The 57,192-nt window shown below is 53.5% G+C and carries 55 protein-coding genes and 1 pseudogene (1 of these 56 only partly in view); 34 read left to right on the top strand and 22 right to left on the bottom strand.

The genetic code is table 11. The annotated features are described in order from the left end of the window. The 3 genes from ABRZ28_RS21690 to ABRZ28_RS21680 form a co-directional block, all read right to left on the bottom strand. On the bottom strand, positions 1-16 hold the beginning of the coding sequence (locus ABRZ28_RS21690; protein ID WP_168197563.1) for a hypothetical protein. Its footprint begins 128 nt before the window's first position; the window shows 16 of its 144 coding nt (coding positions 1-16); it begins with the start codon at positions 14-16; its stop codon lies off the left edge, out of view. Positions 17-565: 549 nt separating this feature from the next. Next, a complete protein-coding gene (locus ABRZ28_RS21685; protein ID WP_136165127.1) occupies positions 566-772 on the bottom strand; it encodes a helix-turn-helix transcriptional regulator in 207 nt (68 codons plus the stop codon). A 173-nt stretch (positions 773-945) separates the two neighbouring features. Next, positions 946-1,536, bottom strand: coding sequence for an inovirus Gp2 family protein (locus ABRZ28_RS21680; RefSeq protein ID WP_330521523.1), 591 nt, complete (start codon positions 1,534-1,536; stop codon positions 946-948). Between the two features lie 1,008 nt (positions 1,537-2,544). Between ABRZ28_RS21680 and ABRZ28_RS21675 the strand changes: the two genes are divergently transcribed. The 10 genes from ABRZ28_RS21675 to vapC all read left to right on the top strand — a co-directional run bounded on the left by ABRZ28_RS21675 (position 2,545) and on the right by vapC (position 8,761). Then, complete coding sequence (locus ABRZ28_RS21675; protein ID WP_330521522.1) at positions 2,545-3,228, top strand: hypothetical protein; 684 nt, start codon at positions 2,545-2,547, stop codon at positions 3,226-3,228. Between the two features lie 372 nt (positions 3,229-3,600). Further along, positions 3,601-3,969, top strand: coding sequence for a hypothetical protein (locus tag ABRZ28_RS21670; protein WP_151243101.1), 369 nt, complete (start codon positions 3,601-3,603; stop codon positions 3,967-3,969). 112 nt (positions 3,970-4,081) lie between these two features. After that, entirely contained in the window at positions 4,082-4,294 is a 213-nt protein-coding gene (locus ABRZ28_RS21665; protein ID WP_136165042.1) for a hypothetical protein, read from the top strand. An 84-nt stretch (positions 4,295-4,378) separates the two neighbouring features. Then, positions 4,379-5,200, top strand: coding sequence for a DUF932 domain-containing protein (locus ABRZ28_RS21660; protein ID WP_330521519.1), 822 nt, complete (start codon positions 4,379-4,381; stop codon positions 5,198-5,200). A gap of 58 nt (positions 5,201-5,258) precedes the next feature. After that, on the top strand, positions 5,259-5,732 hold the full coding sequence (radC, locus tag ABRZ28_RS21655; protein ID WP_136165040.1) for a RadC family protein: 474 nt from the start codon (positions 5,259-5,261) through the stop codon (positions 5,730-5,732). Positions 5,733-5,793: 61 nt separating this feature from the next. Beyond that, positions 5,794-6,141, top strand: coding sequence for a TA system toxin CbtA family protein (locus ABRZ28_RS21650; protein WP_330521517.1), 348 nt, complete (start codon positions 5,794-5,796; stop codon positions 6,139-6,141). A gap of 95 nt (positions 6,142-6,236) precedes the next feature. Next, complete coding sequence (locus ABRZ28_RS21645; RefSeq protein ID WP_136165038.1) at positions 6,237-7,070, top strand: DUF4942 domain-containing protein; 834 nt, start codon at positions 6,237-6,239, stop codon at positions 7,068-7,070. A 66-nt stretch (positions 7,071-7,136) separates the two neighbouring features. Beyond that, positions 7,137-7,736, top strand: coding sequence for an AbrB/MazE/SpoVT family DNA-binding domain-containing protein (locus ABRZ28_RS21640; RefSeq protein WP_136165037.1), 600 nt, complete (start codon positions 7,137-7,139; stop codon positions 7,734-7,736). Between the two features lie 390 nt (positions 7,737-8,126). Beyond that, positions 8,127-8,357 carry a type II toxin-antitoxin system VapB family antitoxin gene (gene vapB, locus ABRZ28_RS21635; protein WP_330521516.1) on the top strand — a complete coding sequence of 77 codons (231 nt, stop codon included), beginning with the start codon at positions 8,127-8,129 and terminating at the stop codon, positions 8,355-8,357. After that, complete coding sequence (vapC, locus tag ABRZ28_RS21630) at positions 8,357-8,761, top strand: type II toxin-antitoxin system tRNA(fMet)-specific endonuclease VapC (protein WP_330521515.1); 405 nt, start codon at positions 8,357-8,359, stop codon at positions 8,759-8,761. The genes vapB and vapC overlap by 1 nt, the downstream gene beginning before the upstream one ends. Positions 8,762-8,888: 127 nt before the next feature. Here the strand turns inward: vapC and ABRZ28_RS21625 are convergent, their stop codons facing one another. Further along, positions 8,889-9,728 (bottom strand): MBL fold metallo-hydrolase, encoded by an 840-nt coding sequence (locus tag ABRZ28_RS21625; RefSeq protein ID WP_330521514.1) that lies wholly within the window; start codon positions 9,726-9,728, stop codon positions 8,889-8,891. Between the two features lie 173 nt (positions 9,729-9,901). On the opposite strand from ABRZ28_RS21625, the gene ABRZ28_RS21620 reads away from it, so the two are divergent. Together ABRZ28_RS21620 and ABRZ28_RS21615 are read left to right on the top strand one after the other, a co-directional pair. Then, positions 9,902-10,804, top strand: coding sequence for a LysR substrate-binding domain-containing protein (locus ABRZ28_RS21620; protein WP_330521513.1), 903 nt, complete (start codon positions 9,902-9,904; stop codon positions 10,802-10,804). Between the two features lie 200 nt (positions 10,805-11,004). After that, positions 11,005-11,457, top strand: coding sequence for an NUDIX hydrolase (locus ABRZ28_RS21615; protein WP_330521512.1), 453 nt, complete (start codon positions 11,005-11,007; stop codon positions 11,455-11,457). A 189-nt stretch (positions 11,458-11,646) separates the two neighbouring features. On the opposite strand, the gene ABRZ28_RS21610 is transcribed toward ABRZ28_RS21615, so the two are convergent. Next, positions 11,647-12,309 carry a GntR family transcriptional regulator gene (locus ABRZ28_RS21610; protein ID WP_330521539.1) on the bottom strand — a complete coding sequence of 221 codons (663 nt, stop codon included), beginning with the start codon at positions 12,307-12,309 and terminating at the stop codon, positions 11,647-11,649. A gap of 299 nt (positions 12,310-12,608) precedes the next feature. Between ABRZ28_RS21610 and ABRZ28_RS21605 the strand changes: the two genes are divergently transcribed. The 5 genes from ABRZ28_RS21605 to ABRZ28_RS21585 are packed head-to-tail and all read left to right on the top strand — an operon-like array spanning position 12,609 to position 18,805. Then, on the top strand, positions 12,609-13,835 hold the full coding sequence (locus ABRZ28_RS21605) for an NRAMP family divalent metal transporter (RefSeq protein ID WP_319605867.1): 1,227 nt from the start codon (positions 12,609-12,611) through the stop codon (positions 13,833-13,835). Between the two features lie 37 nt (positions 13,836-13,872). Continuing rightward, a complete protein-coding gene (locus ABRZ28_RS21600; protein ID WP_330521511.1) occupies positions 13,873-14,643 on the top strand; it encodes a LamB/YcsF family protein in 771 nt (256 codons plus the stop codon). Continuing rightward, positions 14,643-15,449, top strand: a complete 807-nt coding sequence (locus ABRZ28_RS21595) for a putative hydro-lyase (protein WP_330521510.1) — start codon at positions 14,643-14,645, stop codon at positions 15,447-15,449. The genes ABRZ28_RS21600 and ABRZ28_RS21595 overlap by 1 nt, the downstream gene beginning before the upstream one ends. A gap of 9 nt (positions 15,450-15,458) precedes the next feature. After that, a complete protein-coding gene (locus ABRZ28_RS21590) occupies positions 15,459-17,072 on the top strand; it encodes a 5-oxoprolinase subunit B/C family protein (protein WP_330521509.1) in 1,614 nt (537 codons plus the stop codon). Continuing rightward, on the top strand, positions 17,069-18,805 hold the full coding sequence (locus ABRZ28_RS21585) for an acetyl/propionyl/methylcrotonyl-CoA carboxylase subunit alpha (RefSeq protein ID WP_330521508.1): 1,737 nt from the start codon (positions 17,069-17,071) through the stop codon (positions 18,803-18,805). Before ABRZ28_RS21590 ends, ABRZ28_RS21585 begins: the two co-directional genes overlap by 4 nt. A gap of 130 nt (positions 18,806-18,935) precedes the next feature. Here ABRZ28_RS21585 and ABRZ28_RS21580 read toward each other — a convergent pair whose 3' ends face one another. After that, positions 18,936-20,372 (bottom strand): EmmdR/YeeO family multidrug/toxin efflux MATE transporter, encoded by a 1,437-nt coding sequence (locus ABRZ28_RS21580; RefSeq protein WP_442878739.1) that lies wholly within the window; start codon positions 20,370-20,372, stop codon positions 18,936-18,938. Between the two features lie 229 nt (positions 20,373-20,601). Continuing rightward, complete coding sequence (locus ABRZ28_RS21575) at positions 20,602-20,937, bottom strand: FlxA-like family protein (protein ID WP_319605861.1); 336 nt, start codon at positions 20,935-20,937, stop codon at positions 20,602-20,604. 381 nt (positions 20,938-21,318) lie between these two features. Here ABRZ28_RS21575 and ABRZ28_RS21570 point away from each other — a divergent pair, with 381 nt between their 5' ends. Next, on the top strand, positions 21,319-22,911 hold the full coding sequence (locus ABRZ28_RS21570) for a methyl-accepting chemotaxis protein (protein WP_330521506.1): 1,593 nt from the start codon (positions 21,319-21,321) through the stop codon (positions 22,909-22,911). Positions 22,912-23,030: 119 nt separating this feature from the next. On the opposite strand, the gene ABRZ28_RS21565 is transcribed toward ABRZ28_RS21570, so the two are convergent. Next, positions 23,031-24,068 carry a CAP-Gly protein gene (locus tag ABRZ28_RS21565; RefSeq protein ID WP_330521505.1) on the bottom strand — a complete coding sequence of 346 codons (1,038 nt, stop codon included), beginning with the start codon at positions 24,066-24,068 and terminating at the stop codon, positions 23,031-23,033. Positions 24,069-24,550: 482 nt separating this feature from the next. On the opposite strand from ABRZ28_RS21565, the gene ABRZ28_RS21560 reads away from it, so the two are divergent. From ABRZ28_RS21560 to ybcJ, 3 genes are all read left to right on the top strand, one after another. Continuing rightward, a complete protein-coding gene (locus ABRZ28_RS21560; RefSeq protein ID WP_330521504.1) occupies positions 24,551-25,828 on the top strand; it encodes a DUF1835 domain-containing protein in 1,278 nt (425 codons plus the stop codon). 180 nt (positions 25,829-26,008) lie between these two features. Further along, on the top strand, positions 26,009-26,875 hold the full coding sequence (folD, locus tag ABRZ28_RS21555) for a bifunctional methylenetetrahydrofolate dehydrogenase/methenyltetrahydrofolate cyclohydrolase FolD (protein ID WP_330521503.1): 867 nt from the start codon (positions 26,009-26,011) through the stop codon (positions 26,873-26,875). Positions 26,876-26,908: 33 nt separating this feature from the next. After that, on the top strand, positions 26,909-27,121 hold the full coding sequence (gene ybcJ / locus ABRZ28_RS21550) for a ribosome-associated protein YbcJ (protein ID WP_330521502.1): 213 nt from the start codon (positions 26,909-26,911) through the stop codon (positions 27,119-27,121). A 137-nt stretch (positions 27,122-27,258) separates the two neighbouring features. Here the strand turns inward: ybcJ and cysS are convergent, their stop codons facing one another. Further along, complete coding sequence (gene cysS, locus ABRZ28_RS21545; RefSeq protein WP_330521501.1) at positions 27,259-28,644, bottom strand: cysteine--tRNA ligase; 1,386 nt, start codon at positions 28,642-28,644, stop codon at positions 27,259-27,261. Between the two features lie 231 nt (positions 28,645-28,875). Continuing rightward, positions 28,876-29,298 (bottom strand): DoxX family protein, encoded by a 423-nt coding sequence (locus ABRZ28_RS21540; protein WP_319605854.1) that lies wholly within the window; start codon positions 29,296-29,298, stop codon positions 28,876-28,878. 337 nt (positions 29,299-29,635) lie between these two features. Here ABRZ28_RS21540 and ppiB point away from each other — a divergent pair, with 337 nt between their 5' ends. From ppiB to ABRZ28_RS21510, 6 genes are all read left to right on the top strand, one after another. Then, a complete protein-coding gene (gene ppiB / locus ABRZ28_RS21535) occupies positions 29,636-30,130 on the top strand; it encodes a peptidylprolyl isomerase B (protein ID WP_319605853.1) in 495 nt (164 codons plus the stop codon). 10 nt (positions 30,131-30,140) lie between these two features. Beyond that, positions 30,141-30,863 carry a UDP-2,3-diacylglucosamine diphosphatase gene (gene lpxH / locus ABRZ28_RS21530; RefSeq protein WP_319605852.1) on the top strand — a complete coding sequence of 241 codons (723 nt, stop codon included), beginning with the start codon at positions 30,141-30,143 and terminating at the stop codon, positions 30,861-30,863. A 224-nt stretch (positions 30,864-31,087) separates the two neighbouring features. Next, positions 31,088-31,597 (top strand): 5-(carboxyamino)imidazole ribonucleotide mutase, encoded by a 510-nt coding sequence (gene purE, locus ABRZ28_RS21525; RefSeq protein WP_319605851.1) that lies wholly within the window; start codon positions 31,088-31,090, stop codon positions 31,595-31,597. Next, on the top strand, positions 31,594-32,664 hold the full coding sequence (gene purK / locus ABRZ28_RS21520) for a 5-(carboxyamino)imidazole ribonucleotide synthase (protein WP_330521500.1): 1,071 nt from the start codon (positions 31,594-31,596) through the stop codon (positions 32,662-32,664). The genes purE and purK overlap by 4 nt, the downstream gene beginning before the upstream one ends. Before the next feature lie 444 nt (positions 32,665-33,108). Beyond that, positions 33,109-34,392, top strand: coding sequence for an HAAAP family serine/threonine permease (locus ABRZ28_RS21515; protein ID WP_319605849.1), 1,284 nt, complete (start codon positions 33,109-33,111; stop codon positions 34,390-34,392). Between the two features lie 125 nt (positions 34,393-34,517). Further along, on the top strand, positions 34,518-35,885 hold the full coding sequence (locus ABRZ28_RS21510; RefSeq protein WP_330521538.1) for an L-serine ammonia-lyase: 1,368 nt from the start codon (positions 34,518-34,520) through the stop codon (positions 35,883-35,885). Positions 35,886-36,073: 188 nt separating this feature from the next. Here the strand turns inward: ABRZ28_RS21510 and ABRZ28_RS21505 are convergent, their stop codons facing one another. Then, entirely contained in the window at positions 36,074-36,508 is a 435-nt protein-coding gene (locus ABRZ28_RS21505) for a helix-turn-helix domain-containing protein (RefSeq protein ID WP_319605847.1), read from the bottom strand. Between the two features lie 124 nt (positions 36,509-36,632). Next, positions 36,633-36,960 (bottom strand): annotated as a pseudogene (locus tag ABRZ28_RS21500) (ATP-binding cassette domain-containing protein); the annotation flags it as partial. 394 nt (positions 36,961-37,354) lie between these two features. Between ABRZ28_RS21500 and ppk1 the strand changes: the two are divergent. Together ppk1 and ppx are read left to right on the top strand one after the other, a co-directional pair. Further along, positions 37,355-39,427, top strand: a complete 2,073-nt coding sequence (ppk1, locus tag ABRZ28_RS21495; RefSeq protein WP_319605846.1) for a polyphosphate kinase 1 — start codon at positions 37,355-37,357, stop codon at positions 39,425-39,427. Next, positions 39,427-40,962 carry an exopolyphosphatase gene (gene ppx / locus ABRZ28_RS21490; RefSeq protein ID WP_319605845.1) on the top strand — a complete coding sequence of 512 codons (1,536 nt, stop codon included), beginning with the start codon at positions 39,427-39,429 and terminating at the stop codon, positions 40,960-40,962. The genes ppk1 and ppx overlap by 1 nt, the downstream gene beginning before the upstream one ends. A gap of 49 nt (positions 40,963-41,011) precedes the next feature. Here the strand turns inward: ppx and ABRZ28_RS21485 are convergent, their stop codons facing one another. Further along, positions 41,012-41,947 (bottom strand): dihydroorotate dehydrogenase, encoded by a 936-nt coding sequence (locus ABRZ28_RS21485; protein ID WP_330521499.1) that lies wholly within the window; start codon positions 41,945-41,947, stop codon positions 41,012-41,014. Further along, positions 41,944-42,744 carry a dihydroorotate dehydrogenase electron transfer subunit gene (locus ABRZ28_RS21480; protein ID WP_319605843.1) on the bottom strand — a complete coding sequence of 267 codons (801 nt, stop codon included), beginning with the start codon at positions 42,742-42,744 and terminating at the stop codon, positions 41,944-41,946. The genes ABRZ28_RS21485 and ABRZ28_RS21480 overlap by 4 nt, the downstream gene beginning before the upstream one ends. Before the next feature lie 405 nt (positions 42,745-43,149). Between ABRZ28_RS21480 and ABRZ28_RS21475 the strand changes: the two genes are divergently transcribed. After that, positions 43,150-44,037, top strand: coding sequence for a helix-turn-helix domain-containing protein (locus ABRZ28_RS21475; protein ID WP_319605842.1), 888 nt, complete (start codon positions 43,150-43,152; stop codon positions 44,035-44,037). Here the strand turns inward: ABRZ28_RS21475 and ABRZ28_RS21470 are convergent, their stop codons facing one another. Beyond that, positions 44,038-45,285, bottom strand: coding sequence for a M20 family metallo-hydrolase (locus ABRZ28_RS21470; protein ID WP_330521497.1), 1,248 nt, complete (start codon positions 45,283-45,285; stop codon positions 44,038-44,040). It lies immediately after the preceding gene. A gap of 527 nt (positions 45,286-45,812) precedes the next feature. On the opposite strand from ABRZ28_RS21470, the gene ABRZ28_RS21465 reads away from it, so the two are divergent. The 4 genes from ABRZ28_RS21465 (at position 45,813) to mgtE (ending at position 50,125) form a co-directional block, all read left to right on the top strand. Continuing rightward, a complete protein-coding gene (locus ABRZ28_RS21465) occupies positions 45,813-46,148 on the top strand; it encodes a hypothetical protein (RefSeq protein ID WP_319605840.1) in 336 nt (111 codons plus the stop codon). A 628-nt stretch (positions 46,149-46,776) separates the two neighbouring features. Further along, positions 46,777-47,919: an MFS transporter gene (locus ABRZ28_RS21460; protein WP_413556351.1), complete on the top strand. Its 1,143-nt coding sequence runs from the start codon at positions 46,777-46,779 to the stop codon at positions 47,917-47,919. Positions 47,920-48,135: 216 nt separating this feature from the next. After that, positions 48,136-48,351, top strand: coding sequence for a YfgG family protein (locus tag ABRZ28_RS21455; RefSeq protein WP_319605838.1), 216 nt, complete (start codon positions 48,136-48,138; stop codon positions 48,349-48,351). Between the two features lie 349 nt (positions 48,352-48,700). Beyond that, positions 48,701-50,125, top strand: a complete 1,425-nt coding sequence (mgtE, locus tag ABRZ28_RS21450) for a magnesium transporter (RefSeq protein ID WP_319605837.1) — start codon at positions 48,701-48,703, stop codon at positions 50,123-50,125. A 68-nt stretch (positions 50,126-50,193) separates the two neighbouring features. On the opposite strand, the gene ABRZ28_RS21445 is transcribed toward mgtE, so the two are convergent. The 7 genes from ABRZ28_RS21445 to ABRZ28_RS21415 all read right to left on the bottom strand — a co-directional run. Beyond that, positions 50,194-50,358 (bottom strand): hypothetical protein, encoded by a 165-nt coding sequence (locus tag ABRZ28_RS21445; RefSeq protein ID WP_319605836.1) that lies wholly within the window; start codon positions 50,356-50,358, stop codon positions 50,194-50,196. An 8-nt stretch (positions 50,359-50,366) separates the two neighbouring features. After that, positions 50,367-51,596, bottom strand: a complete 1,230-nt coding sequence (locus ABRZ28_RS21440) for a type VI immunity family protein (protein WP_330521496.1) — start codon at positions 51,594-51,596, stop codon at positions 50,367-50,369. An 8-nt stretch (positions 51,597-51,604) separates the two neighbouring features. Beyond that, positions 51,605-52,834, bottom strand: coding sequence for a type VI immunity family protein (locus ABRZ28_RS21435; RefSeq protein WP_330521495.1), 1,230 nt, complete (start codon positions 52,832-52,834; stop codon positions 51,605-51,607). 8 nt (positions 52,835-52,842) lie between these two features. Continuing rightward, complete coding sequence (locus tag ABRZ28_RS21430) at positions 52,843-54,072, bottom strand: type VI immunity family protein (RefSeq protein WP_330521494.1); 1,230 nt, start codon at positions 54,070-54,072, stop codon at positions 52,843-52,845. 8 nt (positions 54,073-54,080) lie between these two features. Beyond that, positions 54,081-55,310: a type VI immunity family protein gene (locus tag ABRZ28_RS21425; protein ID WP_330521493.1), complete on the bottom strand. Its 1,230-nt coding sequence runs from the start codon at positions 55,308-55,310 to the stop codon at positions 54,081-54,083. A gap of 16 nt (positions 55,311-55,326) precedes the next feature. After that, positions 55,327-56,640 (bottom strand): VRR-NUC domain-containing protein, encoded by a 1,314-nt coding sequence (locus ABRZ28_RS21420; RefSeq protein WP_330521492.1) that lies wholly within the window; start codon positions 56,638-56,640, stop codon positions 55,327-55,329. Beyond that, positions 56,637-57,192, bottom strand: a 556-nt coding sequence (locus ABRZ28_RS21415; RefSeq protein WP_330521491.1) for a DUF2345 domain-containing protein, incomplete at its 5' end; no start/stop codon positions are given. The genes ABRZ28_RS21415 and ABRZ28_RS21420, both read right to left, overlap by 4 nt.

Raw genomic sequence — 57,192 nt, 5'->3', positions numbered from 1 at the left:
AGATAAGCTCTTTCATATAGAACTCCTTAATGTCAGCAGGGAAACGTCTTGAGCAGCATTCTCCAGCCATCACGCGACATTCTGTGTCGCTTTTTGGGATTTTTTATGCTTTACCGGCAATCATCGCTACGGACGACATAAGCTTGTTTATCCAGAAGTGCAGATGATGTTTTAGCTTTGAGGTAGACCATCCTTATATATCGGCGAATTGACGAGAAAACTATGATCGCTTTTACAAATCAATTATTTGTTATTAATCGTTAATTCCGATCGAATATGCATTGTTAGTTGTTCTGGTAAGGCGTTGAAAGGCAATGCCATGATAGATGAGGCAGTAACTAAAATAGATAAAAGGAACAACGGTCTGCTTGTGGAAACAGGCGGGACTGTATATGTATGTTCAGCATTGCTGATTCCAGGCGCGTAAAGATGATTCGTAGCCGGGAATAATTTAGCGCAATCGCTGTGCCTGGCTGTATTCGGATAGCCGGACAATTGACTGATGGCTATCAGTACCGCGTAACGTGGTGAGGAAAAATAAAGATGGTGATGAATATTGAAGTCATTATTTTCGGGATTCAGAAATACGAAAAAGTACCCAGTTCTCTACTTCGCTTTTTAGCCAGCGCGAGCTTCTGCCCATTTTTATTGGTTTAGGAAATGCACCGTCCTGAATTAACTTGTAGAACCATTTATCCGTCAGGCCTGTGAACTGGGTAATAAAGGCCATATCAACCATTCGGTCATCAAGTACATTCATTGATGTGTTCATCATGACAATCTCCTGTATTTCAATTGGAATAAGGAGTCGGTCACCATGGGCTAAACGCGCAGGTGACATACTCCGTCAGGAGATAAAAAAAGATTGTAAAATTTAATTGGCCGATAATACGAATGGCAGGGAGTAGTGGTCTCCTCCACACCATCCATATATCGGTCAATCTGTTAATATTGGCTACAGCCAAATGAACGTTCGCCATCACCGTATTGTTTCGTGCGCTCTTTGGCTAAATAGTTGGTTCGTGATTTTAGCCGCATGGACTGCTGGAAAAAATGGGGGCTGTTTCTTTCCAGCCAATAGCAGGGATTCTCGGGGAAATGTGCCAGCGTGGCATATTGTGGATGATCTAAATGCAGAGCGCTACACCATGCCTGTTTTATTAAGGCAGCCAGAGAACCTTTCGTAACCTGATAATCACCTAAAGAGCACCAAGTATCTTTATTGAACAGTAATATGGCGTGGTAATGCTTTTTGGTTTCTTCCCGGTTAAATTCTCTGACCCAGACATAACGTAGCGTACAAGGATGCGCTCGTTTTCCTAATCGTCGTTGGTTATTGATATATGATTCAATCCTGGTTTTTAGTGAATCTGTAAATCGGGATATTACCGCCGAATCAGTAGCAGCAGGGTTATCCGATAAACGTAAATCCACACGTACCGCTAATGTTCTGGGATGTTCATGTAGTGCTTTTCCAAGAGTTTCTTCAATGCGTTTTAAATAGGTTGCATTATAACCTTGACTTGAGTTTCTCATTGATAATTTCCTCTGGGGTGTTATGCATATCCAGAGGAAAAGAGGTAAAAAATAATGAGGAAGGATAAGTTTTACTGGTTATGGCCTTCGCTAAACATTTTTAATGATATTGTCCTCTTGAAACACTTCATATATCTAAGCCACAAATTCATCTATTGAATGGCCTTTTCTTACTTATATATATTAACCAATCCGACATGAAATGTTGAATAAATAGCATGATTATATTGTGTCTGTACTGTTTGTTATATTAATGATTCTGAGCTTCTTACTCCGGAGTTAATGTTTTAACGTGATACATATGTTTATAGTTACAAGGCGATGATATGCGATAAGTATAATCAGATATGATGTATATCATAAATGCCTGGTTTCCATGTGAGGTTACATACAAAAAAATACATGTCTAATGCCTTTGTTAGTTAATAAAAATAAATGAAAATTCACTAAAGAATAATTCATTCATTAGGATGGTTTTGCTTACTGTTCTACTTATGCACCGTTCTCCAAATGCTCACTACTGCGTGTATGCTATACCTTCTACCCTATGTTAGACCAAAGTCAAGGTCATTGATTGCCATTTTTAGATGCCAAATGGTTAATAGAAATGACAATAATAGCAATATAGCCATTGAAATTAAATTTAACATATTGATTTAATTGTTATTTTTTGCTAGCTTTATCTATGTTTTATCCTTAAAAAATCTTACTTTTTTATCAAAAAAAACAGTATTTTTTCTATGAAAAAACATATTTTTTATGTAAAGTGTATTTTTATTTAAAAGTTGGGATGAAAATCGGTATGAATAGAAAAGAAAATAAAGAAATAAAAAGAAAGATGGACTACTTAGCTTCATTTACGCTTTGTGACACTGATGAGAATAGAATCGAGGTTTTAAAAAAATAGTTTTGGATTGCGATATTTTAATTATCAGGAAAATATCCTTAATCTTAAATATAAAGCAGAGTTATAATGTTGGTTATGGTGTGATTGATAACCGAATTGTTATGGCTAATGATGTTTCTAATCATCTCTACAAAAAATACGAAAATGAATCTTTTGTTTTTTTAAAGAAAGTTATTTCTGAGGCAGAAGATAAAAATTTTTCTGTAAAAAATCTCTTTTGGTTAAAAAAAGATAAAGAGGCATGTTATTATTTCTGGGTTTCCGTGATTAATTTGTCATGGGGTGATGCATTTCATTCTAAAAAGAACGATGTTTTTTATACCATACTCCCTAATGAATATTATAATAAATATGTAGTTGATGTGCTGGATATATTCTTTTCCTCACCTGTTCATAATGATAGATACATGGTCATTGAGAGATTTTTTAGTTCTTTACCTATGCACGTAAAGGATGCTGAAAATATTTTTAAAGAGATCTGTGAGAGATACAATAAAAACAAAGAGAACTGTTCCTTGGTAATAAATAAAGATATTTTGATGAGAGACGATAATGCGGTCTTATTTTTTCTTGGCTATCTTCAAAAGAAAGGGATGGTAAAAGGTAGAGGGTTTATTCCAGTAAATAGTTTAGATAATAAGTTGGCTTTAAATTCTCATCTTTATATAGAAAGTTCAAACTTGAATTTTTTTAAAAACCTTGTTCAAAACATGAGAAAAGCATGGTCACAGAAGAAGAATTATAAAAATAAAACAATAACAAAAAAAATACATCAAAAAAAATAACTTTCACCTTGATGAATCCAGTGAAGAAATGATCTCTTTTATTTCTAAAAAGTTAGGCATCAGTTCGGATGACGTTTTGGATAAATTAATAAGTGTCCTTTATCAACAATTAAAGGATTCATCGAAATAATAAATATATATTACCTTTCTGATGGCAATTGCAATAAGTTTTTTTGTTTTTCCATGTAAAACTTAAATATCTAATTTGTAATCACTATCTATCTTTGGAAGTACTTCATGGAAACAAAATAACACTTATCATTTCGGTACTTCTGTATTGTACAGTCTATAGGTGCTTTTGATTTTCTCTTGGCGCATTAATTTTTTAAATAAAACATTATATTGTTTTTATATCGGAAAAAGGAGTGAGGTATGAATCATGCAAAATGGTTATTACCCGTTTTATCAATGTTAGTGACCGGAATGGCGACGGCGACTGAAACGTCAGTGCCAATAAAATTAATGGCCTATAACAATATTCATCCGGCGGGAACCCGTTATGTTAATGTCGTTGTAACAGCCAGAACTGATACGATCCGCATTAATAATATCAGCGTTAACCGGGGTAACTGCCGTATTGGAAACCTGAAATACTTTGGCTCTAGTAATAAAGAGACGATTATCCCGGCGACTCTCCGCTATGGCGAATCCGTCAAGGTGCCATTTTACAATAATTGCATTGCCTCGGAGGTTGAAGTGTTAACCGATAAAGGCGGATGGACATTCACTTTTGACGAATAGCCTTTATGTATGTAATCGCGCCAGATAAATGAGTGAAATCCTTTCCTGATATATCCAAACACTCTGATTCATCTGATATCCGGATGACGATTTCCGGTTGAGGAGTAGTTTTATGGCATTTGTAAAAATGCTGGTTACGGCGCTGGGAAATGTAGTTGCCTGGTGCTCCAGTATCCAGGCGCAACGTTTTGTGACCGAGCGCTTCCAGCAGGCCTGTTGTAGTGAAGAAGAGATCGAAGCAGCCCGCGAGGCTGCTTTTTTATTGATGAGTGTCCTGACCGGCGCTCTGATGGATTTTATTCTACGTGCCATCTTTCCGTCCTGATTTTTATTATCTCTCCATACTCTCTTTCATTTTATTAATCGCTCCGTGCCGGGAATATTTTTCCGGTACGGGCAGGAGGACGTTATGCCCCATTTGGCTTCCCGCTTCGGCGCAGTAAATTTGATCCGACGCGACCGACCACTGACGCACGATGAACTGGCCCGCTATGTCCCCAGTGTATTCAGTGAGGACAAGCACGGATCTCGCAGTGAACGGTACACTTATATTCCCACGATTACGTTACTAAATAACCTGCAACACGAGGGGTTTCAGCCATTCTTTGCCTGTCAAACTCGTGTCCGTGATCCGAAAAAACGCGGGCACACCAAGCACATGTTGCGTCTGCGCCGTGAAGGGCAGATAACCGGCCAGCAGGTGCCGGAAATCATTTTGCTGAACAGTCATGACGGCTCAAGCAGTTACCAGATGTTGCCGGGATTATTCAGATCGGTTTGTCAGAATGGTTTGATTTGCGGTGAGTCCTTCGGCGAAGTTCGTGTGCCGCATAAAGGCGATGTGGCCGGCAGGGTAATTGAAGGCGCTTACGAGGTGCTGGATACCTTTGAGCGTATCGACGAAAAGCGTGACGCCATGCAGTCGTTGATATTGCCGCCACCGGCGCAGCAGGCGCTGGCAAAAACGGCATTGACGTACCGCTTTGGCGAAAAGCATCATCCGGTGACGGAAGCGCAGATTCTGGCTCCCCGACGCTGGCAGGATGAGCATAATGATCTGTGGACCACATATCAGCGTATTCAGGAAAATTTGATAAAAGGCGGATTAACAGGCCGGACGACGCAAGGCAAACGCGCCATAACCCGTGCGGTAAAAGGTATTGATGGCGATATCAAACTCAACCGGGCGCTGTGGGTACTGGCTGAAAATATGCTGCAACTGGCATCCTGAATCCGGCTTTTCTCCTGCTTTTTCGCTCTGTATCCATCACCTAATCAAGGAATCATCCATGTCATATAGTCAATTGGCAGACCGCGTTGCGTCCAGAGAACAGCGCATTATCCGTCAGGCGCTCTCCCTGCTGGAAAAGCGCGTGCGTAAAAATGCGCGTCAGTTCAGAACGTCAGACGACACCAAAAACTGGCTGATGCTGGAGCTCAGCGGTCTGGAGCGTGAAGTGTTTATGGTGTTGTATCTGGATAACCAGCATCGCCTGATAGCAAAGGAGATCACCGCGCTGGGCACCATCAATAATACCGAAGTGCATCCGCGCGAAATCCTCAAGTCGGCATTGCACCATAATGCCGCCGCAGTGATCGTGGCGCATAACCATCCGTCCGGCTACGCCGAACCCAGTCAGGCCGATCGGCATATTACCGACAGGCTGAAAGAGGCGCTGTCACAGCTTGACGTGCGGGTACTTGACCATCTGGTGATCGGCGGCACCGATGTGGTGTCGTTTGCCGAACGCGGCTGGCTGTAACGTCACGATACTTTTCACCAACATTCCCCCCTGTTTTATCTCTCCTATATAAGGAAAAATCATGTCTGACAACTCCATACCGGTACCCGGCGTGCCGGGTAATAGCGTATTGCCGCCGGTTAACATCTGGCAGCGGTTATTGAGCTATCTGCTGGAAAAACACTACGGGCTGACGCTTAACGACACGCCGTTCTGTGAAGAAAAAGTGATCCAGGAGCATATCGACGCCGGTATCTCGCTGTCCGATGCCCTGAACTTTATGGTGGAAAAATATGAGTTGGGGCGCACCGACAGACGAGGTTTCTCCTGGCTGGAGCAGTCGCCGTTTATTACGGCGGTGGATATTCTCCGTGCCAGACGCGCCACGGGGTTAATGCAAGCTGCTAAAGATTGCGAGCCGCTTTTCTGAATTGCCTGCCTGAACTTTCTTCTTCCCTTCCCCGTTGCATAATGCGCCTGCCACTTCCGGCAGGCGCGTTTGCTTTTATGTACGGAATACAAACTATGCAAACTGAACCCGAGGTATTAACCGAACACACCGATCTGATGTGCTCGACCAGCATTGAGCGCATCGTCGCCGGGCGTGACGCTGCCCTGCAACAGATAGAACAGCTTATTCATCAGTTACAGGCGATTTCCCAGCTTACGGCCACCATCGGCGGCGGCAACGTTGAAGACTGGGCGCTGAAGCAGGGACATCGTTATGACTGCTGGCTGACGGAATCGCCGGACAAGGCGATTCAGGCCATCACCCGCACGCTGGATCGCAATATCTGGCGCGACCTGATGCTCAAGTCCGGCATGCTGTCGCTGATGGACGCCGAAGCCCGCAGCCAGTGGCACAAGAATCTGGACGAGGGCGAACTGCCGCCGATCAGTGAAGAAAATATCCTGACTACCTTTGAACAGCTTCACCAGAGCAAGCAGGAGGTGTTCGAGCGCGGGGTGATTAACGTGTTCAAAGGGTTATCATGGGACTACAAAACCAACCATCCCTGTTACTTTGGCAAGAAAATCATTATCAGCAATCTGGTGGAGCATCACCGTTGGGGCTTTGGCTTAAACTGGGGCTGGCGACGCGATCAACTGGCCGATCTGGAGCGTATTCTGTATCTGCTGGATGGCAAACCTATTCCCGATAACCGTGCCGATATCACCATTCGGCTCATGGATCATATCCGCGATAATCCGCATCAACAGGCTTACGAAGATGAGTTCTTCAGCATTCGTTATTTTCAGAAAGGCACAGGGCATCTTACCTTTAAACGTCCCGACCTGATCGATCAGATGAACGACATTATCGCAAAACATTATCCGGGGATGTTGGCGTCGAGGTGATTCTCTACAAGCCACAAACGATACGGTTCTTTTCCCCTTCCCTCTTATTTTTCAGGAAACTACTTAATGAATACGTCACTTTCTGTTGAAGGTGGGCTTTACCATGTTCAACATATTACCGATGCACTACAAGAAAACTGGCTTCTACTTTGTCGTGATGTCACACAAGCCCACCATCTTATTCGCCAAAAGCCGGAAACTACCGGATACCATAATCTGACAATCTGCGAAATGTCAGGGAATACGCCTCTACGGTACGATGACAGCTTAATTGGTCTTGGCGTGATTGCTTTTAATGGATGTAGTGCTTTGCAGTTGGCAGGTGAACCATTCGTGTTGCACCGTTTACGCCGCACAATAGATCGCTATTCATGCCATACATACGGTCACCCTTACAATTTCCTGGTTCAGGTGACATTTCTGCTGGCACTACATCACTGCCCAAACGCATGGAAAATCAAAACTAACGTCCCCATCAATCAATGGAGGCAGGCTATGGAGTGGATTGCCAAATATCTAGGTTCATCCGTATCGACATCTGATACACCAGAAAATAATATTCAAAATCGGGAGAATTGGGATAGCTGGTTTAACGGTCAAAATGTAACACTGGACTTCATGCCGGAATGCGATCTACCTGAAGAACAAACCAGAGACGATCACTAATACCCAGGCGATGCCGGTTTACTCTCTCAATATCTTAAATTCAACGCAAAACAATATGTTGGTATAAATGTTGGTATAAAATTTATCGAACACAATTTATCCATTTAAATTCAATGTAATAGATTATATGTTCGAATCCTGTAGGGTTACCGAATTCAATCAAACCCCGTTATATCCATTGATATCACAAGAATTTTCTGTCAATTAGATCCATCGAGGTCAACCCACCGCAACGCATATCAAATCGATACAGGGAGTTGCAATGGAAACTCCGTGGATGTTGGCGGCAAGGTGATTAAGGCCAACGATACAACCTTCGTATATCCCATTGACATATCCCAATAACGTTTTATGCTAGTGATAGAACAAAATTTATCCACGGAGGTTACCATGGAGAAAACAACGGTATTCAAAAGCAATCGCAGCCAGGCGGTACGACTCCCTAAAGCCGTTGCACTGCCTGATGATGTGAAACATGTCGACATCGTCGCTATTGGCCGCACGCGTATTATCACTCCCGCAGGCGAAAGCTGGGATAGTTGGTTTGATGGGGCTGAGGTAACATCTGATTTCATGAGTAGCAGGGAACAACCTGATGAACAAATCAGGGAAGATTTCTGATGCTTAAATATCTGCTTGATACCAATATCTGTATTTACACCATAAAGAACAAACCGCAGGAAGTCAGGGACGCTTTCCAACGCTATTATGGGCAATTTGCGATCAGTTCTATCACGCTGATGGAACTAATCTATGGCGCGGAGAAATCGGTTAATCCGGAAAAGAATCTGGCAGTGATTGAAGGTTTTTCTGCGCGTCTGGAAGTACAAACCTATGGCGTTGAGGCTGCCGTTCATACTGGCCAGATTCGCGCAGAACTGGCAAAAAAAGGAACGCCCATCGGTCCGTATGATGCCATGCTGGCAGGACACGCTCGTTCAGCAGGCTTGATACTGGTTACAAATAATATTCGCGAGTTTGAACGCGTGCCTGGACTACGGGTAGAAAACTGGGTCAACCCATAAGCCATATTTTCCCCTCACTCAAACCGGATAGAATCCATGACCTTATGCAGCTAATCATCCGCAAAAATCAGCCAGAAAGGTTTGGGGGCCACTAGATGATACGGGGCTAATTCAAATCCTGTAGCGCTCAATTTTCGTCAGCTATTTTATAGGCCTTACCTGCCCTCTCGATACGTGCGAATCCGAGTTCGCCAAGGTGCATGCCAGCGATAAGAGTCTGGTCCGCGCTGACGATATCCAATAATTTTGAACGAGTATCGGCGGCAAGCGTCGGGTCTTGGTCAAATGCGATCGATACGTCGGGACGAGCAATCTGAACTTGAGGTAAATGAACGATATCCCCCCAAATCAGCAGGCTACGATTATCGGACTCGAGGCGATAACCCGAATGCCCTGCGGTATGCCCCGGCAGGGGAACCGCACTGACGCCGGGAAGGACTTCGTTATCAGTAAACGTGCGTATCTTATCCCGATACTTATCGAACACATTGCGGGCAAACAGAAAGTTTCCGCGAGCGCGCTCACTCGCCCGGCTGAGATTACCGTCATCCTGCCAGAAAGAAACCTCCCGCTGGTGGACGACTAACTCTGAATCGGGGAAGGCCGCTTTTCCTGACGAATCAAGCAGCCCCCCGATATGGTCGGGATGCGCGTGCGTCAGAAGAATCGTGTCAATGTCGGAGGGGCGTACGCCGGCAAGCGCGAGATTTGCTTGTAGCTTGCCGCCCCACTGTTTAAATCCCCCTGCCCCTGCGTCAATCAGAATCGTGCGGCCATGGCCGCGCACCAGGTAGCAATTGATGTGAATAGAAGAGGGATCGTTTACACCCGCGCCTTGCTGTAACTCGGACGCATCCGTCGGATCAATATTGGAGAGCAAATCCAGACTGGCAGAGAGGTATCCATCATCGATCGCCGTGATCGAAAACGCGCCAATCTGCTGGACTGAAAATTTCATGTTATTCATCGCCCTATTTCTTCCCGATAATCAGGCGACCCTATGCTTGCGCGTCCGGACGCCTTTGTTGATGTCATATCATGGTATGAGCGCTAAACGCGCATAGAAATCGATTTTTCGGTATGCTTCAGTGACAAAATATCAAGCTAAGTCGGATATCCAAATCCGTATCAGGAGCGCCCATGCGCCGGAAGATCCCCAGCAATACTTCACTGATGGCATTCGAGGCCGCGGCTCGTCATGGCAGTTTCGCTCGCGCCGCGAATGAACTGTCTCTAACCGAAGGCGCTATCAGCCGTCAGATTGGCCGTCTGGAAGCATTGCTCGGCGTTATGCTGTTCGAGCGAATCGGAAATCGCGTCCGGCTCCTGCCTAACGGGGAGCGCTATGCGGGGCAAGTTCGTGAAATGCTTGATCGACTGGATCGGGACAGTCAGTACCTGATGGGGCAGCCGAGCGATGGCGCGAACCTGGACATTGCCGCCATCCCGACTTTCGCGCTGCGCTGGCTCATTCCTCGCCTGTCACGATTCCGGCATAAGCATCCGAACATCACGGTGCATCTCGCCGAGCGCATGGAACCCTTCGTGCTGGCCGAAAGCGGATTCGATGCGGCAATCCATTTCGAACATCCGGCCTGGACGGGAATGCGGACGCATCCCCTGCTGAATGAAGTGCTGGTTCCGGTTTGCCATCCTGATCTTGTCAGCGACGGCGAAGGGATAAACACATTAGATACGCTGCCGCGCCTGCATCGACGACAGAACCCTGAAGCCTGGCAACGCTACGCCCAGGAGACGGGGATCTCGCTGACCAATCCTGCGATTGGCGCGCGCTACGATCTTCATGCCATGTTGATCGAAGCGGCACTGGCCGGCCTTGGCGTGGCGTTAGTGCCGTGCCTCTACGTTGAAACCGAACTTGCGCAAGGCCGGTTGGTTGCGCCGTGGCCAGAGGGAAAAACCATCGCCAAAACATTCTGCCTCATCCTGCCTGAGCCGCTCGGATTAAGCGGGAAGCCAATACAAGTGTTTGCTCAATGGATAATAGAAGAAGCAAAACAGACGACGGCGGTTGGGTCGTAGGGAATTTCCTTTCTCCATTTTATCGGACAGACGAGCCACGCTGCCGTCCGATGTGTGCCCTCGCGCAAAACAGGATATAATGCATTATCCTCTGCCGCCAGGTTGAGCGGATTAATCCTGCTAAGAACAATTATAAAAAAAATCAAATCGCAGCAAAGTGCAATGACAGCCATTTTTTAATCATAAAGGTAAATATATTTATGCGTGAGCCAAAACAGGTATTAATCGTTCCTTATTCAATTGATAAGAATGAGTTGTATTTATATATACTGAAACGAAGAGATATGGATTATTGGCAATGGGTTGCAGGAGGAGTAGAGGAAAATGAAACTATATTAAGCGCTGCAATTCGTGAGTCATCTGAAGAGTTAGGGGTCATACTTAAAGATTCAAGCTTTACCCAGCTTGAATCTGTGTGTTCTATTCCTCGCTGCTATTTCAGAAGTGATGAGGCGTGGAATGATGATTTTTATACCGTTACTGAATATGCCTTTGCCGTGAGGCTATCTGCAAATTCAACAATAAACCTTAGTGATGAGCACACAGAGTTTAATATCATTAAATATTCGGATTTAAGTAAATATAACACATGGGATAGTAATAGAACGGCGGCATGGGAACTAAAACAAAGAATGTTAAGGGGAAGACTTTAAAATTTTATTAGAGACGTAAGTAAATTCTGCTCTGCCGCTGTGATTGTCGTTTTTCATAAAGACGGGCGGCAGCGCTGGCTTTAGCCATGCTCCCCCGACTTGCCCACATTGTTCATCGCCAAATAACCATATATTGCTATTTGGCGCAGCGATGTTCGCGTTCGGATGTTTGTTAATTTTTCCGCAACGCTATTTCATTCCCCGCGCCCAGGCGGCCAGCAAGGTGCGCTCCGACTGCACCAGATAGTTTTCCATCGCCTGCGCCGCTTGCTGTCCTTGACCGGATTCGATCAACTGTAGAATTTGGTCGTTCATATCGATATAGGGCGCATGCAGGAATTCGGCGTCGCGCAGCAGACCGAACGCCAGACGCAATTCGGCCAGCAGATGGCCAAAAAAGGTATTCAGCCGCTCGCTGTCGGCCAATTCGACAACCGCGGCATGGAACGTCATATTGGCGGTACCCACGCCAAGCCAGTCCTGCGCCTCCCGGCAGTTGCGGGCGGCGGCGATGGCCTCGGCGATATGCTGAATGGCCGGATGACCGGGCCAGGCTTGCGCCAGCGCCTGACATTCGATAAAGCGTCTGACGCGATAGATATCGATAATGGACGCCATGCTGGGCGTCGCGACGAAGACGCCGCGATTCGGCTCATGACGCAGCAGCCCTTCCTGGGTCAGGACGCGAAAGGCCTCGCGCAGCGTGTTGCGCGAAATCGCCAAATCGTCGCTCAGCGCCGCTTCCGACAGCCGCTGACCGGGCTGAAGTTCGCCCTCAACCAGCATACGCCGGATTTCCTGCGTCACTTTTTCCCCCAACGGGCGGGTATCCTCAGGTAATTCTTTCTTCATCATCCATCCATTGCCTGCAATCCGGCGCGGCGAACGTCCTGCCGGTGGCTGCGATCATCTCCGAGTTACTCATCACCCGTCAAGCAAATGGTGTACCGGCCCGTTGCCGATGCCGCGAATGCACCACGAAAGTGCATTATGCGACTACAATGAACGGTATGGGGTCAATCCATCGCCCGTCCGGGCATTATTGTTGAACAAAACAATTCATATAAGCCAACAACTTACCTCCAGTCACCCTACTCTGGCACAGCTATTGCATTTTTTATCGTTAAACATCCCCACCAGGAGTGCGCATTATGTCAACCCAGGTAACCAGCGATTTCGCTAAAAAGCGCCGAGCTTCGCTAATCGCGGCGATATTTCTGATGGCCACCTCGGCCATCGGCCCCGGATTCATCACGCAGACCGCCACCTTTACCGCCAACATGGGCGCCGCATTCGCCTTCGGTATCCTCGCCTCAATTCTGATCGACTTCGTCGTCCAGCTAAATGTCTGGCGCATCGTGACGCTGACCGGCATGCGCGCTTCCGATATCGCCAACGCTACGCTGCCAGGCAGCGGTTACCTGCTGGCGGTGCTGGTGATTTTCGGCGGTCTGGTGTTCAATATCGGCAATATCGCCGGCGCCGGCCTCGGGCTGGACGCCATGCTCGGCCTGCCGCCGAAATGGGGCGGCGCGTTGAGCGCCATTATCGCCATCGGCATCTTTATCTCACGCCGCGCCGGCGTCGCGGTCGACCGTATTATGATCGTGCTCGGACTGCTGATGATCGGTTTGACGCTGTTCGTCGCCTTCGCCTCCAACCCGCCGCTGGGCGAGGCGCTGCGCCAAACCGTCTGGCCGGATCACGTCAACTTCGCCACGATCACCACGATCGTCGGCGGCACGGTCGGCGGCTATATCACCTATGCCGGCGCCCACCGACTGCTGGATAAAGGCGCCACCGGCGCGGAGCATATCAACGAAGTATCCAAAGCCGCGCTGCACGGCATCATGGTGACCGGGGTAATGCGCTATATTCTGTTCCTCGCCATTCTCGGCGTGGTGGCCAGCGGCGTGATCATCGATACCTCCGGCCAGGGCGCCAACCCGGCCGCTCAGGCATTCCAAGCCGCGGCCGGCGAATTCGGTCTGCGCGCGTTCGGCCTGATCCTGTGGGCCGCAGGCATCACCAGCGTCATCGGCGCCGCCTACACCTCAATCTCATTTGTTACCGTATTCAAACCCAAAATCACCGAACGGGGACGCAATCAGGCGACGGTGATCTTTATCACGTTTTCCCTGCTGGTTTATCTGCTGCTCGGCACGCCGCCGGCGGCGCTGCTGGTGTTCGCCGGCGGATTCAACGGGCTGATTCTGCCCATCGGGCTGACGCTGTTCATGTACGTCGGCTGGCGACGCAGCGACCTGATGGGCGGCCACCATTATTCACGCTGGCTGCTGCTGATCGGCGCCATTACCTGTGTACTGACCTGGTATATGGCAGTCAAATCCATCGGTCCGATCTTCGCTTTCCTTTAATGAATATGATAACGGAGCCTGATACGAGGACGCTTATATGACGACTATCGATTTAAACAGCGACCTGGGCGAGAGTTTCGGCCAGTGGAAAATGGGCGATGACGACGCCATGCTCGACATCGTCACCAGCGCCAACGTCGCCTGTGGTTTTCACGCCGGCGATCCGGCCGGCATTCTGCGCACGCTGCGCGCCGCCGGACAGCGCGGCGTAGCGGTCGGCGCGCACGTCGGTTATCCGGATTTGGCGGGCTTCGGCCGCCGCAATATGGATATCGCCAGCGCCGACCTGACCGCCGGCGTGATATATCAAATCGGCGCGCTGAAAGGCCTGGCGACCTCCGCCGGCGCCACGGTGAGCTACGTCAAGCCGCACGGCGCGCTCTATAACACCATCGCCGGCGACCGGCGTCAGGCGCTCGACGTGATTCAGGCGATCCTCGAAATCGACGCCAGCCTGGTGCTGGTATGCCTCGCCGGCTCCCCGCTGCTCGACCTGGCGCGCGAAAAAGGCCTGACTACCGTGGCCGAAGCCTTCGCCGATCGCGCCTACACCGCCGAAGGCGCGCTGGTTTCCCGCCGTCTGCCCGGTTCCGTACTGCATGACGCCGCAGACGTGGCGCAACGCATGCTCCGGCTGGTGGAAGACGGCGTGGTCGAAGCCATCGACGGTACGCTGACGCCGGTTCAGGCCGACTCGATTTGCGTACATGGCGACAGCCCGGGCGCGCTGGAGATGGCGCGCCAGGTGCGTCTCGCGCTGGAAAAGGCCGGCGTCGCGCTTCGTCCCTTTACCGCTCAGGAGGATTAATGGATACGTTAGAACAAGCCAAACGCCAGACGATTGAAGCCGCCCGCGCCGCTCGCGCCCGTTACCGCGACGGGCTGGTCGAACCTACCGCCGGGGTCGCGCCCGGCATGACGCAGGCCAATATGATCGCGTTGCCGCGCGAATGGGCCTACGATTTTCTGCTGTACGCCCAACGCAATCCGCGCGCCTGTCCGGTGCTGGACGTCAGCGATCCCGGCAGCCACACCACCATTCTGGCGGAAGGCGCCGATCTGCGCCGCGATTTTCCGCTCTACCGCCTCTGGCGCGACGGCAAGCTGGTGGAAGAAGTCAGCGACGCCAGCGCCCTATGGCAAGAACATCCCGATTTGGTCACCTTCCTGATCGGTTGCAGCTTCACTTTCGAAACGGCGCTACAGGAAGCGGAGATCGAGGTGCGCCATATCGCCGACGGCAGCAATGTGCCGATGTACCGCACTAACCGCCAGTGTCGCCCGGCGGGCCGGCTGCACGGCGAGATGGTGGTCTCCATGCGGCCGATCCCGGCGGACCGGGTGGCGGACGCCGCGACGATCTCCGGCCGATTTCCGGCGGTGCATGGCGCGCCGGTGCATATCGGCGCGCCGGAGCAGTTGGGCATCGCCGATCTGGCGCGCCCCGATTTCGGCGACGCGGTGCGCATAGAACCCGGCGAGCTGCCGGTATTCTGGGCCTGTGGCGTCACCCCGCAGGCGGCGGTGATGGCGTCCGGCGTACCTTTCGCCATCACGCATGCGCCGGGACATATGTTTATCACCGATGTGCCCGACAGCACCTGGCATGTCTAGGAGTCGCCCTTGCGTTTTTTACCCGTTAACCTGAACGCGATTCTGGTCGAACTCGACGATCTAAACGAAACGCTGGCCCTGTTCGGGGCGCTGCAAAGCGACCCGATCGCCGGTGTGGAGGAGATTATTCCCGCCGCCCGCACCCTGCTGATCTATTTTCGGCCGGAAGCCGTCCGGCGCGATGAACTGATCGCCGATATCGCCAGCCGCGATGTCAGCCGGCGCACCGAGCGCGCCAGCCAACTGATTAAAATTCCGGTGCATTACAACGGCGAGGATCTGGCCGACGTCGCGCAAGGACTCGGCATCAGCGTCGATGAACTGATCCGGCGTCATACCGGGAGCGACTACAGCGTGGCGTTCACCGGGTTCGCGCCCGGGTTCGCCTACCTGACCGGCGGCGCCGAATTCCGCGTACCGCGCCGCGCGACGCCGCGCACCAAAATCCCGGCGGGCGCCGTGGCGCTGGCCGGCGAATTCAGCGGCATCTATCCGCAGGCCAGCCCCGGCGGCTGGCAAATCCTCGGCGTGACCCCGCTGAAAATGTGGGATCTTTCGCGCGAGCAACCGGCGCTGCTACAGCCCGGCTATCGCGTGCGTTTCTACGACGCCGGCCCGCAGCCGGACAGCCCGCCGGCCGACGAACCGGCCGCGCCGTCCGCCGATGCGCCGCAGGGGAAAGATGCGCTGGAGATTGTTTCGCCCGGCCTGCAAAGTCTGCTCCAGGATCTTGGCCGACCGGGCCTGACCGGCCAGGGCGTGTCCGCCTCCGGCGCGTTGGATCGCGGCGCGTTGCGGGCCGCCAACCGCGCAGTGGGCAACCCGATCGGCAGCGCCTGCATCGAGATCCTGCACGGCGGGCTGAGTCTTGTCTGCCGCGGTCGGGCGCTGGCGGCGGTCACCGGCGCCCGCATGCCGCTCAGCCTGACGACCCGCGACGGCGCATCGCTGCCGGCCGAGGCCTGGCGCCCGCTCTTGCTGGAAGACGGCGACCGTCTGACGCTGGGCGCCGCGCAGCAGGGGTTGCGCGGTTATCTGGCGGTGCGCGGCGGCTTCGCCGTCGATCCGGTGCTCGGCAGCCTGTCGCGCGATACCCTGGCGCAGCTCGGCCCGCAACCGCTGAGCGCCGGCGACCAACTGGCTATCGGCAGCGTAGGCGCGCGGCGCGCGGTATCGCTCAGAGAAGAACCGGCCGACGATCTGCCGACCAGCCAACAGGTCGTCACCCTCGACGTCGTTATGGGGCCGCGCAGCGACTGGTTTACCGAGCAAGCCCTTCATCTACTGGCCAGCCAGCTGTGGCTGGTTACGCCGCAGTCAAACCGGGTGGGCATCCGGCTGAGCGGCGAACAACCGCTGACGCGCAGCAACCAGAGCGAGCTGCCCAGCGAAGGCACCTCGCCCGGCGCGATTCAGGTGCCGGCCAGCGGTCAGCCGGTGCTGTTCCTTGCCGATCATCCGCTGACCGGCGGCTATCCGGTAATCGGCGCGGTCGCCAGCTACCATCTGGATCTGGCCGGCCAGATCCCGCCGGGCGCCCGCATTCGCTTTAATCCGATAACCACGTTTTGCGAACTGGATGATACTCAGCCGCATCCGAACGATCAGAAGAAGACGCTATGAAAAAAGTTCTTATCGCCAATCGCGGCGAAATCGCCGTTCGTATCGCCCGCGCCTGTCGCGATTATGGTTTACAGTCGGTGGCCGTGTACGCCGACGCCGATATCGACGCGCTGCACGTACGCTGCGCCGACGAAGCCTGGGGACTGGACGGCCAGCGTCCGGCCGATACCTATCTGGCTATCGACAAACTGCTTGCCATCGCTAAACGCAGCGGCTGCGACGCCGTCCATCCCGGCTACGGCTTTCTGTCCGAACGCGCCGAGTTCGCCCAGGCCGTCATCGATGCCGGTCTGACCTGGATCGGCCCCGATCCGGCGACCATTGAAGCCTTGGGCGATAAGGTGCAGGCGCGCAAGATCGCTCAGCGCGTCGGCGCGCCGCTGGTGTCCGGCACCGCCGAACCGGTAGACAACGCCGAACAGGTGCTGGCCTTCGCCGAACAGGTCGGTCTGCCGATCGCCATTAAGGCCGCTTTCGGCGGCGGCGGTCGGGGACTCAAGGTCGCCTGGCGGATGGATGAAGCGGCCGAGCTGTATAAGTCGGCGGTGCGCGAAGCGACCGCGGCGTTCGGGCGCGGCGAATGTTTTCTGGAGAAGTTTCTCGACCGGCCGCGCCATATCGAGGCGCAGATTTTAGGCGATCGCGCGGGCAATATCGTGGTGGTGGGTACCCGTGATTGTTCACTGCAACGGCGCAATCAAAAATTGATCGAAGAAGCGCCGGCGCCGTTCCTGAACGACGAACAGCGCCAGCGCATACATCAGGCGGCTCGCGATATCTGCGCCGAAGCGGGCTATGTCGGCGCCGGCACGGTGGAGTTTCTGCTTAGCGCGGACGGCACGCTCTCTTTCCTTGAAGTCAATACCCGCCTCCAGGTCGAACACCCGGTGACCGAAGAAACCACCGGCGTCGATCTGGTGGTCGAACAGTTGCGCATCGCCGAAGGCCTGCCGTTGTCATTCAGCGCCACGCCGACGCCGCGCGGCCACAGCATCGAGTTTCGCATCAACGCCGAGGACGCGGGCAAGGGCTTCCTGCCGGCGCCGGGCGCGATCACGGAATTTCAGCCGCCCTCCGGCCCCGGCATCCGACTGGATACCGGCGTCGCGCGCGGGTCGCTGGTACCCGGCGCCTTCGACTCCATGATGGCTAAGCTGATTGTTACCGGCGCCACCCGCGAACAGGCCATCGCGCGCGCGCGTCGCGCCCTGCGCGAGTTCAGCATCGACGGCGTGGCCAGCGTGCTGCCGTTTCATCAGGCGGTATTAGCCCAGGCCGATTTCACCGGCGAACAGGGTTTTCGCGTCCACACCCGCTGGATCGAAACGGATTTCGCCGGGCTGGCGGATATCGCGCCGCGCACCGTGCCGCCCGCCGGTACGGAACTGCTGCGCAGCACGATCGAAATAGACGGTCGCCGCTGTACGCTCGGCCTGCCCGCCGCGCTGCTGCGCAATCTCGGTTCTCTGCCCGCATCGGCGGAAAGCGCAGCGCCGCAGGATAGCCAGCCGGAGTCGGACGATCGACTGTGCGCCCCGCTGTCCGGAAATCTGCATGCCTGGCTGGTCGAGGACGGCGCGCTGGTGCAGGCGGGCGATCCGCTGGCGGTGATGGAAGCGATGAAAATGGAAACGCAGATCGTCGCTCCGCGCGCCGGCCGACTGTCTCAGTCGGCTAACGCCGGCGACCTGCTGGACGCCGGCGCCGAACTGGGCCGCATTACGGCTGAGTAGTCCAGCATTGCACAGGCAAATCGGCGGCGGAGGGTTAGCATGCCGCTGATTTGCCATAAACCGTTGCCGACCCTCCCGCAGACGCGACATGTCGATGTTAAATCAATCCCACAACGCCAAAATCACAGCCTCAGCGCGTCTCGTCCTGATGCTTCACCCGGGGATATTTCCATAGCCAGCGTCCGCTGACCATGCGCCAGTAGAAAAACGCGCCGCGCACCGCCCAGTCGAGGAACATGCCGAGCCAGATCCCCACCACGCCCATACCCAACACGATGCCCAGCGTATAACCCGCCACCACGCGGCAGCCCCACATGCCCAGCATGGAGACCCACATGGCAAAGCGCGCATCGCGCGCGCCCTTCAACCCGGCGGGCAATACCCAGGATACGGCCCAGATCGGCATGAACAACGCGTTCAGCCAGATGAGGATCACCACGACGTGTTTCACGTCCGGCTCCTGGGTGTAGAAGGAGGCGAACAGCCCGGCGAACGGCGCCGTACACCAGGCGATCAGCGTCAGGCCGATGGTCGACAGCCAGAAAATATGACGCAATTGGCGCTCGGCCTGCGCGATTTGCCCCTTGCCGAGACGCTGGCCGACAATAATGGTCGCCGTCGAACCCAGCGCGTTGCCCGGCAGGTTAATCAACGAACAGACGGAAAAAGCGATAAAATTACCGGCGATGACGTTAGTCCCCATGCCGGCGACGAACATTTGCGTCAGCAACTTGCCGCCGTTAAACAACACGGATTCGATGCTGGCCGGGATGCCGATGCCCAACACCTCGGCGAGAATATTGAACTTCAGCGGGGTCAGATAGCTTTTCAACGTGATGTGCAGCGCCGGATTGAAGCCGATCATCAGCACATAAATAATGCCCAGCGCGCCGATATAACGTGAAATGGTCAGCCCCAGACCGGCGCCGATAAAACCCAGCCCTTCCCAGGAGCCGAGACCATAGATCAACAGGCTGCTAATCACGATATTGAGGATATTCATGCCGCCGTTGATCAGCAGCGGGATTTTGGTGTTGCCGGCGCCGCGCAGCGCGCCGCTGCCGATTAACGCGATGGCCGCCGCCGGGTAGCTCCATACCGTGGTTTGCAGATAAGAGAGCGCCAGCCTTTTCACCTCGGGTTCGGCCTGGCCGGCAATGAGATTAATGATTTGCTCGCCCGCCAGATGGATGCTCAGCGCCAGCACCAGCGCGACGATCGTCATCAGCACCAGCGATTGGCGCGTCGCGTCGCGCGCCCGCCGCCGATCCCGCTTGCCGAGGCTGAACGCCACCACCACCGTCGTGCCGAGATCGACGGCGGCGAAGAAAGCGATGATCACCATGTTGAAACTATCGGCCAGTCCCACGCCCGCCATCGCGGCCTTACCCAGCCAGCTAACCAGAAAGGTGCTAAGCACCCCCATCAGCAGTACGCAGGCATTTTCCAGCATGATAGGCACGGCCAGCGGCGTAATTTCGCGCCAGAACAGCACCCGGTAGCTTTTTCTATTGGTGTACCAGTGCGTCCGAACCACGCGCTGGCGTAACGCCGCATATAAGTCCAATACAGACCTGCAAAAAGGAAAGTAAACCACGGTTTAAATCATGGGTTATCAACGGTTATCCTGCAAAGGATTTTTTGCTCGCGTCGACATGAAAAGACAACAATCTGTTACGAACGTCGGGTCGAAGAGGCGGCGACTTGCGCGCCGGACGATTGACGGCCATTGCGCAGCGCCGTCACGCGCGAAGCGTTGGCGCCCGCAATGGCGATCAAACCTTTACGCGGAGCGCCTAGATGTAAACGTTGACTCGATTGGCGGCCGTCGGGCGATTAATGCCGTCGGCAGGCGGCGTTTCGCTCCCGCTCTGCGCATCGCTCCCGGCATGATAGGCTGACCTGTCGCGCCCGCTCTGTAGCCCGTCCAGCTGTTGTTGCAGCGATTCAATCTGCGCTTGCAGCATTTTGGCCTGAAGTTGCATGGCCTCATCCTCGCCGGCGTTGCCGGAAGACCGCTGATCGGAGGACTCTCTGGATAATGCCGGTAAACGGGCAATCCGTTGTACGTTATCCTGGCTGCTGAGCGCCGCGCCAGATGGAACTGAAGAGATTGCATTAAGCGTAACCATGTTCTTTCCTCCGTTCATCCGCCCTGTCAAGGGCTTGATAATGAGTATAGAACAGTGGCCGGCGCACAGGATTTAGTACTTTGTCTGAAAAAACGCCGCGCGGACTCTCGGATATTTTCAAACTACGCCGGCCGGCGGCCCGCTCACCGCCGGAAAAAGGGCCAACGGCCAGTGCGGGAAAACCAATGCAACATATCTATTGAGATTAAAACGCGCAGAATAAATTTATTCATTTAAATTCAAATCGCTACCTCAATATTCTTCTTTCTGGCTCGAGGCCAATCATCAATTTAATTAACTAAAGTTATTCCGCCGAACGTCGATGAAATAATCACCCGTACTCCATCGCGTTTTCATTCTCACGTCCAGGCAGGAGTTACCATGTTAAAAACATTATCTATCCGTTCTGGGTTATTGATTTTATTGACGTTAATGGCTTTCTTATTACTTAGCGTCAGCGCAATAGGCATTATCGCCATCAATAAGAGCTATCAATCGCTGCATGCCGTAAATCTGACTCAGGGAATTCAGTTGGGCAATCTGGCCAGCAGTAATACCAATATGCAGCGAATTCGCGTTGCCGCCTCGCTGGCGGTACGCAACATGGAAGTGAATAAACCTGAAGATGCCGCCGCCGCGGCGGGACGTTCGGCGCAATATGCCAATGCGGCGCAAGAAGATCTACAGCGTTTTTTCGCCGCGGCGAAAGGAACCGGACAGGGGGAAGCGCTGGCGAATGAAATTAACCAGGCCTATCAGGACTATTTTGCGCAAGGTATTCAACCCATGCTGGATGCGCTGAATAAACAGGATAGTCAGACATATTACTGGTTAATTGAAAACCGTCTGCGTTCGTTGGGGACAAAATTCGATACCGCCAATAAAACGTTTTTTGAATATGCGCAAAAAACCGGGCTGGAACAGTTGGAAACCGCCGCCAATGACAAAAAACTGATGCTGCTGATGATCGGATTATGTTGCCTGCTGACATTTGCGCTGATCCTCCTCGCCTGGGTGGTGTTGCGAAAACTATTGCTCACGCCGCTCAATACCGCTATCCATCATCTGGAATACGTGTCTGTCGGTGATTTAACGCAAGAAGTTCCCGCGTCCGGCCGCAATGAGCTGGGACGACTCAACGCCGCTTTACAGACAATGCAGCAATCGCTTGCCGAATCTGTGATACGCGTCCGGGATGCCTGCATACAAATTGATGTCGGCAGCCGCGAGCTGGCATCAGGCAACGAAGATCTCTCTCGTCGTACGGAAATTTCCGCCTCCTCGCTGGAGCAGACAGCCGCCAGTATGGAACAGTTGACCGCTACCGTCAGACACAATGCGGATAATGCCGAACAAGGCCATGAGCTCGCCGAAAACGTCGCCAAGATCGCCAAACAAGGTAATAAGGTGGTACGAGACGCGATGGATAAAATGAAAGACATTTCTCAAAGCGCCAATAGTATCGCCGGCATTCTTAGCGTCATTGACGGCATCGCATTCCAGACCAATATTCTGGCGTTGAATGCGGCCGTGGAAGCCGCCCGGGCCGGCGAACAAGGTCGGGGATTCGCCGTGGTCGCCAATGAAGTCAGAACATTGGCGCAGCGCAGCGCTCAGGCGGCGAAAGAGATTCACGCGCTGATCGCCGACTCCAACCGGCATGTGAACGAAGGCTCGCAGCTCACGGCGAAAGCTGACGAAACCATGTCCGCCATTGCAGAGCAAATCACCAATATCAATGTTCTGATGAAAGAAATCGCCAATGCGTCGAAAGAACAAAGCCACGGCATCGATCAAGTCAATGTCGCGGTTAATCAGATGGAGGATGTCGCCCAGCAAAACTCGGCTTTAGTGCAAGAGTCCGCAACGGCAACCCGTTCCCTCGAAGAGCAATCCCGTCAGTTAGTCATGGCCATGGCGGCGTTTAAGGTCGATGCCCGGTCGGATACGCCGTTGGGCATTAGCCAGGCCTGATCGCATCATTTGCAAGCGCCGCCGGTTGCGTATTTGACCGGCCGCCCGTCATAAAAAGCGCCGCCTGTTGACATAAAAACAGGCGGCGCTCGGTCTGCGTTGTTAATTAGCGATCAATATTACTTGGCGCAGAAACGTTTATCGCAGGTTTTAACGCCCCACAGTCCAGCCAGCGCACTGACGATCGCGCCAATCAGCAAAGCGAAGAATGACCACAGCGCGGCGTGGGCCAGAGCGGACGCAGCGGCAGCCGCTTCCTCGCGCGCTTTCTGTTTCAGGTCAGCATATTGCTGTTTAGCCTGTTCGATATTGGCCTGAACGTCATTCAACCGTTGATTGACCACCTGAACGCTCTTGTCTTTGGCCGCAATCAGATTATCAACGGTTTTGTTGACTTCATCCTGCGTCATGTTGGTGTTTTCGGACAGCGCTTTGGTTACGCTGGCGCGATCGACATCTTTCGATAACGCTTCACCGCGTTTTTTCAGCTTGTCGGTCAGGCTCTGAATAATCGCATCGCTGTTGGACGGGTTAAGCGCAATTTCTTTTACCGCTTCGGTAATTTCATTTTTCGCGCCTTCCAACTGCGTTTGCATATACTCCGGCTGCAACGAGGCGATATTACTCTTACGCAAAGCCGCCGCGACGTCGTTGCTTACCGTTTCCGGTTGCATCTTAGTATCCAGATTAAGATTATCGAATGCCTGACCGCCCATATTGGCAAGCCCCTGCAAACCGCCGCCGACGGCGGAACCCACGCCGGAAATGGCGTTGCCGGTCAGTGACGCCACCGACCCCAACGCATTACCGGTGGCTTTCATCGCGCCGCCCAGCACCGCGGTGCCGAGAACCGCGGCGACGATCAACGCCGTGGCCCAAACCAGGAAACCATGAATCAAGCCGTCCATCGCGGCCAGGCGGCCGGCAATAAACGCCCCTGCGGCCAGACTGATGATGATGGAAATGGCGGACCAAACCAGGACGGTGCTCCCGGCGCCGTTAACCGGATTATCGGACAGCGGATCCACCATCGAGAATCCCAGACTGGTACCCAGCGTAGACAGCAATAACGACACCGCCAATACCGTTATTACCCCGCCAATAATGCTCCCCCACGATATTTTTTTTGCCACATGCAGTTCATTCATAACGCTCATACCCAAAAACTCCTTTGATGCCGCCTATGTTTAACAGCCAGCATGTTGTGAAACAACAAAACATTAAATCAACTAAAGTATAGTCGTGATTTAAAAAACAAGATGAGGAAAAAAAGAGATAAAAACGCTATCTGTTATAATACGGAAAAAATAAATAAAATATTATTAATCAATATTTTAAATTAAAATGATTTTATTTTTCAGCAGGCCGTTTGCTTTTTAATAATCACAAACGTTAATAGAGCGGCAAAGAAACAATTACATTAATTAATATAACGTACGGGAAGTGATGAAAGACGGTTGTTTGACGGAACGACGGCGATTGAAAACGGCGGCGCGTTTTGCTAACGTGCGGATGGCGTGATCGACGCCTCCTCGTCCGCGGAAAGGGCTGCGCCCATGATCGATGAAACGGTATGCCTTATTGGCTTTCCCTTTTCTGTCTGATTGGCGGACACAGACCTTAGAAAAGGGGCGCAACGATGACATCATCCCAGCCTGCCGTATTTTCCTCGCCATTTCGCATCAACCTTGAACAACAGCGTAAACGCGCAAAAGCGTTGCGTAACGCCATCCGGCAATCTCATCCTGACGCTATTGCCCGTTTTCAACGTTACCACCCCGGCCTGACGCCAGAACAGCTGGCGCAGTCGCATGGACAACTGAGCGATGCCCAATGGATTATCGCGCAGGAGTTGGGGGCGCCAAGCTGGCCGAAACTGAAAGCCCATGTCGAAGCGATGGAGCAGGCAAGAAAAACGATTGACGCCCAAGGCGCTGCGCCGGACCACGCGCTTTCCACTCTACATATCCGCTGCGGCGCCGATATTCAGCACCGGCTCCAGCAGGCGGGATTTACCGGCGATTATCTGGCCTATAGCGATCCGTTTTGCCAGGGGCCGGTGCATAGCGGGGATGACTGGCTGTCGACGCGCGTGGAATTTCTTGCCGATCACTATGCCGCCCGCATGGGCATCAGTCGGCGGCGGCTTCTGCAACAGCGTGAACAGGAAGAACAAACGCTGTTGTCCGCGGCCAATCGCTATCAACGCATCGTGCTGTGGTTTGAACACGACAGCTATGATCAGTTAATCCTGGCGCGCTGTCTGGCGCATTTTCATACCCGCCCCGCGCCATTGCTGGAAATGGTCACGGTCGATCGCTACCCCGGCAGCCGTCGCTTTCTCGGTCTCGGACAACTCCCCGCGGAAGCCTTGCTGCTGCTCTGGCAGTCGCGTCAGCCCGTGAGCGCCCGGCAATGTCGTCAGGGTCATCAGGTGTGGGAGCGGTTGCGTTCGGATAACCCCGCGCCGCTGCTCTCTTTGGCCGACGGCGTCGGCAGCGACCTGCCCTTTGCGCCTCAGGCGCTGCGGCGTCACTGCCGGGAATTTCCTGATATCGTCAATGGGCTCGGTTTGACCGAACAGCTGGTGCTGCGCTGCCTGGCCGAACAGCCCGCCTCCTATAAGCAGCTTTTTCGTACGCTGATGGAGCAGCATGAACCGCTCCCCTGGCTCGGAGATATCATGCTGGATGCGATAATCGACGGACTGCGGCTGGCGCCGGAACCGGCGCTGTTGCTGGATGCCGCATCCGATACGTTGCATCTGACGCCGGTCGGTCGGCAGCTTCTGGCGAATCGGCTGGACTGGATGCGCTGCCATCCCGCCGTCCGCTGGCTTGGCGGCGTGCGTATCGAGGGCGGCATCCCCTGCTGGCGCTGGGATCCGCAACGACAGCAGTTGGCGCTGATCGACTAGGACGGAGATGGCGGCAACCTGGCCCGGCAAACTTCAGTACGCGCAACGACAGGCGAAAGGTGAAGGGCTGATTTGCCGCCATTCAGATGATTATATTGACGCAAAGCCTGACAGCGCGCCCGGCTTCTGACAAAATAGCGCCACTTCTTCCGTATTTAACATTGATGGACCTCATCTCAGATGGCAGCAAAGATTATTGATGGTAAAACGATTGCGCAGCAGGTCAAAGACGAAGTCGCTGCACGAGTAAAACAACGTTTGGCGGCAGGTAAACGCGCGCCGGGCCTCGCTGTTATCCTGGTCGGCGAAAACCCCGCCTCGCAGATTTATGTCGCCAGCAAACGCAAAGTCTGCGAAGAAGTCGGCTTTATCTCCCGCTCCTATGACTTACCGGCGACCACGACCGAAGCCGAATTGCTGGGACTCATCGATCGGCTTAATGCGGATAAGACGATTGACGGTATTCTGGTTCAGCTTCCGCTGCCTGAAGGCATCGACAATACCAAAGTGATTGAGCGCATTTCGCCCGATAAAGATGTCGATGGGTTCCACCCGTACAACGTCGGGCGGCTTTGCCAACGCGCGCCTCGTTTACGCGCCTGCACCCCGCGCGGGATCGTCACGCTGCTGGAACGTTATCACATCGACCCTCACGGTCTGAATGCCGTGGTCGTCGGCGCATCCAATATCGTCGGTCGGCCCATGAGCCTGGAACTGCTGCTGGCGGGCTGCACCACGACGGTGGCCCATCGTTTTACCAAAGATCTGCGCCACCATATCGAACACGCCGATCTGTTGGTGGTGGCCGTAGGTAAACCGGGTTTCATTCCCGGCGAGTGGATCAAACCGGGTGCGGTGGTGTTCGATGTCGGTATCAATCGTCTGGAAAACGGTAAAGTCGTCGGCGACGTGGCGTTCGATGCCGCGCAGGAAAGAGCCGCCTATATCAGCCCGGTGCCGGGCGGCGTGGGGCCGATGACGGTGGCGACCTTAATTCAAAATACCTTGCAGGCTTGCGAGGAATATCACGATGGCGCCGCAGGTTAACGACGGCGCTTAAGGCATAAGAATCAGGATATTATGGAAATTTTTCATCTCGACCGACATCCGCACGTTGAACTGTGCGACTTATTGAAACTGCTGGGCTGGAGTGAAAGCGGCGCGGCGGCCAAAGTGGCCATCGCCGCCGGCGAAGTCACCGTCGACGGGCAAACGGAAACGCGCAAGCGCTGCAAAATCGTTGCCGGGCAGAAAGTCCAATTTGACGGTGCGACGGTGGAAGTCAGCGTCTGATAACGAGCATAACGTCGGCTCTCAGCGCATCGAGAGGACGGCGTTATGCTCCATTTTGCCGTGACCGCTCGCGGTTTCAGCGGCGGCTCTCCGCCGGCGTTAATAGGCGGAGAGCTGAAACGGCTTTACGCCGGAAACTATTTACGCCGCCAGGTGGTTCCCTGCGGCCCGTCTTCCAGAATAATGCCCATCTCGTTCAGCTTATCGCGCGCGTCATCCGCCAGCGCCCAGTCTTTTGCCTGACGGGCGTCTTTGCGCTGCTTAATCAACCTTTCAATTTCTTTCACGTCGTCATCGTCGGCTTGCGCGCCGCTTTGCAGGAACACTTCGGGATCCTGCTCCAGCAAGCCCAGCACTTTCGCCAGATTACGCAGCGCAGAGGCCAATTGATTAGCCGCATGCCGATCCTCCGCCTTCAGGCGATTAACCTCGCGCGCCATGTCGAACAGCACGGAATAGGCTTCCGGGGTGTTGAAGTCATCGTCCATCGCTTCACGAAAGCGCGCTTCAAACGCTTCTCCGCCCTGCGCCGCCACGTCGCTGTCCGTACCGCGCAGCGCGGTGTACAGACGTTCCAGCGCCGAACGCGCCTGTTTCAGATTTTCTTCGCTGTAATTAAGCTGGCTACGGTAGTGGCCCGACATCAGGAAGTAGCGCACGGTTTCAGCATCGTAATACGCCAAGACATCGCGCACGGTGAAGAAGTTATTAAGCGACTTCGACATTTTTTCCCGGTCGACCATCACCATGCCGGAATGCATCCAATAGTTGACGTAAGGGCCGTCATGGGCGCAGGTGGATTGGGCGATTTCGTTTTCATGGTGCGGAAACATCAGATCCGATCCGCCGCCGTGAATATCAAAATGATCGCCCAACTGCTTGCAGTTCATCGCCGAACATTCGATGTGCCAGCCAGGGCGGCCTTCGCCCCACGGCGAGGACCAGTGCGGTTCGCCGGGTTTGGACATCTTCCACAGTACGAAGTCCATCGGGTTGCGCTTCACTTCGGTAATTTCTACCCGCGCGCCGGCCTGTAGCTGATCGAGATCCTGACGCGATAACACGCCGTACCCCGGCGCGGTATCCACGGAGAACATCACATCGCCGTTAGCGGCGACATAGGCGTGACGCCGTTCCACCAGCTTTTGCACCAGTTCGATGATCTCGTTAATGTGGTGGGTGGCGCGCGGCTCGACATCCGGGCGCAGAATATTCAACGCATCAAAATCGGCATGCATTTCCGCGATCATGCGGGTGGTCAACTGGTTGCTGGTTTCACCATTTTCCGCCGCGCGCTTGATGATTTTATCGTCAATATCGGTAATATTGCGGACATATTTCAACGAGTATCCCAGATAGCGTAAATAACGCGCCACCACATCAAATGCCACGAAAGTACGCCCGTGACCAATATGACACAGGTCATAAACGGTAATGCCACACACATACATCCCCACATGACCAGCGTGGATAGGTTTGAATTCCTCTTTTTGGCGACTCAGTGTATTAAAAATCTTTAGCATCAGGGCATTCCATGGTGTTCGCAGGATAGGTGAATCATTGTTCGCTGTCAGCGTGAGCAACATCGATTTATTTAGGGCTTTTCAACTCTAACGGCGTATTGAAACCTGAACCCTGCGCTATTGCAAGACTGAGTCTGCGCAATAAGCGGATAATCGATAAGGAATAAGTATAAAAAGACCCGGAATTCACCGGGCCTGGAACAATAGCGCCATGGATAGACAAAAAGATTATCAGCGCCAGCGCGGGTTGGACATTACGGAATATTTACCACTACCCAGGAAGGCGATGGCCAGACCGGCAAAGAAGAACACCGCCGCGGGTTCGACGCCCCATGCGCCGGTTTTCGTCAACAGGAAGAAATTAGCCGGATTCGCCAGTAGCGAGGCGACAAGCATCGTGAAAGAAAAAATCAACGCCGATGGACGGGTCAAAATCCCCAGAATCAACAGAATCGGAATGATGACTTCACCGACATAAACGCCATAGCCGATGAATGTGGGCAGTCCCGCTTCAACCAGCATTTTCTGAATGCCGCCAATACCGCTATGAAGCTTGTGCCATCCGTGAAACAGCATCAGGATACTGAACGACACACGCAGCAACAACTTCCCGAAATCGGGTTTATCAAATACTCGATTAATACTGTCCAGCATAATTCACCTGTCTATTAACGTTGTTATTAAAGAATAATGAGAATCGCTCTCAGACTAATCCGGGTGATAACCAAACAACAAGTAAATTATGAAAAACAGTGATCCGGCGCAACAAAAACCTCATTCAAATAAGTTCACTAAATTCATGACGTTAAATCAGTTTATTTGGATTGGCGAATAATCCCGCGCAGATTGACCATTACGGCCTCCCCAGGTTATGCCTCCGCCTGTACTGACTCGGCAAGCCAGTTATGTTATAAGTGCGCTCTTGATTGTTCACCGCAGGCTGTGAGCGTCGTTCCCCATTATTATATTTGGCTAGGTAGGGTTCATTATTATGATCACGTTTCATACAAACCACGGCGATATCGTCATTAACACTTTCGCAGACAAGGCGCCGGTTACTGTAGAAAACTTCCTGGATTACTGCCGCAGCGGTTTTTATGACAACACGATTTTTCACCGTGTTATCAACGGCTTTATGATTCAGGGCGGCGGTTTCGCGCCGGGTATGGAGCAAAAAGCGACCAAAGCGGCGATTAAGAATGAAGCCAACAACGGCTTGAAAAATACCCGCGGCACGCTGGCCATGGCGCGCACTAACGACCCGCATTCCGCCACGGCGCAGTTCTTCATTAACGTCGTGGATAACGACTTCCTGAACTTCCGTTCCGAACGCGCCGACGGCTGGGGCTACTGTGTCTTCGCTGAAGTCGTTGAAGGTTTGGACGTCGTGGATAAAATCAAAGGCGTGGCGACCGGCCGCAGCGGTATGCACCAGGATGTGCCGAAAGAAGACGTCGTCATCACGTCCGTTACCGTTAGCGAGTAATTGCAGTCGCATGGCGACGCTATTTATTGCCGACCTGCATTTAAGTCCTGATGAACCGGCGATTACCGCCGGTTTTCTGCGTTTTTTACGCCATGAAGCCGTGCATGCGGATGCGCTGTATATTCTGGGCGATCTGTTCGATGCCTGGATCGGCGATGACGATCCGCAGCCGCTGCATACCACGATCGCCAATGCCCTGCTGACGCTGCATCTCCAGGGCGTCCCCTGCTATTTCGTGCATGGCAATCGGGATTTCCTGATCGGCAAGCGTTTCGCCCGGCAGAGCGGACTCACCTTGCTGCCCGCGGAGAATGTGCTCGACCTGTACGGTCAGCGCATCTTGATTCTGCACGGCGACACGCTGTGTACCGACGATCTCGCTTATCAGAAGTTTCGCCGCCGGGTTCACAATCCGCTGATACAGCGCGCATTTTTGCTTTTACCGCTGGCGGTGCGGCTGAGAATCGCCGCCGGCATGCGCTCGGCCAGCCAGCAGGCCAACCAGCGCAAGTCGCTGAAGATTATGGATGTGAATCCTGACGCGGTTATCGAACGTTTGCAGCACTATCAGGTGAACATCATGATCCACGGCCATACCCATCGCCCGGCGATCCATCAGATCGTCGCCGATAATTTTCGCGCGCGCCGCGCCGTGCTGGGCGCCTGGCATCAAGAAGGTTCGATGATCAAAGTCACCGCTCAGGATATCGAACTGATTTCGTTTCCATTCTAGCCGTTTTACCCCGCGCGATTCGCGAACGATCCGCTTTTCCCGGCGACGCAACCGTTTTCCTCGCCAGAAGGTCGTGATATGCTCTACGCCCTCAAAGTCAGAGCCCTGTCGGTATCCGACGCCATTGATGCGATTTTTAACATCGCGGCGGGTGCCTGAGGCGTATCTGGCCGACGCGACACCATTGCCGTCACCATCATGTAAACCACAGGAGCTTTACAGGCATGTCATCCAACGTTGCCCCGGCAAAAATCGCCATCGTCATGGGTTCAAAGAGTGACTGGGCCACCATGCAGTTTGCTGCGGAAATCCTCACTACGCTGAATATCCCCTTTCATGTTGATATCGTCTCCGCCCATCGGACGCCCGATAAGCTATTCAGTTTCGCAGAACAGGCCGCGCAGAACGGTTTTGACGTGATTATCGCCGGCGCGGGCGGCGCGGCGCATCTGCCCGGCATGCTGGCGGCCAAAACGCTGGTGCCGGTGCTGGGCGTGCCGGTGCAAAGCGCCGCGTTGAGCGGCGTCGACAGCCTGTATTCGATTGTTCAGATGCCGCGCGGCATTCCGGTCGGAACCTTGGCTATCGGCAAAGCCGGCGCCGCCAACGCCGCGCTGCTGGCGGCGCAGATTCTGGCGTTGCATGATGACGCGCTCGCCATTCGTCTGGCCGACTGGCGCCAGAGTCAGACCGACGAGGTGTTGGCCAATCCCGATCCGCGGGAGGAAGCATGAAACCGGTCTGCGTTTTAGGCGATGGTCAGTTGGGCAGAATGTTGCGTCAGGCGGGCGAACCGCTGGGTATTGCGGTCTACCCTGTCGGGCTGAATGCGGAACCGGAATCGGTTCCTTTCCAGAACAGCGTGATTACCGCGGAGATAGAACGCTGGCCGGAAACCGCGCTCACGCGGGAACTGGCGCAGCATACCGCGTTCGTCAACCGTGATATTTTCCCGCGTCTGGCCGACCGCCTGACGCAGAAACAACTGCTGGACTCGCTGAATCTGGCCACCGCCCCCTGGCAGTTGCTCGCTGACGCCGACGAATGGCCGCAGGTTTTTGCCCGTCTCGGCGAACTGGCCATCGTGAAGCGGCGCGTCGGCGGTTACGACGGCCGCGGACAGTGGCGGCTGCGCGACGGCGAACAGCATACGCTGCCGGCGGACTGCTACGGCGAGTGCATCGTTGAACAGGGCATCCACTTTTCCGGCGAAGCCTCGCTGGTCGGCGCCCGCAACGTCCACGGCGACTGCGTGTTCTTTCCATTGACGCACAATTTCCATCAGGACGGTATTCTGCGCGCCAGCGTCGCCCTGCCCCACCCGCCGACGCAGTTGCAGCGGCAGGCGGAGCAAATGCTGTCGGCCATTATGCAGGAGCTGGGCTACGTCGGCGTGATGGCGATGGAATGCTTTATCGTCGATGGCCGCTTGCTGATTAATGAACTCGCGCCGCGCGTACACAACAGCGGTCACTGGACGCAGAACGGCGCCTCTATCAGTCAGTTTGAACTGCATCTGCGGGCGATTCTGGATTTGCCGATGCCTGTCCCCGCCGTCGATAGCACGTCGGTGATGGTCAATCTGATCGGCACCGAGGTCAATCCCGACTGGCTGTCGCTGTCGCTGGCGCGCCTGCACTGGTATGAAAAAGAAGTGCGCCCGGGACGCAAGGTCGGCCACCTGAACTTACAGGCGCAGGATCGCGATCGTCTGCGGCAAGCGTTACAGTCGCTGGCCGCCATGCTGACGGATGAATATCAGCCGGGTCTGCGCTGGGCGCAGGAGAAGTTATCCGCCTGATGGTTATCTTCGCTCTTCGGGCATACGCCGCCGTGCGCCTGAAGAGCGTCTCCAAGAGATAAAACGAATAGAGACTTTCCGCGTGACATGCCGAAATTTGCGTTTATTATTTATTCCGGATTATTTTTATTCCGTTAATATTCTGGTTAATTTTCACGCTATAAAAATCAATTAACGCATCAGAAAAGAGCTGTTAAAAACTATTATATTTAACGTATCATTTATGATGTTTTAAATTATATCAATGTTTATTAAAATAATTAACGTCAATTCATTTATGTGATCGCATCAATATTATTCACGGGCAGCGCCGCTATAGAATGCGGCCACAAACAGTATTCCCCATCGACATATTTCATATGTCCTGTTTATTTTTTGTCCCTGTAACGGCAACTTGCCGGTACTGTATTTTTTATACACTGTGTTCACTAAGGAGAAACTAGCATGAGCACAATTCAAGGCAGCAGTCAGGTATTAGAACAGGCTTCAGCCTGGCGGAAAAGCGATACCGTCTGGATGCTGGGCCTTTATGGCACCGCGATTGGCGCAGGCGTATTATTTCTACCGATAAATGCGGGTATTGGCGGCCTTATACCATTAATTATTATGGCCATTATTGCTTTCCCTATGACCTATTATTCTCACCGCGCTTTATGCCGTTTCGTATTGTCGGGCAACAAAGGTGGTGAAGATATAACCGAAGTGGTTGAAGAACATTTCGGCGTTGGCGCGGGTAAATTAATCACTCTGTTATATTTTTTTGCAATTTATCCCATTTTACTGGTTTACAGTGTGGCGATCACCAATACGGTGGAGAGTTTCATTACTCACCAAATGCATTTAACGGCGCCGCCGCGAGCGCTGCTGTCATTAATATTGATCCTGGGACTCATGTTCATCGTCCGTTTTGGCGAAGCCATGATCGTTAAGGCCATGAGCATCCTGGTTTATCCGTTCGTCGCCGTGTTAATGGTCCTGGCGCTGTATTTGGTGCCGCACTGGAATACGTCGGTATTCGAGAATGTCTCTCTGGCCAATAACGTCACCGGCAATAGTTTGCTGGCGACGCTGTGGCTGGCGATCCCGGTGATGGTTTTCTCATTCAATCACTCGCCGATTATCTCCTCTTTTGCCGTCGCCAAGCGTAAAGAGTATGGCGAACAGGCCGAGAAGAAGTGCTCCCGCATTCTGTCTTACAGCCATATCATGATGGTGATTACCGTGATGTTCTTCGTATTCAGCTGCGTGCTGAGTCTGTCTCCGGCTGAGCTGATGGAAGCGAAAGTCCAGAACATATCCATCCTCTCTTATCTGGCCAATCACTTTAATAACCCAATGATGGCCTATCTGGCGCCGGTGATCGCCACCATCGCCATTTCCAAATCGTTCCTCGGCCACTATCTGGGCGCCAGCGAAGGTTTCAACGGCATGATTGTGAAGTCGCTGCGCGGCAAGGGAAAAAGTATTTCCAGCGGCAAACTGAACCGCATCACCGCCCTGTTCATGCTGATCACCGCCTGGATGGTGGCGACGCTGAACCCCAGCATTCTTCGCATGATTGAAACGCTGGGCGGCCCTATTATCGCCTGCCTGCTGTTCCTGATGCCGATGTACGCCATTCAGAAAGTGCCGGCGATGAAAAAATACAGCGGCCACATCAGCAATGTCTTCGTCACCATCATGGGGCTGATCGCCATCTCCGCTATCGTTTACAGCCTGTTTGGTTAATCCAGACAACCTCATTAGCCATCTACGCCCAATAGATTTCACGTTGCCGCCGACATATCGGAACCTGAAAGATGACGGGAATATCAACGCCAGTATCGCACTGGCGTTTTTTAGAGGAAGTCATTATGGTCAGCGTATTCGACATTTTCAAAATTGGTATCGGTCCTTCCAGTTCACATACCGTCGGCCCGATGAAAGCCGGCAAAATGTTCACGGACGACCTGGTCGGCAAATCGCTTATTTCATCGGTCACGCGCATCGCGGTCGATGTTTATGGCTCTCTGTCGCTAACCGGGAAAGGTCACCATACGGATATCGCGATCATTATGGGATTAGCCGGCAACCTGCCGGACAGCGTCGATATCGACAGCATCCCGGCGTTTATTCAACAGGTAAAAGAAAACCACCGACTGCCGCTCCTCAACGGGCAATACGAGGTCGCTTTCCCGCTGGAGAGCGCCATGCGTTTCCAGGCGGAAAATCTGCCGCTCCATGAGAACGGCATGACAATCCGCGCTTACCATCAGCAGGAACTGGTTTACAGCAAAACCTATTATTCCATCGGCGGCGGTTTTGTCGTCGATCAGGAAAATTTCACTCAAGCGGACGCCGAGGCGGAGCGCGCGCCATACCCGTTCTTTTCCGCGCAAAAGTTGCTGCGCCATTGCCGCGATAATTGCCTCTCGGTGTCGGCCATCGTCATGAAAAATGAGATAGCGCTGCACGGCCGGGAAACGATAGAAGACTATTTCGCCAAAGTCTGGCAGACCATGCAAAACGGCATTCATCGCGGCATGAATACCGAAGGCGTACTGCCCGGCCCGATGCGAGTGCCGCGTCGCGCCTCCGCTCTGCACCGTTTATTGTTCATTAACGACAGATTCTCCAGCGATCCCATGGATGCGATGGATTGGGTCAATATGTTCGCGATGGCCGTCGCGGAAGAAAACGCGGCGGGCGGTCGCGTGGTCACCGCGCCCACCAACGGCGCCTGCGGCATTATTCCCGCCGTATTGGCTTACTACGACCATTTCATCCAGCCGGTTACGCCGGAGTCTTACCTGCGTTACTTTTTAGCCGCCGGCGCCATCGGCCTGTTATATAAAATGAACGCCTCCATTTCCGGCGCCGAAGTCGGCTGTCAGGGGGAAGTCGGCGTCGCCTGTTCGATGGCCGCGGCGGGTCTGGCGGAATTACTCGGCGCCAACCCGGAACAGGTTTGCATCGCAGCGGAAATCGGCATGGAGCATAATCTGGGGTTGACCTGCGATCCGGTTGCCGGTCAGGTGCAGGTTCCCTGTATTGAACGTAACGCCATCGCGGCGGTTAAGGCCATCAACGCCGCCCGCATGGCGATGCGACGAAGCAGTGAACCGCGAGTTTCATTAGATAAAGTCATCGAGACGATGTTCGAAACCGGTAAGGATATGAATGCCAAGTACCGCGAAACGTCGCGCGGCGGATTAGCCATTAAAGTCGTGCTGTGCGAATAAGCGGCGAAAATAAAGATATTATCCCCGCCATGTTTCAGATCACATAAAACCGCCGGTTAATGTATCGCTTTATTCATTGACCGGTTTTCGCTAAACGGATAGGAAAAACACGGTATAAAACCAACGTCATTAACAGCATGTAAATAATCAGCCGCAAGGTAAAAAATAACAAACATAACGAGAAAGGGTTATTTCTTTTTATTTTCCGCTCGTGACCAGACAATATTGTTTTCAGCGGCGGAGATATACCAGTCTATCGTACTGCTTGTCTTTTCTTTTATTTTCTTGTGGTTAGTCGATATTTTCTCCGCAGGCGCCGATTTCTTGCGGATCCGCAGCGGCGGGCGTTTTTTCTCGCCGCTCACCTGCGCGTTAAACGCCGCCACCTCGGCGTCAAATAAAACCCCATCCAATTGATGCAAACGATTAAGCCCGCGCAAGATGCACAATAAACTGCTGAGCGTTATCGACTCCCCCATCTCCGCGCGTTTAATTGTCGCAATACCTAACCCCGCCCGTTCTGCAAGATCAACCTGAGATAAACGCTGTTGGATACGGGCATCTTTTATTCTTCGGCAAAGTTCGGTAATAATTTCGCCTTCATTCATGGTGTTAAATCTCATTATACCCGCCATTCGCCAGCACGATTAATGCGGTATATTTTACCATCGGTTTTTCAAATGGCACGGACAATTCCCAGCCAGTTTTCATTATCTTGATCGAACACATAAAACCACGCGCCGGTTTTTAACCAAACCGCCCGGTTATATAATCTTCCGTGCATCGTTGAGCCGGCGAGGTAAATAAATCATCCGTATGATTAAACTCGATTAACTTCCCCTGATGGATAGAGGCCGTGTAATCGGAAACGCGCGCCGCCTGCGGCATATTATGCGTCACCAGCACCAGGGTAAAATGCCGCTTCAGGCTGCCGAACAACGCTTCAATCACCCGCGTTGAGATGGGATCCAGCGCCGAGCCGATCCTTCACCTCATGCCATAACGCCGCCGCGCGCAGAGCATGCTCCACCGCGTCATCCAGCACACGGCGATCCCGGCACTGTAATCGGTTACCTGTGTTTTCCATCGCTCTCGCCGTGATCTTCAACTCGTCGGCGTTCCGTTAATTGTTCATCCCCCCGCAAAAACGGGGTAGCATATGTCGCCTTTACCCCCATAATATGACAATGGTAAGTCCGTCTGCGTATTAGATTTTATCGTCATGAACGCGCCATAATGTTGCTATACCCTTCATCTTTCAAGTTGCAGTGGTATCGGCTTCTCCAAATCACCCGGCTTCTGCTCCGCGCGATCGCCGGGAGCCGCGTTCAGACCCACGGCCGGCAGACTCGTCGTTCCTGTCGCTGCGTTGACTAAACGAGTTGGGAAGAATCCGCGCGGCTGTCGCCCGATCACGCGTTGATATTTATTGGGTATAGATATTCGGCATATAGTCTAACGGAGTGAAAATGAGTCAGGATAAACTCTACATTGAGAAAGAGTTAAGTTGGTTATCCTTTAATGAACGGGTGCTTCAGGAAGCGGCAGATAAAAGCAACCCCCTGATCGAGCGTATGCGCTTTCTTGGCATTTACTCCAACAATCTCGATGAGTTTTATAAAGTTCGTTTTGCCGATCTGAAAAGACGCATTCTCATCAACGAAGAACAGGGGTCGGACGGCAGCTTGCGCCACCTTCTGGGCAAGATTCAGGCGCGGGTTCTGAAAACCGATCGGCTATTTGACAGCCTTTATAATGATTTACTGTTGGAAATGGCCCGTAACCAGATCTTTCTGGTCAACGAGCGTCAGGTTTCCCCCAACCAGCAGGATTGGCTAAGAGAGTATTTCAGACAATACTTGCGCCCGCATATCACGCCGATCCTGATCCTGCACGACACCAATCTGGTGCAGTTCCTGAAAGACGACTACACCTATCTGGCGGTGGAAATTATTCGCGGCGACGAAATCAATTACGCATTGCTGGAGATCCCATCCGATAAGGTACCCCGCTTCGTAAACCTGCCGGCGGAAGCGCCGCGGCGGCGCAAAACCATGATTTTAATCGATAACATCCTGCGCTACTGCCTGAATGACATCTTCAAGGGCTTTTTCGATTACGATGCGCTGAACGCCTATTCGATGAAAATGACGCGCGACGCCGAATACGATCTGGTGACGGAAATGGAATCCAGCCTGCTGGAACTGATGTCCTCCAGTCTTAAGCAGCGTCTGACGGCGGAGCCGGTCAGGTTCGTGTATCAGCGCGACATGCCGGACGCCATGGTCTCCATCTTGCAGGAGAAACTGGGGATATCTTCGTTTGACTCCGTGATCCCCGGCGGCCGTTACCATAATTTTAAAGACTTTATCTCTTTCCCCAACGTCGGCCGGGCCAATCTGGAAAACAAACCGTTGCCGCGCCTGCGTCATGACGGGTTCAATCATTTCCGCAACGGTTTCGACACCATCCGCGAACGCGATATCCTGCTGTACTATCCGTACCATACGTTCGAGCATGTGCTGGAACTGCTGCGTCAGGCCTCGTTTGACCCCAGCGTGCTGGCGATCAAAATCAATATTTACCGGGTGGCCAAAGACTCGCGCATCATCACCTCGATGATCCATGCGGCGCACAATGGCAAGAAGGTCACCGTGGTGGTGGAATTGCAGGCGCGTTTTGACGAGGAGGCCAATATCCACTGGGCCAAACAGTTGACCGAAGCTGGAGTCCATGTGATTTTCTCGGTGCCGGGGCTGAAAATTCACGCCAAACTGTTTTTGATTTCCCGCCGCGAAGGGGAGCACATCGTGCGTTACGCCCATATCGGCACCGGCAACTTCAATGAAAAAACCGCCCGGTTGTATACCGACTATTCGTTGCTCACCGCGGATGAACGCATCACCAATGAGGTGCGCCGGGTATTTAACTTCATCGAGAACCCTTACCGCCCGGTATCCTTTGAATATCTGATGGTTTCGCCGCAAAACTCGCGTGACAAACTTTATCAATTGATCGATAAAGAAATCGAAAACGCGCGGGCGGATATCGCGGCGGGCATTACCCTTAAGGTAAATAATCTGGTGGATAAAGGGCTGGTGGAGAAACTGTATCAGGCCTCCGCCGCCGGCGTGAAAATCAATCTGCTGGTTCGCGGCATGTGTTCGCTGCTCCCCGATTTGCCGGGCGTCAGCGACAATATTCAGGCTATCAGTATCGTCGACCGTTATCTGGAGCACGATCGGGTGTATGTATTTAATAACGGCGGCGATAAGAAAGTGTATCTTTCATCCGCCGACTGGATGACGCGCAATATCGATTATCGTATTGAAGTCGCCGTCGAAGTACTCGACCCGATATTGAAAAATCGCATTTTGGACATTCTTGATATTCAATTCAGCGATACGGTGAAAGCCCGTGTGATTGACAAAGAACTGAGTAATCGTTATGTATCGCGCGGCAACCGCCGAAAAGTGCGTGCGCAAAATGCCGTCTATGATTACATCAAGGCGCTTGAGCAACCCGGAGAAAGACCTGAATAATGCCTTTAACACACGAAGATGACAATGTCGTAAAACCCCAGGAATTCGCCGCCGTCGACCTGGGATCCAACAGTTTTCATATGGTGATCGCCCGCGTGGTGAACGGCGCGCTTCAGGTACTGAGTCGTTTAAAACAGCGCGTTTATCTGGCCGATGGGCTGGACAGTCAAAACATGCTCAGCGAGGAAGCGATGGAGCGGGGTTTGAGTTGCCTGGCGCTGTTTGCCGAACGGTTGCAGGGGTTCTCCGCGCTGAATGTGTCGATTGTCGGCACGCACGCTTTGCGTCAGGCGGCAAACGCGCAGGAATTTCTGCGCCGGGCCGCCGACATTATGCCCTACCCGATCGAAATCATCTCCGGCCATGAAGAAGCGCGCTTGATTTTCATGGGCGTGGAACACACGCAGCCGGAAAAAGGCCGCAAGCTGGTCATCGATATCGGCGGCGGCTCTACCGAGCTGGTCATCGGCGAAGACTTCGAACCGATACTGATCGAAAGCCGCCGCATGGGCTGCGTCAGCTTTGCTCAGCAGTTTTTTCCCGACGGCGAAATCAGCGAGAACAATTTTAAACGCGCGCGTCTGGCGGCGGCCCAGAAGTTGGAAACGCTGGCCTGGCAATATCGGATCTACGGCTGGGAATACGCGCTGGGCGCCTCCGGCACCATCAAAGCGACCCATGAAATTCTGCTGGCGATGGGGAAGAAGGACGGCCTGATTACGCCGGGACGGCTGGAAATGCTGCGCGAGCAGATTTTACAGTTCAAATCCTTCAAATCGCTGAGCCTGCCGGGGCTGCCGGAAGAGCGCCAGTCGGTGCTGGTTCCCGGCTTAGCCATTCTGTGCGGCGTCTTTGACGCGCTGTCGATCAAAGAATTGCGCCTGTCCGACGGCGCGCTGCGCGAAGGCGTACTGTATGAAATGGAAGGCCGTTTCCGCCATCAGGATATCCGCATTCGTACGGCGCAAAGCCTCGCCAGTCATTACAATATCGATCGCGAACAGGCCCGGCGAGTGCTGGAAACGTCTGAACTGTTGTATGCGCAGTGGGCGAAGCGCAATCCCGGTCTGGTTCATCCGCAGTTGAAAGCGATTCTGAACTGGGCGTCGATGCTGCATGAAGTGGGGCTGGGAATAAACCACAGCGGCATGCACCGCCACTCCGCCTATATTCTGCAAAATACCAACCTGCCCGGCTTCAATCAGGAACAGCAGTTATTGCTGTCCCTGATCGTGCGCTTACACCGCAAGGCCATCAAGCTGGAAGAGTTGCCGCGTCTGAATCTGTTCAAAAAGAAACAGTATTTGCCCATGGTTCAGCTGTTGCGTCTCGCCACGCTGCTGAATAATCAGCGGCAGGCCACCACCACGCCGGAAACGCTGCGCCTGAACACCGACGATAACCATTGGACGCTGATTTTCCCACACGGCTTTTTCAGCCAGAATACCCTGGTGCAGTTGGATTTAGAGCGCGAGCAGGAATACTGGCGGGACGTTACCGGCTGGAAGCTGAATATCGAAGAAGAGCCGGCCTGATCCGCATGGCCATCGCGTCGGGGGGAAAACGCCCCGGCGCGTGGCCCTTTCAGTAGATAGCGCTATAAGGGGTTACGGCGTCATCGACTATCGCGCCGGTCAACTGCGCAATATGACTGACGCCCTGCTGCCTACAATATTCATTAAGATCGTCAAGTATGGTGATCATCGCGCGCGGATGAATAAATGTTGCCGTCCCCACCTGAACCGCGCTGGCGCCGGCGTAAAAATACTCAATCACATCGTGCGCATGACTAATGCCGCCGCAGCCGATGATCGGAATGGAAACCTGCCGATGGCACTGATAAACCATGCGCAGCATGATGGGTTTGATCGCCGGACCGGATAACCCGCCCATAATGTTACCCAGCGTTGGGCGGCGGCTGCGAATATCGATACTCATCCCCAGCAGGGTATTGCCGACCACGATGGCATCGCCCCCTTCATTTTCAACGGCCTGAGCAACGGAAACGATATCCGACGTATTCGGCGTCAGTTTCGCCCACAGCGGTAAACGCGTCGCGTTGCGTAAAGCCCGCATAACGCGTGCGGTGGAGCCGGCCTCTATCGCAAACGCTTTGCCGTCCGCCTCAATGTTGGGACAGGAAATATTCGCCTCGATCGCCGTTATGCCCTCCACCTCATTTAACCGCTCGGCCAGTGCGGCAAACTCATCCGCCGTATTGGCGGAAATACTGACAATCAGCGGCGGCTGGTAGCGTTGCCAGAACGGCACCACATGTTGAATAAAGTGATCAACGCCCTTCCCCGGAATGCCAATCGAGTTGAGCATGGCGGAATCCAGTTCGCACACGCGCGGCAGCGGATTCCCGCTGCGCGGGCGCAGGGTAAAGGTTTTGGTGACAAATGCGCCCAGCCGGTTGACGTCCATCACCTCGGTTAACCCTTCAGCGAAAGTGCCGGAAGCCGGCATCACCGGATTAGCCAGCCGCAATCCGCTGATATTGACGGACAGATCGATCACAGCACCACCTCCCGCAGATTAAATACCGGGCCGTCATAACACACGCGCTTACTCTCAATTTGCTCGCTCATGCCGACTTTCATCGGGCGCACGCAGCAGTAACACATGCCGAGCCCGCAGGCCATCTGCTGCTCCAGCGCGACTTCGCCTTCAAAATTCAGCGTCTCGGACAAATTCTGCAACAGGCGAATCAGACGCGACGAACCGCAGGTATAGGCCGCATCAATCGGCCGATGCCGGTGCAATGAACGAATCAGACGCTCGACATTCTCCGTCGCGCTGGAGCCGTCGCTATCAATCACTTCAATCAGTTGCGCGCCGCTATCCAGAAAACGATGCTGCGACATCAGCCGTTCCCGATCTTTCGCACTGAGCAACGCCGTAACCTGAATATTCATGGCGGCGGCGTGTTCGGCCAGCGGCGCCAGCGTCGCCAGCCCCACGCCCCGACCGACCACCAGAATATGGCGATAGGCGGGTTTTAGCGTGAACCCCTTCCCCAACGGGCCAAGGTAATTCAAGCTATCGTCCGGATTCAGCGTGGCAAGTCCGCGCGTCCCCGCCCCCACGACTTTGTAGAGAAAATCCACCCGCCCTTGCCGCGCATCGGCAAACCAGGTGCTCATGGGACGACGAAAAAAAGGCTTATCCGCATCGGTTCGCGGGCATAGCAGATTAAAGAATTGCCCCGGTTTGACTTGCGCGGCGACCGGCCCGACGTGAACCGCCATATGCTTGTATTCGCTGTTTACCCATTGGTTGCTGATAACCCGAGCGGTTCCATCAATAGCAGACATGACGCCTCCGTTAAATAATCATCAAAATCATTGTTACCCGATAAAACGTCGCCTGGTTATCCGCACCATGAATAATAACGCGCCATACACTGATGCCGCGTTGTTATAAAACGACGTGAAGACATAACCGCCATACTTATTGCTCAGCGATAAAACAGCGTGAATCTATTTGGTTTCCCTGGTGTGGCGAACCACAATAAAAATAAATAACTCATCAATTTCATTATCAATATTATCTGGCCGATGAGGTTATATCCTCCGACCGTCATCTCGTATAACCATTGCTCCGCGACGGTTTTCCATGTCGGTCCCCGTTTATCCGGCGAATTACGCCGCAAGCGCGCTACATTGTCAGTTTGAGCCTTTGATGTTAAGATGCCGCAAAATTCAGGCATACAGGACACCATGAAAAATACCGCGATCGATTATCTGGCTATCGGACAAAGACTGAGAGCTTATCGTATAGCGGCCTCCTTAAATGCCGAACAAATTGCTTCAGCGCTTGGCATATCCCGCGCCGCCGTATATCGACTGGAAAAAGGCGATATAAAAAAAATTGAAACGCTCGAGCGTCTGGCGGAATGCCTGAATACCACGTTCGAAACGCTTCTGGGCGTCGGCATGGAGTATTATTCTCACGCCAGCGGTTTCTTTGAAAGAATGCGCCAGCTCGAAGAGAATTCAACGCGTATTTATTCCCACTTCGAACCCTTTTCCTATCTGCTGACGTCTGAGCATTACGACGATCACCTGAAACAAATGTTGCTGGAAGCGGACAATCATCGTAAGTCTTCAGACGTATTAGATGAAAAATCATTACAAACCCTTGATATTTTGTCTGAACGAAAGTTTCATCTGAATAAGCATCTGCCAAAGATTCATAACCTCATCGGCATTCAGCATATTGAAAAATTCATTCATCTGGGCCTTATCGGCACGCTGAATATCTCTCCCAGCGCCAGAATGGAACGCGTTCTTCTCGCCCGCGAGGAAGTCCGGCATTTATTACAACTGCTTGAGGAGAAAAAGAGCCTTATTCAGGTGGCGATTACCACCGAGCCGCTTCCCTCATCCACATTCCAGATTTTTTATAAAAACGACGAGCCGCTTTCCGTGGCCTCCAGCCCATTCCGGCTGGGCGAATTACCCAATATTCATTCAGGCGTCGCCTGGGTTTCTTCCTCTAAAGAGGCGATATTTCATCATCAGTCGCTTTTTGACGAGCTCTGGCATCATGCCGCCAAAGGCGAAGACGCCTGCAAATTATTGCAGGAAACGCTGGATCGCTATTAATCAAGCCGCGTCGGCTAAATGCGCCAGCGTCTGTTGCAGCACCTTCACCGCCGTTATTATCTCGTCCGGGCTGGTATATTCATCCGGATGATGACTAATGCCGTTTTTCGATGGCGCGAATATCATGGCCGTCGGGTATTGCGTCGCCATATACATGGCGTCGTGGCCGGCGCCGCTCAGCATGCGGCGATAACTCACGCCTTGCTCATTGGCGATATTTTCAATCACAGCGCAAATGGACTCATCAAGCGGCACCGGACTTTCCGCCGCCACTAATTCGAGCGCGATCTCGACATCATTTTCTTTCGCCGTTTTACCGACAGAATCTTTCAGTCGCTCGATGACTCGCTGAATACTCGCCGGGTCGATACCGCGTATATCGACATAAAATTTTACCAGCCCCGGAATAACGTTCATGGCGTTCGGCGTAACATCCAGCTTGCCTACGGTACCCACCGTGCCATAAATGATCTCCTTGCAGGCGGCATGATGAATATCATTGATAATCATCGCGCTGGCGACCAGCGCATCATGGCGCTGATACATCGGCGTTGCGCCGGAGTGATCGGCGCAGCCGGTAACCGTTACCCGAAAACGGGTCGGCGCGGCGATGCCATGCACGATACCGATGGCTTGGCCTTCGTGTTCCAGCACTCGTCCCTGCTCGATATGCAGTTCCACAAATGCCGAATAGCGTTGTTCGCTCAGCGCACAACTCGCCAGTCGGCTTGTCTGATAGCCGCGCTGCGCCATCGCCTGAAAGACGTTCAGTCCGCTGTCATCGGTAATTTCCTGCCATTTTTTCACGTCACTGCGTCCGGTCAACAACTTGCTGCCGATACAGGAAAAACCAAACCGGCTTGACTCTTCGCCTCTGAAAACCACCAGTTCCAGATCCCGCCGCAGTTCGCCCGGCTGGTACTGCAACAAGGCATATAAACCGCCGACGACCCCCAGCGTCCCATCGTAGAGACCGCCGGACGGCACCGTATCAATATGAGAGCCGGTTCCGACCGCGGGCAAGGCGCTATCCCGACCCGGCAGACGCGCAAAGAGATTACCGGCCGCATCACGACTGACGTTAAGCCCCAGCGACGCCATTTTCTTCGCCAGAAAATGATGCGCCGCTTCATCGGCTTCGCTAAAAGCCAGACGCGTTACGCCTTTTTCGCCCGTCGTGGTGGAAAAAGAACGCAGTTCTTCCAGTAAGTATCCGATATCTATGGCATTAAAACATGGCCGCATCATAAAACCCCGCGCGCTTAAGCACTGCGCATATCCCGCTTCAACACGATCGAAAAACCGCTCACACAGTGCCGATGACTCGACACAGCCCCTCTTCGCCGCCATTACCGCCAAACCAACCATACAGCGGCCGGGGAATTTCAGTGTTGTCCGGTTATCCGCATTGAGTCAAGATATTTGTCTAAAAATTTAGACAAATAATGATTACGCATAAGCTGCCGGGTAACTATCCTGTTGTTTATACTGATTTTATAATTTACCCCTTGCCCATGAGATATAGGAAAAACCTATCATGGAGATATTCGTCTCATTTTTTATACTTCAGACACAGAGATTGGTTGACAAGCCGGCGCATTAGATTTAGAAAGTGAAGTTTTCCAAAACTATACTCAGCAGATATACAGGTTGCAGGCGGGCGGCCATCCTCTTTGTTTTCCGGCGCCAGGCCGAACTCAATGCTCAGAGGATCAGGTTCCGCTGTCGGCCTGAAGACGGGTATAGCCGGATGATGCTAATCAAAGGTGGCAGTGATGGATTTTTCAAACGTATATCATACATTTACTGACAGTCTCGACGGAACTGACAGCTATGTCGCCCTGCGAAAGGGTTTAGACGGCCTTATCAGCAGCGATCCGGATAACGCGGTGTCCTATTACATTCTGCGCGGTTTGGCCGACAGTTACGTCACGCTGTATGCCGACCAGGCGATCAGTCCGGATTTCGCCTCCAGGGCGAAAAAAGAAATGACGGACTTATTGGATATCGTTAAAGACATTCTGAGTAGCAGCGCGGTTCCGGCGGAACAACGTTATCAAGCGATCAATCGGTTGGTCGCCACCTACTGGTCGGGCAAAAAATATTTCTGAAAAACCCCCGGTCGGACATACTTCCGCGATGCCCGACCGTCGCCGGCGCCGTTCCTCCACCTGCCGTATCAAAAATGAAACAAATCACTTTTTTTAACGCCTGCGATAATTAGCGTCGCCCTTTACTGGCCGCGTGCCAGGGATCTTTTTTGTGCATGCGCTTAGTCGCCAAGCACTAACTTGGTGCATCAGCGGTTAGCACGCACCAGAAAAGCGCGGTTAGCCGTCAGTAATAAATAGTATTTATGGATAATCACTCCTCGCGCCTATTTATCCCACGATAAACCCAGACCAATAAATAAATTTAAAATCAATTAGTTATAATGAAACCACTGATTTTTTATCTTCGTTTGCCGCGTTCGTTCCCCCATACGTTTTTCAAACCTATTTCTGGCACCATAATTGCTTATTTTTCTGTATCAAAATTGATACTTCCATTATTCATCTCAGTAATGAGCCTGTTGCGACACGACGTTACTTTGATATTTACTTAGCGAACACCAGGAGCAAAACCATGGATCCAACCTATCCTGATAAAATATCTTCAGCAGCACCTGCACATGCGGAAAAACAAGTCGTCGATAGCTATAGCTGGAAAGCCCTGGCCGGATCGGCGGTAGGTTACGCCATGGACGGTTTCGATCTGCTGATTCTCGGGTTCATGCTGACAGCTATCTCGGCCGACCTGAATCTGACGACCGGTCAGGCCGGCTCGCTGGTCACCTGGACGCTGATCGGCGCGGTCATCGGCGGACTGATTTTTGGCGCCCTGAGCGATCGTTACGGCCGTATCCGCGTGCTGACCTGGACCATTGTGCTCTTTGCCGTGTTTACCGGCCTGTGCGCCTTTGCTCAGGGATACTGGGATTTACTGGTGTACCGGACGATAGCCGGTATTGGTTTGGGAGGCGAGTTCGGTATCGGCATGGCGCTGGCCGCCGAAGCGTGGCCGGCTCGTCATCGCGCCCGCGCCTCTTCTTATGTCGCGCTGGGCTGGCAGACTGGCGTATTGGCCGCCGCAGTGCTTACGCCGCTCCTGCTGCCGTATATCGGCTGGCGCGGTATGTTTATTGTCGGCGTGATCCCGGCCTTCGTCGCCTGGTTTATCCGTCATCGCCTGCATGAACCGGAAGTGTTTGTTCGTAAGAAAACGAAAAAGAAACCGGCTCTTGAGTCGTTCAGGCTGCTGGTCAAAGATAAAGCCACCAGCAAAATCAGCGCCGGCATTATTATCCTGACGTCAGTACAAAACTTTGGTTATTACGGCATCATGATCTGGATGCCCAGTTTTCTCTCCAAGACGCTGGGGTTCAACCTTACCAAATCGGCTATGTGGACGTCGGTTACCATTTTGGGCATGATCGCCGGTATCTGGATTTTTGGGCAAATCGCCGATCGCATCGGACGAAAACCCAGCTTCCTGTTATTCCAGAGCGGTGCGCTGATCATGGTGCTGACCTATTCGCAGTTGTCCGATCCGGTCACCATGCTGTGGGCCGGCGCGCTGCTGGGTATGTTTGTTAACGGTATGATGGGAGGATACGGCGCGCTGATGTCTGAAGCCTACCCAACCGAGGCGCGGGCCACCGCGCAAAACGTGCTGTTTAATATCGGCCGGGCCGTCGGCGGATTCGGCCCCATCGTTATCGGCGCGGTGACCAGCCTCTATTCATTCCCGGTGGCTATCGCCCTGCTGGCCGGCATTTACGTTATTGATATTCTGGCGACCCTTTTCCTGGTGCCGGAACTCAAAGGCAAAACCCTCGAATAAGCCGCGTTGCAGAAAACGCAAGATAAAGGCTGATTTAACCATCAGCCTTTTACCGCACAATCCATACCTCAAGTCATCAGTGACGGCGGTCAGCGCCCGCCGCCGTATTCGCCCGCGCCGATCCGCACTTTTTCATGCCAAGAGATTGACCTCCCCGAATGCTTGTGTATAAATAAACAACAGCGAATGTTCGCTTTCACAGGAGATTTTACGGTAATGTCTACGCTTACCCACAGACGACGAATATCAATGCGACCGCGACGAAGTGGAACCCGTCTAGCTCGCGCCGTGTTACTCATCAGTTTTATTATCCTCTTAGGCCGCTTTGCTTACTCCACCATCAGCGCATTTGCTTATCATCAGGACAAACAGCAACAGCGTATCGAACAACCTTTTATTGCCTCTGATATATCCATCAATAAGAAAGAATAACGCGGACTTCAGTAGCAACAGAAATCTCATTATTCAGGTCACTGTGTCGTCAGGTCTTTTGTCCTGTCATCTTTTGTTACGCCTGTTTTCTGCCGCCCATCATTCGCATCGTTAAATACTGCTCGCCATTAATTAGCAACCGTTTATTCTTAATTCACTGATTTTGCGCTATGTTTACTATGCTTATCCTTGCGCATCACTCAAATAACGGATATCCGCGCCCACGAACAAATAAACCTAACCGGAAACCGCACCGCCGAAAGCGTGACACCTCGGCGGCGTAGAGTATGGCGGGAATACCAGGGATAGAGACACACCAGAAACGAAACCAGACCGAGCATAAAAAATCATGTCGAATGCAAAAAAAGTTTCCGCTTTGCGGCGCCGTATTTCTCTTTTACTGTTAGATAACGATGATTTGGTTGATGATATTCTTAACCGTCACCCCGAAGACACCGTCGCAGAGCATAAAGACTTACTCGATAAAACAGCCGAAATATGCCGGTTAATTACCGGGTTGCATGCCGCGGATTTGGCGGATCTGCTGGAATCGCTGCCGCATGATGAACGTCTGGCGCTGTGGCGGCTGATCCCCATCGATAGACGCGGACGCGTGCTGATTGAAGTTTCCGACAGCATCTCGGACGATCTCATCAGCGATATGCGGAATAAAGATATTCTGAAGGCAGTCCGTATATTGGATGTCGATGAGCAGGCGCAACTAGCGCGCATTCTTCCCCGCCAGTTGCTGGGTCGGATACTGACCTCGCTGGAGCCAAAACAGCGCGCGCAGTTACGTGGGGCGATCAATTATGACGAAGAGTGCGTCGGCCACATCATGGACTTCAAACTCATCACCCTACGCCCTGACGTGACCCTGGCGACCGTCCAGCGTTACCTGCGCTACCGCAAGGCCATCCCGGACTCCACCGATAAGCTGTTCGTCACCGATCGTAAAAACACGCTGATTGGCGAACTCTCATTGGCCGACATACTGCTGAATCCGCCGGGAACACAGGTGGACGCCATCATGAATAAGCAGCCGATGATGTTTCAACCGGAAGATCAGGCGGCGGACGCCGCCGGGGCGTTTGAACGTTATAACCTGATCTCCGCCGCCGTGGTAGATAATAAAGGCCGGTTGATGGGACGTCTGACGGTGGAAGATATCGTGGATGTGGTTAACAAAGAAAGCGACAGCAATATGCGCCGTTCCGGCGGTTTAACGCCTTCTGAGGATGTTTATGCGCCGGTCTACAAAGCCGTGCGCAATCGCTGGACCTGGCTGGCCATCAACCTGTGTACGGCGCTGTTGGCATCGCGCGTTATCGGCCTGTTTGAAAATACGCTGTCTCATCTGGTGGCGCTGGCGACCTTAATGCCGATCGTGGCGGGACTCGGCGGCAATACCGGCAACCAGACCATCACCATGATCGTGCGGGCGCTGGCGCTGCATCAGTTGGAGCATGGGCGAAAATCTTATCTGCTGTTAAAGGAGCTGGGCGTGGCGATGGTCAATGGCGTCATATGGGGTACCGTGATGGGCCTGATCACCTACGCACTCTACGGCAGCCTCGAAATGGGCGGGGTGATGATGCTGGCCATTCTGCTCAACCTGCTGCTGGCGGCATTCATGGGCGTATTGATCCCACTGCTGATGGTTAAGTTAGGCCGCGATCCCGCCGTTGGCTCCAGCGTCATGATTACGGCGATCACCGATACCGGCGGATTCTTTATCTTCCTCGGACTGGCGACGCTGTTTTTGCTGCATTGACCGCGTTTTCCGTTTTTCACGATGCCCGATAACGTTACGGGCATCGCCCCTCGTAATAACGACCCGCATTATATGGTCATTGCACAGTAAATCCGTTTTGTGACCTTTCCCATATCGATCCGTTGAAGATAACCATCTAAATCGACCTGCAAGGCATTGTGCGCCTCCGGACTGTCCGGCGCGCCATAGGTAAACTCCCAGCGCGCCTGTTCAAAACGGGTGAAAAAGTCCATAACGCTCCCTATGCCGGAAACTGGGCGCTCATGCCGTCGTCCCGCGCTATCAGCGTCCAGTGGATCACCCGGCTTCGCGTCTCGCTGTCCTGCCACGGCGGTAAAATATCGCCCTGGCTAAAATGCTGGCGTACGATGCGCCCGGCCTGATAGGTGCTCCAGATACCGCTGCACCGGCACGATTCCCCGCTAACCTGCGTCAGAAACTGGCGGCGCGCCTCCGGATCCGGCTCTGGCTGTTCCGCCAGCTCGGGCGCAGGTTTCGCCGACGGCGCAGCGGGATGATCGAAGCGCGCCAGCCACGCCGCGGTGGAGTTTTTATCAAAGCGGATCTCGCCGGAAATGGAGCCGTAGCCCATCGAATAGATTTTAGGGGCGCGGATCGGCTTCAGCGCATTATTGACTTTCACATACAGCTCAGGGTAGGGATCGTCCCTGACCCACCCCAGCTCCGGCCAGTCCCCCGCCCGGATCATCACCCCGCCGCTGTAGGGCAGCAGGGCGAGGCGCGGATCGGCCAGTTGCTGTTTTAGCGCCGCCTCCCCGCCCAGTTTTTCCAGCCACTCGGTCTGCACAAAGGTATACCAGTTGACCGAACGGATACCGTCACGTCCGCTCTCCCAGGTATTAGAGTTGGTAATATCAATGGCCAAAAATTCCTGCCCAATCTCATATTCCAGATGCTGATACTTATCGCGGGCATAGCACTGCTGCACACCCAGACCGGCCAGACCGTGCATCGGTTTTAAACACTGGCAGAACTCCAGCAATAAAGCTTCAAAGCGTCTATCACCGCCGTCTTTTAATACTTCGATAGGAAGATAAATCTGCACATAAGATACTGAATTATGAACATACTCAAACCAGTCGGCAGGCGACTCGATGCTGAATAAATAATCACTAGCATAACTCGTCCCTGACTCCGAAGCCCATGACATATCGATATCATCACCATCTCTATCTATTATTGTTTGTTGGTATTGATGTAATTGCGTGCGCTTATAAGTTTTATCTTTCTTAGGGTCATCAATGTATCCCCAGTGCAGTTTATCGCCGAATTCACGGTCATAGCGCGCCAGCACCTGCGCCATCGCCTGACGCTTCTCGTCCGTATAGCCCTTATCCAGATAAAAATAGGCCACCAGCCCGACCTGCAAGGCATTGTGCGCCTCCGGACTGTCCGGCGTGCCATAGGTAAACTCCCAGCGCGCCTGTTCAAAACGGGTGAAAAAGTCCATGACTCTCCCTATGCCGGAAACTGGGCGCTCATGCCGTCGTCCCGCTCTATCAGCGTCCAGTGGATCACCCGGCTTCGCGTCTCGCTATCCTGCCACGGCGGTAAAATATCGCCCTGGCTAAAATGCTGGCGTACGATGCGCCCGGCCTGATAGGTGCTCCAGATACCGCTGCACCGGCACGACTCCCCGCTAACCTGCGTCAGAAACTGGCGGCGCGCCTCCGGATCCGGCTCTGGCTGTTCCGCCGGTTCTGGCGCCGGTTTCGCCGGCGGCGCAGCGGGACGATCGAAGCGCGCCAGCCACGCCGCGGTGGAGTTTTTATCAAAGCGGATCTCGCCGGAAATGGAGCCGTAACCCATCGAACAAATCTCAGGCGCTCGGATAGGCTTCAGCGCATTATTGACCTTCACATACAGCTCAGGGTAGGGATCGTCCCTGACCCAACCCAACGCCGGCCAGTCCCCCGCCCGGATCATCACCCCGCCGCTATAGGGCAGCAGGGCGATGCGCGGATCGGCCAGTTGCCGCCTTAACGCCGCCTCCCCGCCCAGTTTTTCCAGCCACTCGGTCTGCACAAAGGTATACCAGTTGACCGAACGGATACCGTCACGTCCGCTCTCCCAGGTATTAGAGTTGGTAATATCAATGGCCAAAAATTCCTGTCCAATCTCATATTCCAGATGCTGATACTTATCACGCTCATAGCACTGTTGTACACCCAGACCGGCCAGACCATGCATCGGCTTTAAACGCTGGCAGAACTCCCGCAGCAACGCCTCAAAGCGTTTATCACCGTCGTCTTTTAATTCTTCAATCGGGAGATAAAACTGCAAATAACTCACTGATTTATGGACATACTCGAACCAGTCGGCAGGAGATACCATGCTGATAAGATAATCGCTGGCATAGGTGGTTTCCTCTTCCGCAGCCCACCAGAAATCCATATGGTCGCCGTTTTCCGCCAGCATCTGCGCCTGCTTTTGTTGCAGCGGACGTTTACGGTAAGGCTCGCCTCTATTGGGGTCTTTGTAAAACCCCCAGCGCAGTTTATCGCCGAATTCACGGTCATAGCGCGCCAGCATATCCGCCATCGCCTGACGCTTCTCGTCCGTATAGCCCTTATCCAGATAAAAATAGGCCACCAGCCCGACCTGCAAGGCATTGTGCTTCTCCGGGCTGTCCGGCGCGCCATAGGTAAACTCCCAGCGCGCCTGTTCAAAACGGGTGAAAAAGTCCATGACTCTCCCTATGCCGGGAACTGGGCGCTCATGCCGTCGTCCCGCGCTATCAGCGTCCAGTGGATCACTCGGCTTCGCGTCTCGCTGTCCTGCCACGGCGGTAAAATATCGCCCTGGCTAAAATGCTGGCGCACAATGCGCCCGGCCTGATAGGTGCTCCAGATACCGCTGCACCGGCACGATTCCCCGCTAACCTGCGTCAGAAACTGGCGGCGCGCCTCCGGATCCGGCTCAGTCTGTTCCGCCGGCTCGGGCGCCGGTTTCGCCGGCGGCGCAGCGGGACGATCGAAGCGCGCCAGCCACGCCGAGGTGGAATTTTCATCAAAGCGGATCTCGCCGGAAATGGAGCCATGATGGATACCGCCGATTTCAGGGGCGCGGATCGGCTTCAGCGTATTATTCACCTTCACATACAGCTCAGGATAGGGATCGTCCCTGACCCAACCCAACGCCGGCCAGTCCCCCGCCCGGATCATCACCCCGCCGCTATAGGGCAGAAGGGCGAGGCGCGGATCGGTCAGTTGCCGCCTTAGCGCCGCCTCCCCGCCCAGTTTTTCCAGCCACTCGGTCTGCACAAAGGTATACCAGTTGACCGAACGAATACCGTCACGCCCGGTTTTCCACGTATGGGAGTTTGGGATATCAATGGCCAAAAATTCCTGCCCAATCTCATATTCCAGATGCTCATATTTTTCACTTTCATAGCACTGCTGCACACCCAACCCCGCCAGACCGTGCAGCGGCTTTAAACGCTGGCAGAACTCCAGCAGTAACGCCTCAAAGCGTTTATCGCCGCCGTCTTTTAATTCTTCAATCGGGAGATAAAACAGCACGCAAGAGACGGCATGATGAATGTACTCAAACCAGTCGGCAGGAGAGTTAATTTTTATTAAATAATCACTGGCATAACAAGTCTCTGACTCCGAAGCCCAGGACATATCAATATCATCACCATCTCTATCTATTATAGTCTGCTGGTATTGATGTAATTGTGTACGCTTATAAATTTTGTCTTTATTAGGATCATCAATGTATCCCCAGCGCAGTTTATCGCCGAATTCGCTATCATAGCGCGCCAGCACCTGCGCCATCGCCTGACGCTTCTCGTCCGTATAGCCCTTATCCAGATAAAAATAGGCCACCAGCCCAACCTGCAAAGCATTGTGCGCCTCCGGGCTGTCCGGCGCGCCATAGGTAAACTCCCAGCGCGCCTGTTCAAAACGGGTGAAAAAGTCCATAACGCTCCCTATGCCGGAAACTGGGCGCTCATGCCGTCGTCCCGCTCTATCAGCGTCCAGTGGATCACCCGGCTTCGCGTCTCGCTGTCCTGCCACGGCGGTAAAATATCGCCCTGGCTAAAATGCTGGCGTACGATGCGCCCGGCCTGATAGGTGCTCCAGATACCGCTGCACCGGCACGATTCCCCGCTAAGCTGCGTCAGAAACTGGCGGCGCGCCTCCGGATCCGGCTCTGGCTGTTCCGCCAGCTCGGGCGCCGGTTTCACCGGCGGCGCAGCGGAACGATCGAAGCGCGCCAGCCACGCCGCGGTGGAGTTTTTATCAAAGCGGATCTCGCCGGAAATGGAGCCGTAACCCATCGAACAAATCTCAGGCGCTCGGATAGGCTTCAGCGCATTATTGACCTTCACATACAGCTCAGGGTAGGGATCGTCCCTGACCCAACCCAACGCCGGCCAGTCCCCCGCCCGGATCATCACCCCGCCGCTGTAGGGCAGCAGGGCGAGGCGCGGATCGGCCAGTTGCCGCCTTAGCGCCGCCTCCCCGCCCAGTTTTTCCAGCCACTCGCTCTGCACAAAGGTATACCAGTTGACTGAACGGATACCATCACGCCCACTCTCCCAGGTCTTTGAATTGGTTATATCAATGGCCAAAAATTCCTGCCCAATCTCATATTCCAGATGCTGATACTTATCGCGTGCATAGCACTGCTGTACACCCAGACCGGCCAGACCGTGCATCGGCTTTAAACGCTGGCAGAACTCCAGCAATAGCGCCTCAAAGCGTTTATCGCCACCGTCTTTTAATACTTCAATCGGGAGATAAAACAGCACGCAAGAGACAGCATGATGCACATACTCAAACCAGTCGGCAGGCGACTCAATGCTGAATAGATAATCGCTGGCATAGGCGGTACCCTCTTCCGCGGCCCACCAGAAATCCATATGCTCGCCGTCTTCCGCCAGCATCTGCGCCTGCTTTTGTTGCAGCGGACGTTTACGATAGGATTCGCCTCTCTTGGGGTCTTTGTAAAACCCCCAGCGCAGTTTATCGCCGAATTCACGGTCATAGCGCGCCAGCATATCCGCCATCGCCTGACGCTTCTCGTCCGTATAGCCCTTATCCAGATAAAAATAGGCCACCAGCCCGACCTGCAAGGCATTGTGCTTCTCCGGGCTGTCCGGCGCGCCATAGGTAAACTCCCAGCGCGCCTGTTCAAAACGGGTAAAAAAATCCATTCCAAGATTCCTCTGTTTAATCAGGCCAGTAGACGTAATCCTGCCGCCGCTGCGCCGGATTGTCTAAAAAGGTTAACGTCAGCGAGTAAGACACGGTGGTCGCGGGCTGTTCGGCAAAGGCATAACCACCCGCTCCCACTGCGCCGCCCGCCAGCATATTGCGCACATAGCTCACCACCTGCCCGGCGGCCCGCCCCAGCAGCAGGCCGCCGCCGCCGGTTGCCGCTGTCGCCGACCCGCCGGCTGCGGTCACTACGCCCGCGGCGGCAACGCCGGCTGAAATCGCGAACAATGGCCCGCCCAGCGCCATTTCCAACTGCGCCCGTTCGCGCTGACGTTGACGCGCCTGCGCGGCGGCGATTGCCGGGTCGGGCATCGGCTCAAAACGCGGGCCTGCGCTAACCGGCGGAGAATAAGGCGCGAAATAGTCTCTTACCTGCTGGTGCTCATTTGCGATCAGCCCTTCCAGCAGCGGATAGGCCTCGATCTCCGGGCGCTGGCACAGCCGGTTACGCGCTCCGGCCAGGCCGACGGGCAGATAGACCGGCTCTTTTTTGGCGTCCCGCAGCCACTCCCGTTTAGTCTTGTCATCCACCTGACAGGTATGGGTTTCCAGCAATCGAAAATTCTCTGCTCCTGCAATACGCTCATAAGCTCGTTGTTGATCTATTGTTAACTCATCCCCCGGAAACTTGATTTCAATCACCGTATGCAGATTAGGCTGACTAAAGGCCTGCTTGCCAATCAACATGCGGTTTTTCAACCGCACCACATCCGGAATGCGAAACATCCCCGAGCGCTGTTTTTCCAGCAGATTTTTTAATTCATCGGGCAGCGGCTTAGCCTTGCCGACACTTCGTCGCATTTCCGGCGTCAGGGCGTTTTCCAGCTCATCCAGGCTCATTAATTCGCTCACCACCTCCACGGCGATATCGCTGCCCACCAACCCGCGCAGGCGCCACTCATGTCCCAGTTTAATCGCCGCGTATTTGGATAAAGGAAAGGTGCTGGGATAGTTGGGCCGCCTGCGGCTCATCACCGGCTTCGGCGGGTGTTGAGTCATGTCGTACCCCACCTCGCCGATATAGGGAAAGTGATAGCTGAACATCTCATCATCCAGCCGAATAAACTGCGTGACCACCCGTTGGTACATCGGCTGGCCGTCCGAACGGACTTTCGGGTTATTGAGCGCATAGCCCACTTTCTCGCACAGATACCATAGATCCAGCGGATCGGTTACCGGCGCTGCGGTGCCGCCCGGCTCTTTCTTTGTGCTTGCGGTTGTCTCGCTGCCTGTTGCCGGCGTAGCCGTTTTCTTCCCTGTACTCATTTTGCTTCATCCTTTTTATCCGTGCGGGAAAAATCGATTTTCAACGGGGTTGCATCGTCCCAATAGCTGGCGTTCAAACATTCCCGGTTAAATTGCTCAATATGCGGCCGTAGTGTTAAGGGCTCCGGTTGCCGGCTATACACCGCGATGGTTTTACCCTGCTTATCGCTAATACCGGTGATTTGCTGCTGCTGGTAAGCAATGGAGTAAGGGACGCCCGCAAGGGGTTCGCCCGTTGCCTGATCCGTGATAATAAAGTGTTCGCTGCAACCATCGACCAGCGGCATATTGGGCAAAGGCACATTCAGGCTGGCGGCGCTCATACGCTGCACCACAGCGGTTTTCAGCAACACGTTGTTCGGCGCCCCCAACTCTATCTGCCCGTCCTTGATGCGGATAAATGCCCCGCCGCAGTTCAGCAGCAGTTCCGTCTTCGCCGTCACCACCACCCTGTCGTCCTGACTCGCCACCGTCAGTTCCTTTTGCGCCAGCAAATCCAGCCCATCGCTCTGCGCCTGCACTTCCACCTTGCCCTGCGCCGCCAGCATCTTT

It is taken from the genome of Brenneria sp. g21c3, assembly GCF_040240345.1.
Lineage (GTDB): Bacteria > Pseudomonadota > Gammaproteobacteria > Enterobacterales > Enterobacteriaceae > Brenneria.
This window is presented reverse-complemented; position numbering and strand designations above follow the sequence as displayed.

Excerpts from the sequence above, each read along its gene's own strand:
- ABRZ28_RS21685 (WP_136165127.1), bottom strand. The coding sequence starts at position 772 with ATGAACACATCAATGAATGTACTTGATGACCGAATGGTTGATATGGCC.
- ABRZ28_RS21680 (WP_330521523.1), bottom strand. The coding sequence starts at position 1,536 with ATGAGAAACTCAAGTCAAGGTTATAATGCAACCTATTTAAAACGCATT.
- ABRZ28_RS21675 (WP_330521522.1), top strand. The coding sequence starts at position 2,545 with ATGGCTAATGATGTTTCTAATCATCTCTACAAAAAATACGAAAATGAA.
- ABRZ28_RS21670 (WP_151243101.1), top strand. The coding sequence starts at position 3,601 with ATGAATCATGCAAAATGGTTATTACCCGTTTTATCAATGTTAGTGACC.
- ABRZ28_RS21665 (WP_136165042.1), top strand. The coding sequence starts at position 4,082 with ATGGCATTTGTAAAAATGCTGGTTACGGCGCTGGGAAATGTAGTTGCC.
- ABRZ28_RS21660 (WP_330521519.1), top strand. The coding sequence starts at position 4,379 with ATGCCCCATTTGGCTTCCCGCTTCGGCGCAGTAAATTTGATCCGACGC.
- radC (WP_136165040.1), top strand. The coding sequence starts at position 5,259 with ATGTCATATAGTCAATTGGCAGACCGCGTTGCGTCCAGAGAACAGCGC.
- ABRZ28_RS21650 (WP_330521517.1), top strand. The coding sequence starts at position 5,794 with ATGTCTGACAACTCCATACCGGTACCCGGCGTGCCGGGTAATAGCGTA.
- ABRZ28_RS21645 (WP_136165038.1), top strand. The coding sequence starts at position 6,237 with ATGCAAACTGAACCCGAGGTATTAACCGAACACACCGATCTGATGTGC.
- ABRZ28_RS21640 (WP_136165037.1), top strand. The coding sequence starts at position 7,137 with ATGAATACGTCACTTTCTGTTGAAGGTGGGCTTTACCATGTTCAACAT.
- vapB (WP_330521516.1), top strand. The coding sequence starts at position 8,127 with ATGGAGAAAACAACGGTATTCAAAAGCAATCGCAGCCAGGCGGTACGA.
- vapC (WP_330521515.1), top strand. The coding sequence starts at position 8,357 with ATGCTTAAATATCTGCTTGATACCAATATCTGTATTTACACCATAAAG.
- ABRZ28_RS21625 (WP_330521514.1), bottom strand. The coding sequence starts at position 9,728 with ATGAATAACATGAAATTTTCAGTCCAGCAGATTGGCGCGTTTTCGATC.
- ABRZ28_RS21620 (WP_330521513.1), top strand. The coding sequence starts at position 9,902 with ATGCGCCGGAAGATCCCCAGCAATACTTCACTGATGGCATTCGAGGCC.
- ABRZ28_RS21615 (WP_330521512.1), top strand. The coding sequence starts at position 11,005 with ATGCGTGAGCCAAAACAGGTATTAATCGTTCCTTATTCAATTGATAAG.
- ABRZ28_RS21610 (WP_330521539.1), bottom strand. The coding sequence starts at position 12,309 with ATGAAGAAAGAATTACCTGAGGATACCCGCCCGTTGGGGGAAAAAGTG.
- ABRZ28_RS21605 (WP_319605867.1), top strand. The coding sequence starts at position 12,609 with ATGTCAACCCAGGTAACCAGCGATTTCGCTAAAAAGCGCCGAGCTTCG.
- ABRZ28_RS21600 (WP_330521511.1), top strand. The coding sequence starts at position 13,873 with ATGACGACTATCGATTTAAACAGCGACCTGGGCGAGAGTTTCGGCCAG.
- ABRZ28_RS21595 (WP_330521510.1), top strand. The coding sequence starts at position 14,643 with ATGGATACGTTAGAACAAGCCAAACGCCAGACGATTGAAGCCGCCCGC.
- ABRZ28_RS21585 (WP_330521508.1), top strand. The coding sequence starts at position 17,069 with ATGAAAAAAGTTCTTATCGCCAATCGCGGCGAAATCGCCGTTCGTATC.
- ABRZ28_RS21575 (WP_319605861.1), bottom strand. The coding sequence starts at position 20,937 with ATGGTTACGCTTAATGCAATCTCTTCAGTTCCATCTGGCGCGGCGCTC.
- ABRZ28_RS21570 (WP_330521506.1), top strand. The coding sequence starts at position 21,319 with ATGTTAAAAACATTATCTATCCGTTCTGGGTTATTGATTTTATTGACG.
- ABRZ28_RS21565 (WP_330521505.1), bottom strand. The coding sequence starts at position 24,068 with ATGAGCGTTATGAATGAACTGCATGTGGCAAAAAAAATATCGTGGGGG.
- ABRZ28_RS21560 (WP_330521504.1), top strand. The coding sequence starts at position 24,551 with ATGACATCATCCCAGCCTGCCGTATTTTCCTCGCCATTTCGCATCAAC.
- folD (WP_330521503.1), top strand. The coding sequence starts at position 26,009 with ATGGCAGCAAAGATTATTGATGGTAAAACGATTGCGCAGCAGGTCAAA.
- ybcJ (WP_330521502.1), top strand. The coding sequence starts at position 26,909 with ATGGAAATTTTTCATCTCGACCGACATCCGCACGTTGAACTGTGCGAC.
- cysS (WP_330521501.1), bottom strand. The coding sequence starts at position 28,644 with ATGCTAAAGATTTTTAATACACTGAGTCGCCAAAAAGAGGAATTCAAA.
- ABRZ28_RS21540 (WP_319605854.1), bottom strand. The coding sequence starts at position 29,298 with ATGCTGGACAGTATTAATCGAGTATTTGATAAACCCGATTTCGGGAAG.
- ppiB (WP_319605853.1), top strand. The coding sequence starts at position 29,636 with ATGATCACGTTTCATACAAACCACGGCGATATCGTCATTAACACTTTC.
- lpxH (WP_319605852.1), top strand. The coding sequence starts at position 30,141 with ATGGCGACGCTATTTATTGCCGACCTGCATTTAAGTCCTGATGAACCG.
- purE (WP_319605851.1), top strand. The coding sequence starts at position 31,088 with ATGTCATCCAACGTTGCCCCGGCAAAAATCGCCATCGTCATGGGTTCA.
- purK (WP_330521500.1), top strand. The coding sequence starts at position 31,594 with ATGAAACCGGTCTGCGTTTTAGGCGATGGTCAGTTGGGCAGAATGTTG.
- ABRZ28_RS21515 (WP_319605849.1), top strand. The coding sequence starts at position 33,109 with ATGAGCACAATTCAAGGCAGCAGTCAGGTATTAGAACAGGCTTCAGCC.
- ABRZ28_RS21510 (WP_330521538.1), top strand. The coding sequence starts at position 34,518 with ATGGTCAGCGTATTCGACATTTTCAAAATTGGTATCGGTCCTTCCAGT.
- ABRZ28_RS21505 (WP_319605847.1), bottom strand. The coding sequence starts at position 36,508 with ATGAGATTTAACACCATGAATGAAGGCGAAATTATTACCGAACTTTGC.
- ppk1 (WP_319605846.1), top strand. The coding sequence starts at position 37,355 with ATGAGTCAGGATAAACTCTACATTGAGAAAGAGTTAAGTTGGTTATCC.
- ppx (WP_319605845.1), top strand. The coding sequence starts at position 39,427 with ATGCCTTTAACACACGAAGATGACAATGTCGTAAAACCCCAGGAATTC.
- ABRZ28_RS21480 (WP_319605843.1), bottom strand. The coding sequence starts at position 42,744 with ATGTCTGCTATTGATGGAACCGCTCGGGTTATCAGCAACCAATGGGTA.
- ABRZ28_RS21475 (WP_319605842.1), top strand. The coding sequence starts at position 43,150 with ATGAAAAATACCGCGATCGATTATCTGGCTATCGGACAAAGACTGAGA.
- ABRZ28_RS21470 (WP_330521497.1), bottom strand. The coding sequence starts at position 45,285 with ATGATGCGGCCATGTTTTAATGCCATAGATATCGGATACTTACTGGAA.
- ABRZ28_RS21465 (WP_319605840.1), top strand. The coding sequence starts at position 45,813 with ATGGATTTTTCAAACGTATATCATACATTTACTGACAGTCTCGACGGA.
- ABRZ28_RS21460 (WP_413556351.1), top strand. The coding sequence starts at position 46,777 with ATGGACGGTTTCGATCTGCTGATTCTCGGGTTCATGCTGACAGCTATC.
- ABRZ28_RS21455 (WP_319605838.1), top strand. The coding sequence starts at position 48,136 with ATGTCTACGCTTACCCACAGACGACGAATATCAATGCGACCGCGACGA.
- mgtE (WP_319605837.1), top strand. The coding sequence starts at position 48,701 with ATGTCGAATGCAAAAAAAGTTTCCGCTTTGCGGCGCCGTATTTCTCTT.
- ABRZ28_RS21445 (WP_319605836.1), bottom strand. The coding sequence starts at position 50,358 with ATGGACTTTTTCACCCGTTTTGAACAGGCGCGCTGGGAGTTTACCTAT.
- ABRZ28_RS21440 (WP_330521496.1), bottom strand. The coding sequence starts at position 51,596 with ATGGACTTTTTCACCCGTTTTGAACAGGCGCGCTGGGAGTTTACCTAT.
- ABRZ28_RS21435 (WP_330521495.1), bottom strand. The coding sequence starts at position 52,834 with ATGGACTTTTTCACCCGTTTTGAACAGGCGCGCTGGGAGTTTACCTAT.
- ABRZ28_RS21430 (WP_330521494.1), bottom strand. The coding sequence starts at position 54,072 with ATGGACTTTTTCACCCGTTTTGAACAGGCGCGCTGGGAGTTTACCTAT.
- ABRZ28_RS21425 (WP_330521493.1), bottom strand. The coding sequence starts at position 55,310 with ATGGATTTTTTTACCCGTTTTGAACAGGCGCGCTGGGAGTTTACCTAT.
- ABRZ28_RS21420 (WP_330521492.1), bottom strand. The coding sequence starts at position 56,640 with ATGAGTACAGGGAAGAAAACGGCTACGCCGGCAACAGGCAGCGAGACA.